This window comes from Nocardia sp. bgisy134 (genome assembly GCF_057708325.1).
On the sequence record NZ_JBYIRW010000005.1, the window covers coordinates 57,672 to 114,769 of the forward strand.

Genomic DNA, 57,098 nt, shown 5'->3' on the forward strand with positions numbered 1-57,098 from the left:
TGTTCGCTGGAGAGCCCGCCGCGCCCGTCGGAGCCGACGAGCAGCCAGTTGGTGCCCGGCGTGTTGCCGACCCGGTCGGCGTATCCGGCCAGGGCGTCGATGCGGGACAGCTTGCCGTCGAGGTTGATCACCGCGGCGACCGAGGCGACGACGAGAACCAGCAGGAACACCAGGAACCACCGGAACGGATGCCGTTTGCGTCGCGGGCGCGGGGCACGGTCGGCGCGCGGCGGCGCGGCAGGCGGTGGTGGCGGTGGTGTGCCGCGGCGTCCGCGCGGGCTCGGGGCGTGGGTGCGCGGGACGGGCTCGTGGAACGGCTCCGGCTGCTGCGTCGGCGCGTACTCCGGTTCCGCTTTGTGGAGCCGCGGCGGCGCCTCCTGCGGGACCTTCGAATACGCGAGCGGCTGTGCGTGCGGATCGGCGCCGTCGCGGCGCAGCACTTTGGTCCGTTCGACAGGCGGCGGGTGGCCTTCGCGGCCCTGTCGTGCCGGCGGGGCGGCCGCACCGTGTGGCGGCACGGCGGTACGACCCTGCGCGGGAGGAGGGGGCGCGGCGCCGTGCCCCTGCGGCGGCGGGCCCGGGCGGCGCGACCTCGGATCGGCGCCCTGCGGTGCGTGCGGCGGGGGGACTCGTCCAGGTCCGCCGCCCTGTCGTGGCGGCGGGGCCGCGTGACGCTGCGGAGGCAGCGGCTCACGACCCTGTCCGGGCGGTGGGGTGGCACGGCGCTGCGACGGGGGGACCGCGCCGCCCGACGGGATGCCGGGTGACGAAGGCGGAACGGCTGCGCCACCGGGCGGCGGGGGTGGTTGCGGCACGCCGGGGCGGCCCTGCGGCGGCGGCACCCGGCGCGTCCGCGCGTTGCGGGGGTCGTCGCCGTTCATCACACTGACTTTACTTATCGGGGCGGCAGGGGGTTTCTCCGATAATCACCCGGCGGCCTGTTTCCGTTACGGCAGCCAGGAAACGTGTCCGCGCAGTGCCGTGTAGCCGATGTAGGCGACCGCATCGATGGTGGCGTGCGCCAGTATCAGCGGCCACAGCCGGTTGGTGCGCTGCCAGTAGCGGCCGAAGATCAAGCCCATCACCAGGTTTCCCAGACCGCCGCCGAGGCCCTGGTAGAGGTGGTAGCTGCCGCGCAGCAGCGCCGAGGCGAGCAGCGACGAATTCTCCGTCCAGCCCAGTTGACGCAGCCGCGTGATGAGGTACGCCACAACGAGGATTTCCTCGGCGAACGAGTTCGCGCAGGCGGACAGGATGAGGACGGGCAGCCGCCACCAGTGCTCCTCCAGCGAACTCGGCACGATCGTCACGCTGAAGCCCATGGCGTGCGCGATCAGATACAACCCGAGCCCCGGCAGGCCGATGATCGCCGCCAGCGCCAGTCCCGGCACCCCATCCGCGCGCGACCGGAACCGTCCGAGCCCGATCAGGCGCGGCCCGATGCCGCTGCGCCACAACAGGTACAGGCCCAGCGCCGCCCATCCGGCCAGCCGCAACACCCCGAGCAACTGGAACAGCAGGTCGATCAGCGACTGCTCGGAGCGCGAGGCGTTCAGCGCGATCGTGCGCCCGCCGATCCCGCCCGGCCCCAGCGCGCTGTCCAGCAGTGACAGCGCGGCGCTGATCCCGCTCAGCCCGAACGTGACGGTCAACACGACCGCGATCTCGATCCGGATCGCCAGCCGCTCCCGCTCCGTCAGCTCGGATTCGCCGGGGGCATCCGACTCAGCACGCATGCCGTCGAATCTAGCCAGCTGCGCAGGTTCGGGCTGGGTGCGGTCACATCCGGCGCAGGCCGTTGAGGAAGGGGCAGCCCGCCAGGGTGCGCACGGCGCGGCTGAGGGATTCGACGTCGTCGACCGGAGCGCCGAAGGGAAGGCGGAAGTCGTGGTCGCCGTCGTGGCCTTCGATCCGCAAGGTGACGCCGTACCGGTCGATGGCGAGCGGGTGCACGGTGCCGGTCTGCAGGCGCGGCGGCAGATGGCGCGCGAGCTGGGCGATGACGTCGGCGTGATCGGCGTCCATGTGCTGCAACCAGGCCGATTCCAGCGCGCAGAACGGGTCCGGCTCGGCCAGTCGCAGCTCCTCGACGCAGACCGATTCGGCGCCGGTCGAATCCGCCATCACGGCGCTGTTGATCACCAGGCGCAGCAGGGTCGAGCTGTATCCGACGTCCAACAGCGCGGGATCCGGGTTGTCCTTGGCGACCTCGCCCGCGAGTACGCGCTGCGCCTGGGCGGGCACGGCGCGCACGGTGCCGCGCAACCAGACGAGGGCGCGGACCGGCTCGCGCAGCGGCAGCGGCGCGTGATCGGTGAGTTCGAGCACCGCCGCCGCTCCGCCCGGGCCGGAGTTGCCGGTCAGCACCGCCGCCATCGAGCCGGTCGGCACTGCGATCACCACGTCGCCGCACTGCCGCACGTGATGCACCGAGGTCGGCGTCGGGTCGATCCCCGGCAGGGCGAGGACCGCCTGCTCCGCGTGAGCGCACGCGCTGCGTACCCGCTCGGCGGTGGTGGGCGCGACGGTCGGATTCGGCATGCGGACCTCCGTGGTGATGGCGGCGGCGATAATTAGGTAAACCTAAGCTAAGTGAGCCGCCCTCGATCTGCAAGCGTTACCTTCCGGCTGATTCCAGAATCAGGGCCCGCTACGGTGATCCTCGTGGGAGAAGCGACACCGACGGCAGGTCACGGCGCGAGCGAACCGGTACTGGTCTCGTTGTCCGCCCCCGCCCGCCGCAGCCTGGTCGACGGCTTGATCGGCCCGCCCGGCTCGGTCCCCAACGCCCCCATCCTCGCCGCCGACGCGTCCGACGCCGAGATCGCCGACTTCCTCGCCGGTGTCGTCCATGCCGACACCGGGTTCGTTGCGCGCACGGACGACGGTGAGCGCGCACTCGCTGTCGTCGCGGCGACCGCTGCCGCTTTGTGCGGCGAGGACATTCGCGGCGCGCTCGTCCAGCCGGATGTCGAATTTCTAGTCGGTCTGAAACCGCCTGCGGTGGAGGCGGTTCGCGGTGTTCTGCTCGCGGTGGAGACGGTCGCGCCGGATCGTGTCGGTGAGGTTCTCGCGGTGCTCCGCCGTTGAGGCGCGAGGTCTCGTCGGGTGATCGTGCGCGCCGAGGTCGGTCGACCTTGTGGCGGGGTGCGCGGATCTTGCGCAGGGTTCGGCCCGGTCCCCACCATGCCGAAGGGTTGCACACCCCACCCGATCCGGGCCCCACGTCGGCCCCCGCCGAGGCCCAGCAGCCGAACCCGAAGGACGCGCGTCGCACGAAGCGGTTTGCTGGCATCCCGGCGCTTGTAATGTCGTAGGGGTGCCGCGTATCGCGTATTTCGGACCGTCCGGAACCTTCACCGAGATGGCCCTCGCCAAGCTCGAGTCCTCGGCCGTCTTCGACGGACCCGTCGAGCGGGTCGCCGCGCCCAGTCAGGGGGCGGCGCTGGATCTGGTTCGGTCCGGTGACGTGGATGGCGCTGTCGTGCCGATCGAGAGTTCCGTGGAGGGTTCGATCTCGGCCACGCTGGATTCGCTGGCCATCGGGCCGCGATTGCAGATCGTCGCGGAGACCGAGTTGGAGGTCAGCTTCACCATCCTGGCGCGGGCGGGCACCGAGCTGGCCGACGTGCGCACGCTGGCCGCGTACCCGGTGGCCGCCGCGCAGGTGCGGATGTGGGTCGCGCGCCGGATGGCCGAGGCCGAGATCTACACGTCGGCCTCGAACGCCGCCGCCGCCGAGGATGTCGCGGCCGGTCGCGCCGATGCCGCCGTCTCGACCGCGCTGGCGGGGGAGCGGCTCGGGCTGATCGCCCTGGCCACCGGAGTGGCTGATCACGAGCAGGCGATCACCCGTTTCGTGCTGGTCACCCGGCCCCGCGTGGCGCCGTCGCCGACCGGCGCGGACCGCACCTCGATCGTGTTGGAACTGGCGAACGAGCCCGGCTCGCTGATGCGCGCGTTCGCCGAGTTCGCGACGCGCGGCATCGACCTGACCAGGATCGAATCCCGGCCCACCCGAACGGGTATGGGCACTTACCGGTTCTATCTGGACTGCGTCGGGCATATCGATGACACCGCGGTCGCCGAGGCGCTCAAGGCGCTGCACCGCACGGCCAGGATCCGCTTCCTCGGTTCCTGGCCCGCGACGTCGGCGACGGGTACGCCGCCGCCGTCCGACGAGGCGGCCGCGGAATGGCTGACTCAGTTACGAAAGGGGGTGGCGGACACATGAACGAGATCGCGGGCAAGCTGATCCTGGTCCGGCACGGGGAGACCGAAGGCAACGTCGCCAAGATTCTCGACACCAAGGTTCCCGGGCTGCCGCTGACCGAACGCGGTGCGGCCCAAGCGAAGACGTTCGGATCGAACCTGCTCGTGCCGCCGCGCGCGCTGCTCTCCTCGGCAGCACTGCGGGCCAGACAGACGGCGGGATACATCGAGGCGGCGACGGGCGTCACCGCCGACGTCCTCGATGACGTGCACGAGGTCCAGGTCGGTGAACTGGAAGGACTGAACGACCCCGAATCGCACCGGTTCTTCCAGCGCATCTACCGCGCGTGGCACGAGGGCGATCTGTCCCCGCGGGTGCCGGGCGGCGAATCCGGCGAGGACGTCCTCGCCCGATTCCTGCCGGTCATCGAGAAGCTGCGCACGTCCTTCCTGCTGCCCGAGGCGGGCGGCGGCGATGTGCTGCTGGTGAACCACGGCGCCGCGATGCGACTCGTAGCGCGCACGCTGAGCGGGGTGACACCGCCCTTCACCACGAACAACCACCTCGACAACACCGAAACCATCGAGCTGGTCCCCCGCCCCGACGGCGGCTGGGACTGCATCCGGTGGGGCCGCTTCGTCCCACCCTTCGGCTACGAGGTCTCACCCACCGCCGACGATCCGATGGGTTAGGCGGCGCAGACCGTTTCACCGCCTCGTAGAGGTCAGAGCCTGTGCGAGGCGTGTGAGCGTGCTGCGAGCCTCAGGAATGCTTGGCCGCGGACCGGGGGAAGTCCTGCCGTTCCGGCAGCGAATTGATCAGGTCCAGCAGCGCGGTGCGCAGTCGCGCCGTGGTGCCGGAGCTGATCGACGACCACTTGGTGTCGTCGTCGGCGACGCTGGCGGTGATCAGGAACCGGCCGCCGCGAGTGTTGAAGATCGCGATGTGGTTGTCCGAGACGTCCCGGGTGCCGTCGCCGTACACCACACCGGAAATCTGCGCGTGCGAATGGATTTCGACCAGTGCGGAGGCCAGCACCTGCACGTCGCGGTTCGGGTTGCACACCTTCGCCAGCCGGTTGGCCGTCGCCGCGGCGTCGCCGGTTTCGCCGAAGATCGGGGCGAGCAACTCGGTCTGGGCGTTCATGCTCTCCAGCTCGAGCGGCTCGGCCGGGCCGAGCGCCGCGACGATCGGCCCGGGAAGATCCTCTTCGACCTCGTCGATGACGTAGGACTCCGGCCCGCGGAGGGCGACGACCACCATGTCGTCACCCTTCGCGAGACACATCCGGCTGATCTGTCCCTCGACGACCCACCGCAGGGCGAGCACCCAGTGCGGCCGGTACAGCGTCCGCAGCCGATCCTCGAGCTCCCCGTGGACGATGCCGTCGATCAGGAAGTCCCGATCGGCGAGCGTCTGGGCGGCCACGTCCATCGCGGCGTCGTGGTCGGCCTGGTTGTCGTAGCGTCCCATCGCTTGCAGCACGACGGGAAGCTCGTCGATCTCCAGTCTCTCCAGGAGAAACTGCATCTCGTCGAGCGACAACACGACGCCCTCGAGCATCGACGGGCCGCGGCCCGCTCCCAGAATCGTCACTTAGCCGTCCCGGCGGGGTCGGCGCCGATGACGCCGTCGGCGGAGAAACGGCCGTCGGTGAAGTGATCGCCACGCAGGTAGTCCGTGCCCTTGTGCACCGACTCGTCGTCCTCGGCGCCGCGGGTGTTCCCGAGCAGCGGGCTTCCGGACGGGTTGCCGGTGGCCGGACGGACCGGCGCGGCATCGACCCGGGCGACGACCTCGGCCACCGGAGCCGCGGCGGGCGCGTTGTTCGGCAGACCCGAACCCCAGCCTTCCGGCAGCTTCAGCGAGCCGTTGTTCAGGTTGACGGCGGCGCCGGACCCGAAGGTCGCCGATCGGGTGGCCGCGGTGGTCGCCCCGACGCCGGCCATGCCGCCCGCCATCATCGTCACCGGAGCCGCGGGCGCGACGCTCGGCGCGCCCACGCTGGTGACCGCCGCGATCGCGTTGGCGCCGATGTTGCCGACAGTGCTGACACCGCCGGTGGCGACGGTGCCCGCCACGTTGGCGGCCTGGGTCGCGGCGCTGACCACGGCCGGGTTGTTCACCACCGAGACGGCGGTCGCGATGGCCGACTGCACCGGATCACCCTGGAACGACGACTCGGCGGCGCCCGGGTCGGCACTGCCCGCGCCGTTGGCGATCGGCGGCGGGTTGTAGAACTCGCCGGGGGTGGACACGGTCACCGAGGTCGCGGCCTCGTAGGTCTCCATGACCAGCGCGGCGCGAATGTCCATCGCGTGCTTGGCGACCTCGGCCGCTTCCAGCGCGCCGGACACCGCGCCGGGCGGGTTCGCCGAGGCGACGACGGCGCCGACGGTGGCGACGATCTCGGGCGGGCTCGGCATCGTGAGCGCGGCGACGGTGTAGGCGGTGGCGTTCGCCGCGGCCTTCGATCCCATGGCGGCGGCCATCACGCCCTGCTGCTCGGCCCAGCCGGTGAATCCGACCAGCCGCGACAGGGCCGCGATGCCGTTCACGCCCTGCATGCCGACGCCGAGCTCGGCCATCACCCGGGTGACGGTCGCGGTCGCGTCGACCCACGCCGCGGTGAGCCCGCCCCACGCGGTCGCGGCGGCCGAGATCGGGATGGCGTGCGCGCCCGAGTGGAGCAGCGCGGAATTCGTTTCGGCCATGCGGGGCAGCCAGAACACCCCGGTGATTCCTGCGGTCATGCTTGTTTCTCCCCTTGTGTCTCGATGTCCGCGATCAGGCGCCGATGGTGCCCGCGACGCCCTGCATCACTCCTGCCTTCACCACGTCCTCGGCGACGTGGGTGGCGAGCTGCATGCGCAGAACGGCTGCGGCATGGTGCAGTTCGAGAATGCCCTGGGCGACGGAGCCGTCGTGCGTCGCGGCGGCCTTGTTGAAGTGATGGGCGGCGAGCAGCGACACCTCGTCCGCGCCGGACGGAAGGACGTGCGTACCCGGGCCGGTGACCGCCGCGGCGGCGGCCAATCGTTCGGCCAGCAAGTCCAGTTCGGCAGCGGCGGCAAGGATGATCTCGGGCGAGATCGAAACGTGGCCAACCATTACTCGACTCCTTCTAGTGGCGGCTATGGGGCGGAACCACGAGAATTCCCCCTACGAGTGATAGGACGCGACAGCCACGCGATCGGTTCCATCGAATCCCCTACTTCTTTTGCGATCTTGCCAGCCGCCTGCGCTCCCCTGCGTACCGTGTCCTTCTGGATGACGCGGCTCGCACCGACGACTTGGTCAAGACTAGCCCCATCCCAGCTGATGCAACCGGTCTTCGTCAATGCCGAAATAGTGTGCGATCTCGTGGATCACGGTGATCGCGACCTCTTCGACCACCTCTTCCTCGTCGGCGCAGATCTCCAGAATCGCATCGCGATAGATGGTCACCGTGTCGGGCAGCGCGCCGCCGTATTGACTGTCGCGCTCGGTCAACGCGATTCCGTGATAGAGCCCGAGCAAATGCGGGTCTTCCATATTGCGTGCTTCGATCAGCACGACCACATTATCGATGGCGCGCGCGAGCTCGGCAGGAATCAGATCGAGCGCGTCGGAGACCAGTTCCTCGAACCGGTCCTCGGACATGGAGACCGTCATGGGCGAGCGCGACCTACCTGGGCCGCGGCTGGGGCTGCGGCGGCAGCGGAGCAGCGCCGGGCAGCGGTGTGGGCGTGGAGCGACCCGAATTCGGCGGCGGCACAGGGGCTTGGCCGTTGATCAAGATCTCGCCCCTGGCCGTACCGGTGATGGGCGCGAAACCCTCACGGTCGGTGCCCTTCCCGATCATGCAGTCCAGTTTGCGGCTGCCCGCCAGCCAGCTGCGGGCGTCGACGTAGTCGAAGAACAGCGTGAGCGTCTTGTCGCGGATCGCCTCGGGGGAGCCGAGATAGTCGGTGGCCGCCCTGGCGCACTCCTCCTCGACGTACTTGTCCTGCTCGTCCTTGCCGGGCGGGACGCCGTTGAAATGGGCGCCGAGATCGACGGTCGCGATGATCTCCACCGCGTGCGCCTGCGCGCAGTCCACCGGATCGGTCGGCAGGTTCTGGTTGATGCCGAGGCAGGTGCCCGCCTGGAAAACCCTGGACTGGTCGTGTTCCGCCGCGCTGCCCTGCGAAGGCAGCGGCGTTCCGGTGCTGCCCGAGAACTGGAGGCCGCAGCGCAGGGTGCGGTCGCCGTTCTTCCAGCCCTCCGGGCTCGGGTACATCAGGCCGACGACGTAGCGCCCGCGCGGATCGAACTTCCCGTTCATGTACTGCTGCACCGAGGGCACGCAGTGCTCTTCCTTGAGCTCGGTGAGCCGCAGCGAATCAGGGAAGCGCGAGCCTGGTCCGAATTCCACGCCGGGGTATCTGCTCATGTCGATGTCGGCGGCGACCTCGAACATGTGCCGGTTACCGCAGGACACCTTCACCAGGTCGCTGCGGTCGGGCTTGGTCCAGCTCAGGCAGTCGCCCTCGGCCGCGGTGCCGAACTCCTTGTCCAGCACCGTTTGCGCGGGCGCGCCGGGGTTGTGCGCCTCGAGGCCCGCCTCGTTGTCGAAGCCGGTCACGAACAAGGTGACCAGGGCCGCGACGACGGCGCCCGCGGCGACGGCGAGCAGACCCCAGCGCAGCGTCGGCGCCGACAGGTGCAGCCCGCCGCCCTCGGCGAGCGCGCCGCGCGCGGACGTGAGGGATCGAGGGAACGAACCCGAGCGCGCCGATGCACCCGTCGGCGACTGCTCGGAGTGCGGAGTCTGAGACACATCATCGGAGGACATCGCGATCCATCATGGCAGCTGTCCGCCCTCCGGTGCCACGACCTGCCCGAATCCGCGCGTTCACCCGCGGAACGCGGACAGGAACAGGCCGGGCAGCCGTGCCGGATTGCGATCGGCGTAGAACTCGGTGAGCTTGCGGCCCGTCACGGCGGCGGTGTCGTTGCCGACGAACCACGGCGGCTTGGGGGAGAGGGCGAGCTCGCCGCCGAGCAGCGAACGCGGCGCGGGACGGAACGGCCCGCGCACCACCGTGCGCTCCACCTCGTCGAGCAGGAAGGCGTTGTGCACCACGCCGATTCCGCTCTGCACGTCGTCGAGGGTGTGGCCGGGGAACGCGCCCCATGTCGCGCGCGGCGACAGGAAGGCCAGGCCGGTCCACGTGTTCACGGCGACGGTGCCGTAGCGCAGGCGCTCCACCGCGCGTTCGAAGGAGATACCGAGCCTGCCGATGGTCGTGGGATCGGCGAGCACGTTCGCGCCGAGCGTTCCGGTCAGTTCGGCGTTGGCGAAATCCACCGCGCGCTGGAGGAATTCGCCGCCGCGCCCGGGCAGCTCGACCACGCCGAGCACCGGAGAGAAGTACTCGGTGCGCAACAGCGGCGTTTCGGCGGACGGCAGACCGTCGATCAGCACCCGGCCCTGGCCGAGCCGCTCCGCCTCCGGGTACGAGGCGAGCGCGTCGGCGACGCGGGCGTCGCTGCCCGGGTAGTAGGCCGCGCGCTGCGGCGCCAGCTCGAGCGCGGTGCGCAGCTCGTCGAGGAAGCGGTCCTTCTGCGGCCAGTCCGCGCCGAGCACCACGGCCTGCGCGGCCACGCAGTTGTAGCCGCCGTTGTGCAGCCGCTGGGTCGCGAGGTGCTCGGCCTGGAAGCTCAGGTCCGCGTCGGACCAGTTGCCGGGGACCACGATGGTGGGGGAGACGCCGCCGAGCTCGCTGGTGATCGGCTTGTCCAGCAGCGGCGTGCCCGCGCGCCGGTTCGCCGTGCCCTCGGCGCCCCGCCCCCAGACGATCGCGTCGTGGGTGTTGGCGCTGCCGGTCATGTGCACGTGCGCGACGTCGGGATGGCGTACCAGGTAGCCGCCCGCCTCCGCGCCGCCGAGCAGGATCCGCAGCACGCCGAGCTCGATGAACGGCGCGAAGACCATCTCGAACACCGTGAACAGCGGATCGGTGATCGGGTTGAGCTTGAGCGCGACGACGCGGTTGTGCGCGTACAGCTCGTAGAGCGCGTCCAGCGGCGGGATCGAGGTGATGTTGCCCGCGCCGAGCACCACGCCGATGCCGCCGGTCGCGGCGGGGTCCAGCTGGCCCAGTCCGGCGCGGCGGCGGGCGGTGTCGGCGTCGACTCCGGGCCGCAGCCAGACCTCGCCGCGGAAACCGCTCAGCAGCAGCCGGTCGTAGGCGTCCGAAGGCAGGATCGGCACAGTGACCCGGTCGCCGAGCGCGGTGCCCAGCCGGACGCCGTCCAGCGGGCTGCGCCCAGCCTCCAGCTTCGCCAGGGTGGCCGAGAGGGCGGCGGTGGCCTGCAGGAGCGCCATCGGGCCCGACATCCACTCCTCGCCGACCAGCGGGGAGTCCGCGTCGAGGTCCTTGACGGTGCGCGCGGCCCGCACCCAGTCACCGGCGAAGCGGCCGGTGCGTTTGTGGATCTCGTCGAGCAGTTCCCTGCGCTTGCGCAGCGGAGTCGCGGCCCAGGTCTTCTCGCCCGCGGACAGGTCGGCAAGGGCGTTGTCGATGGTCGTCTCGTCGAAAGTCGTGCCCACAAGCCAACTATGCGCGCACCATGCCCCGCGCGGCCAGGAACTGGACAGATCGGCGCAAACGGGTCAGCAGGGGCGGGCACGCGCGCCCGATCCGGCCGCCGGGACCGGCAGACCGATATCGGGGTGAAACGCCGACGGCCCGCCGACTAGGCTGATAGCCCATGATCGACCTCCGACTCCTGCGGGAAGACCCCGACGCGGTACGCGCCTCGCAGCGCGCCCGCGGCGAAGACCCCGCCCTCGTCGACGCCCTCTTGGAGGCGGACGCCGCGCGCCGCGCCGCGGTCGCCACCGCCGACAACCTGCGCGCCGAGCACAAGGCGATGGGCAAGCTGGTCGGCAAGGCGTCCAGGGAGGAGCGCCCGACGCTGCTCGCGCAGGCGCAGGAGATGTCGGTGAAGGTCAAGGAGGCCGAGGCGGCCCAGCACGCCGCCGACGCCGATCTGGACGCCGCGCACCGCGCGATCTCGAACGTCGTGCAGGACGGCGCGCCCGCGGGCGGCGAGGACGATTACGTCGTCCTCGAAACGGTCGGAACGCCACCCGAATTCGACTTCGAGCCGAAGGACCACCTGGAGCTCGGCGAGGCGCTCGGCGTGATCGACATGGAGCGCGGCGCCAAGGTGTCGGGCGCGCGGTTCTACTTCCTCACCGGCTACGGAGCGCTGTTGCAGCTCGGCCTGCTCCAGCTGGCCGCGCAGAAGGCCGTCGCCAACGGCTTCACCATGATGATTCCGCCGGTGCTGGTGCGCCCGGAGATCATGGCGGGCACCGGCTTCCTCGGCCAGCACTCGGCGGAGGTCTACCACCTGGCCGACGACGACCTGTACCTGGTCGGCACCTCGGAGGTGCCGCTGGCCGGCTACCACTCAGGGGAGATCCTCGATCTCGGTGACGGCGCCAAGCGGTATGTGGGCTGGTCGTCGTGCTTCCGTCGCGAGGCGGGCAGCTACGGCAAGGACACCCGCGGCATCATCCGGGTGCACCAGTTCGACAAGGTCGAGATGTTCGTCTACACCACGCCGCAGGAGGCCGACGCCGAGCACCGGCGCCTGCTCGCCTGGGAGCGGGAGATGCTCGCGGCCATCGAGGTGCCCTACCGCATCATCGATGTCGCGGCGGGTGATCTGGGCAGCTCGGCGGCGCGCAAGTTCGACTGCGAGGGCTGGGTGCCGAGCCAGCGGACCTACCGTGAACTCACCTCGACCTCCAACTGCACCACTTTCCAGGCCCGCCGTCTCGCCGTGCGCTACCGCGACGAGAACGGAAAACCGCAGATCGCAGCCACTCTGAACGGCACACTCGCGACCACCAGGTGGATCGTCGCGCTGCTGGAGAACCACCAGCAGGCCGACGGTTCGGTGCGGGTGCCCGAGGCGCTCGTCCCGTTCGTCGGTACCGAGGTACTGCGACCCGCGCGCTGACCAGGGCGATAGCCACTGGTTCGCCATGCCCGGATTCCGGGGATGTGGCAACCAGTGAGATGCGTTGTGTCTAGGCTGTTCCCCGTGCGAGGAATCGGGGCGCGCGGCGATACCCGAACCCGGGTGCGGGCGGCATCGGCGCTGGCGACGGCAATGGTCATGGCTCGGACCACCGGGGCGTTCTACGTCATGGGTGGTGTGCTTGGTCTGGTGATCACGGCCATCGCACCGGGTGACGAGGGTAATCGACCACTGGTCGGCACAGCGGCGGCGATCGCGCTGGCGCTGGGTCTGACGCTGCTCGCGTGGGGTCCGCGACTGCCGCATTCCATCCACCACGGCTACGTCGCGATCGCGACCGTGCTGGTGACGATCGCGGTGCACTCGTTCCCGAACACCGTCGGCGGCATCAGCCTGGCCTCGTTCTATGTCTTCATCGCCTGCGATGCGGCCCTGTTCTTCCGCTGGCCGCAAGCGATGGCACACATCGCCTTCGCCATGGCGCTGTGTCTGTGGGCGCTGCCCGCGCGCGACCTGCCCTGGTGGTCGGGTCTGATCCCGGCGGGCGTGACGTTCGGCGTCGGCGTCGTCGTCGGCATCCTGACCAGGATGGCCTCGGAAGCCGATATCGACGTGCTCACCGGCTTGTTGAACCGCCGCGGTTTCGACCGCGCGCTGAACACCGCGATCGAGCAGGCCACCCGCGCCGGGCAGGGTCTGTCGCTGGTGCTTGTCGATCTCGACCGCTTCCAGAAGATCAACGATCACCTCGGCCACCGTGCGGGCGACGCGGTCCTGCAGCGGGTGGCCGACACCTGGTCCAAGCTGCTCGCCCCCGAGCAGCGGCTGGCCCGCTACGGCGGCGACGCCTTCGCCCTGCTGCTGCCGAACACCACCGAACAGGCCGCGATCCTGCTCACCGAGCAGCTGCGGGCGGCCGTCACCACCGGTTGTTCGGCGGGCGTCACCTCATGGCAGCCGGGCGAGTCCGGTTCGCTGCTGGTGAGCCGCGCCGACGTCGGTCTGTACCGCGCGAAGCAGGCCGGTCGCAACCGGACGGTGCTCGAGTCCTCCCGGCAGCTGCCGCTGGCCGTCGAACTGCGCGAGGCCATCGATCGCGGCGCGCTGGACGTGCACTACCAGCCGATCGTCAGCCTGAGCGAGGGCGGCGGCAAGGCGGTCGGCGTAGAAGCGCTGCTGCGCTGGTCGTCGAGCGCGCAGCCGGACGTCACCACCGAGGGGCTCATCCGGGTCGCGGAGGAATACGACCTCATCTCCGATCTGGACGAACTGGTGCTGCGCCGCGCCTGCGCCGACGCGGCCCGGTTGCAGGAGACCTTCGCGCAGCTGGACCTGACGCTCAACGTCAATGTCAGCGGGCTGGAACTGGCCGAGTCCGGTTACGCCGATCGGGTGTCCGACATTCTGGCGAGCACCGGGTGGCCCGCCGACCAGCTGGTCCTCGAGGTCACCGAGAGCGAGCTGGCCGCCGAATCGCAGACCGCGATCGCGAATCTGCACACGCTGCGCGACCGGGGCGTGCGCATCGCCATCGACGACTTCGGCACCGGCTACTCCTCACTCAGCCGCTTGGCCACCCTGCCGAGCGACATCCTGAAGGTCGACCAGTCCTTCGTGGCCGCCATCCGCTCGGATTCGCCCGCGCCGCCGCTACTCGGCGTGATCGCCGCCCTCAGCAGCGCGCTCGACCTGCAGGTCATCGCCGAGGGCGTGGAGACCGAGTACCAGGCGGCGGTGCTGACCGAACTCGGTTTCGCGCTCGCCCAGGGCTACCACTACAGCGATTCGCATCCGGTATCGGATCTGATCAACGACCTGAACGACGGGCAGGGCCGTATCGGAGCCGGGCTGTCCGACCGGGAGATCGGCGACGACTCCATGCCCGCGGCCAACGGTTGGCTGCCGCTCGGCTGACTCGCCCGCGGGCGCGGAAAATCGCTTGACGAGGCCGCGCCCGTGCGTCGAAGCTGAAGGGCATGCGCTTGATCATCAATGGCTATTGAGCTTCCCGCGCACCCTCCACGCGACGGGGTCGTGATCACGGCGTCCGTGGTCTCACCGTACGTGCGGTGCTGTTCAGGGGCTCGCGCGATCTCATCCCGCTCTACGCGCTGTACGCGCTGCTGTTCGCCGAACACGGCCTGAACACCGCGCAGATCTCCTCGCTGCTCGCCCTGTGGTCGGTGACCGCGTTCGTGCTCGAGGTGCCGTCGGGCGCCTGGGCCGACACGGTGTCCCGGCGCAACCTGCTCATCGTCAGCGGTGCGCTGGTGCTCGCGGCCTTCACGTGGTGGACCGTCGCGCCGTCCTATCTCGGATTCGCGATCGGCTTCGTGCTGTGGGGCGTGTCGAGCGCCCTGGAGTCGGGCACCTTCGAGGCGCTGATCTATGACGACTTGGTCGCCAAGGGTGAACCCGTCGCCTATCCGCGCATCATGGGCTACGCCCGCGCGGCCGCGGAGGGCGCCGTTGTCGTGGCGATCCTCGCCGCGACGCCGCTGTACGCCTGGGGTGGGTATGCCCTGGTCGGCTGGTCGAGCGTGGCGATCGCGGCGTTGCACGTGCTCGTCGCGGTGTCGCTGCCGAGCGCGCCGAAGGCGGCATCGGTCGACGACCTGACCGACGACGCGCCCGCCGCCGTCGCGGCGGTACCGGGTCACCCCGTCGTGCCCGGCGACGCACGGGCTCGGGCCGCGGCCGCCGATCGGTCCGGCGTGCTCACCCGATACGTGACGATGCTGCGCACCGGCGTCGGCGAGGCGATCCGGGTGCGCCGGGTGCGTAACGGTGTGCTGCTCGGCGCACTGCTGTTCGGTATCACGGCCTACGACGAGTACTTCGCGCTGCTCGCGCAATCGGCGGGCGCGCCGACCGTGGTGGTGCCGCTGCTCGTCGGTCTCACCGTCGTCGGCTCGCTCACCGGTTCGCTGCTCGCGGGCCGCACGGCGCGGTTGTCCGCACGCGTCATCGCGGCGGCCGTCGCCGTGGGCGGTGTGCTGTTCATCGGCGGCGCGTTGATCGCGGGTCTGGCCACCGATCGTCCGGACGCGGTGTATCTGCTGACCGGCGTCGGTTTCACGGCGATCGGCCTCGGCTACGGTGTCGTGCTCAATGCCGAGGTGGTCGCCGAATCCCGGTTGCAGGACGCCATCGAGGGCCCGGCCCGCGCGACGGTCACCTCGGTGTCCGGCCTGCTCTCGGAGGTGGTGTCGCTGGTGATCTTCGGATTCGTCGCGCTGGCGACGCTCTGGCTCTCGATGGCCGCGACCTTGGCGCTGCTCGGCCTGGTCATGCTCGCCATCGCCGCCCTGACCCCGGCCTGGTTGCCGCGGCACGTGGTGCGAGCCGAGGTCGCCGGACAGGCGTGAGCGGCGGCGCTGATCGCCCCGCGGGTACGGTGCGGAAATGACCGGGCGGGCGAGGGTGGGGTTGTTGTGCGGGTTCTGCATCGGCGCGGGTGTGGCGGTGCAGGCCCGGATCAACGGTGCGCTCGGTGTCCGGTTGCAGGATGGCATCGCCGCCGCCACCGTGAGTTTCGGGACCGGGCTGCTCCTGCTCGCGATCGCCTTTGCGCTCAGCGGGCGGCTGCGCGATGGACTCGGCGCGGTGCGCAGGGCGCTCGGTGAGCGGACGCTGCACCGGTGGCAGATGCTGGGCGGGTTGTTCGGCGCGTTCTTCGTCGCCTGCCAGGGTCTGACCGTCGCGGCGATCGGCGTCACCGCGTTCACCGTCGCCGTCGTCGCGGGGCAGCTGTCCAGCAGCCTGGTCGTCGACCGGCTCGGTCTGGCACCGAGCGGCTCGACCCCGATCACCGCGTTGCGGATGGGCGGCGCGGCGCTCGCCGTCGGCGCGGTCTTCCTCGCCGTCGCCGACCGCTCCGGCGCCGCACCGGGCGCGCTCGCGCTCCCCGAATCGCTGCGCTCGGTCCCGTCCGCGCTGCTCATCGCGCTGCCCGCGCTGGCGGGCATCGGCCTGGCCTGGCAGCAGGCCGTGAACGGACGTGTCGGTGCGGTCGGCGGATCGTTCTCGGCCGCCCTGGTGAACTTCGCCGTCGGGCTCGTCGCTTTGCTGCTGATCGAAGCCGCCCTGCTGACCGGCACGGGCGGACTCGGCGAATTCCCCGCCGAACCCTGGCTCTACCTGGGCGGCGCGATCGGCGTCGCGTTCATCGCCCTCGCCGCGCTCACCGTCCGCTGGATCGGAGTCCTGCTGCTCGGCCTCACCTCCGTCGCGGGCCAGCTCGCCACCGCCATCGCCCTCGACCTGCTCATCCCGACCGGCCCCGCCCTGTCACCGTGGTCCGTGCTGGGCTGCCTGCTGACCTTCGTCGCGGTCGGGCTGGCCGCCAAGCAGCGTCCCGGCATCGCATCCACGTCGGCCGATTCCCGGATTGGGGACCAATGACCCTCGGCTTCCCGCCGACGGTGCGCACGCCCACAGATCCGCCCGTTCGGGTAATGACCTCGTCGGGCTGCGCAGCCGCCGCGCAACGGGCTGTTCGTGCCCGGGCGTGAGCGTCGTCGTTCGCCCCGAACCGAACAGTTCTTCGCAACACCTCGAATACTCTTCCGGCGATTCCGATTTCGAATAACCGCAGATGTGGGAGGGTGCGGCCCATGCTGATCGAATACGGGGTGTGGGTGACGCGGCTGGCGCTCGCCGTGGTGTTCGGATTGTCGGCCTGGGGAAAGCTGGCCGATCGTGCGGGGACGCGGCAGGCGGTGGGGGATTTCGAGGTGCCGGTGCGGTGGGTGCCTGCCGTGGCGTGGGGGCTTCCGGTCGTCGAGGCGGTGCTCGCGGTGGGTGTGGTCCTGCCGTGGACGGTGGCGGCCGCGGCGATCGGCGTGCTGCTCCTGCTGACGGTCTTCACGGCGGTGATGGTCCGGTTGATGCGGCGCGGAAAGCATCCGGCGTGCTCGTGCTTCGGTGCGGCGAGCGCGACGCCGATCGGTGCGCGCAGCATCGCGCGCAACGGTGTGCTGATGCTGCTCGCGGCCCTGGTCCTGTGGGGCGCGTTCGCCCGTCCTTCGGTTCCCGCCGGATTGCCCGCCGACACCGCCACCGGACTCGCGCTCGTCGCGGTGCTGTGCGGGGTGCTGGCGTGGCTGATCGGCCAGGTCGGCGCGCTGCGTCGCAGGCTCGACGAGCAGGCGCTCTCGACGCTGGGCGCCGAGGGCTTGCCGGTGGGTTCGGTCGCGCCGGAGTTCGATCTGCTCGACGTCGCGAACACGCGCACCAGCCTGGCCGACCTGCTCGCGGCGGGCCGAGCCGTGCTGCTGGTGTTTGTGCATCCGGGTTGCGAGCTGTGTGCCGCGCTGGCGCGGGAGTTGCCGCGATGGCGGTCGCGCGTCGATCTGACCATGGTGGCCGTCGGGAACGGGGACGCCGCGGAGCAGGCCGCCTGGGGCGTCGAACAGGAGCTCGGCGACATCCCTTCGCTGGTTCAGCAGGGCAACGAGGCAGCGCTGCGCTACCGCGTCCGCGGTACACCGTCGGCCGTGCTGATCGACGCCGACGGACGGGTCGCCGCGCCCGTCGCGCGGGGCGCTATCGCGATCCGCGAGCTGATTCTCGCCAGAAAATCCGTCCGAACTCAGCTTTCCTCTCGAAGCAACGGTCATCAGGCTGCCATGCGCGGCCCGCGCTGACCGGTCGGCCTGGTTTCCTCGGGGAAAAACCAACCTGTGGTTCAAATCGATTGGCGCGCAGAGCATTTCGTGACATAGTTGCCTATTGGTAGCTAGGATCGTGAAGCATCGATGTAGCAACCGCGCGCGACCCATCCACTACTTTCAGCAGGGGAGATGTCATGGCGGACTTTGCATTCACCGATTACTCCGGCAAGGAATTCATCATCCGGCTGACCAACGAGCAGCGCATCGAAGAGGCGCGCCGGATCCTGTCCGGCGAGGAAAAGATGTCGGTCCACGTCATGGGCCGAATCAGGAAGCAGCCAGTCGACTACAACCCGGGCTGGAGCTTCCACCTCGATCCCGACACGATCACCTTCTTCACCATGGCGATCGAGGTCTGTGACTCGGCCATCTACTACGTCGAGGATCACCTCGACGAGGCGTGCGGCGCCTTCCTGCCCGGTTGTTTCTGGTGCCCGTGGTCGTCCAGGCTCACCAGGGAAATCCGCTGATCGACGGCACCACCGCGGCAGACCCCGGCCGTGCGCGCCGGCCGGGGTTCGTCGAACTCAGAGCTTGCGCGAGCGCAGCTCGTGCCCCTTCGAGGTCTTGCACCGGCCCGACTCCAGATCCCACTGCCAGCCGTGCAGGTTGCAGGTGAGGTTGTTGCCCTCCACCACGCCGAACTTGGACAGATCGGCCTTCAGGTGCGGGCACCTGCGCTGCACCTCCCAGCCCGCGATCTCGGTCGAGGCCGAATCGTCGTGCGCCTCGGAGAACCAGCCGTCGGCGTAGGCGATGCGCTCGTCGGTGAGGCACTTGAAGAACGTGTAGAGAAACTCGTTGTAGCCGCCGATCCGCCACGCCTGGAATCGGGTGGACAGGAAGATGGTGTTCACCCAGTCCGGCTCGTTGTCGCGCAGCACCGTCTGCACCAGCTCCGGCGCGACGCGGAACCCGTAGCGGTACTTGCCCTCGCCCTCGATGGGCGCGCGCACCGTCCGCTTCGGGAAGTCGAGCACCACGGTCTCCTCGCCGAGCACCAGGCCGACGGGGTAGCCGATGCCGTCGCAGATCAGATCGCTCTGCGCCATGATCGGCTCGAACAGCTTCCGCAGCGGCTCGAGCAGCGGGCCGTCGCCCTTCGCCCACGAGGCTTTCTCGGCCTCCAGCGCCGGGGCGAACCGCTCGGCCATCCGCTCGATGTACCCCGCCTTGTCGGCGTAGATCTCGGCCGGATCGAACGGGTGCGTCAGCGACAGTTCCTTGCCGCGCACGTCGGCGACCGAGCCGGGGATCATCAGGATCCCGCCCTCGTTGCCGTGGATCTCCATCTGCTCCAGGAACACCATCTGGTCCGGGAAGATGTTGCCCTCGTCGCCGCGGTCGTCGTTGAGGTAACGCAGCTCCGAGTCGAGGAACACCGGCGGACCCGCCGAGGGCACCACCCAGGTCGCGCCGACCTGCTCGATGTAGCTGCGCGCCCGGTCCATGCCGCGCTGACGCTTCTGCTTGCCGAAGTTGGACTTGGTGCGCGCCGGGATGTCGTAGACCATCGGGTACCAGATGGCGCCCGAGTACTGGAGCAGATGGATGTCGACGTGGCCGAACGCGTCGTGCAGCACGTCCATGTCCACCGGGCGGGCGTCGTTCATGTTGAAACAGACGGTCTCACCGTCGGAGACCACCAGACCCGAGTCGCCGATCGGCCCGTCGGCGGGCGCGCGCAGGGCGATGATCATGACGTCCAGCTCGCCGCCGGGACCGGTCACGGTGTGCTTGACCGAGTCCTCGGTCTCGACGAACTTGTGGAAGCCGAGCTTCTCCAGCTCGCGGCGCAGATCCGGCACCGGGTAGTCCGGCAGCAGCACGGTCGCGTCCTTGCTGACGTGCTTCGCCAGGTGCTCCGCGTCGAAGTGGTCGCGATGCAGGTGCGAGACGTAGAGGAAATCGCAGTTGCCCAGCTCGTCCCAGTCCAGCTGGGTGTTGTCGGGGAACGGGACCCACGAGGCGAAGTACGCGGGGTTGACCCAGGGATCGCAAAGGATCGTTCCGGCTGCGGTTCGAATGTGGAATCCGGCGTGTCCGACGCTGGTGATCTGCACGAGCTGTTCCTCCTACGCGTACCTCCGCCTGCGCTCCGGCGGTGCGCTGAGCGATGGACGGACTTCGTCCGGCGGCACCATCGGGCGTACCTCCGGCTGCGCTCCGACCGTGCGCCGCGCCAGATGGGCGTTATCAGGCAACCAGGTTAGTAGCTGCGTTCACATGACGATGCTCACGGTGCCCGCTACGGCGAGACATCGCCGATGCAGTACCCCTCGTCGCTCTCGGTCAGCGTGAACGTGCGAACCTGCGTGACGCCGGAGGAGTTGGTGACCGGCACCTCCACGGTGAGGTAGCCGTCGCCGATGCGGTCGGAGCTGATCTGCTGACCTGCGAAGTCGGTCGCGCCGGTCAGCTTGCCGGGGTTGTTCGCCAGCGGCGGCGGGGTCGGGCTTCCGGTGCCCTTCGGGTCCCACTCGGCCGGGCTGGCCTTGCAGATCAGTGGGTAGTCGCCTTCCTTGTCGGCCGGGTCGAGCGGTTCGCCGACGAAGCGGGCGAGGTAGCGGCGCACGGTGTGGCGGGCGTCGGCGTCGTTGTAGCCGATCTCCGTGCCCGCCGGGAAGACCCGCGGACAGGTGTAACCGGTCGCGATCGCGTCGCGCTCCACGGTGACGGTCGCGCTGCGGCTCTTCCAGGTGACGGTGCTCGCGGTCGCCGTGCCGGGCTGGGCGATGGTGGCGAGGATGGTCTGCTTGTCCTCGTACATCTCGGCGACGTTGCCGGGAGCCATGGCCCAGCACTTGTCCTGTAGTTCCGCGATGGTGTCCGACTTCAGGTCGGCGGCCCAGTGCCGCAGCGCTACCGCGGCCTCCGGCACGCCGGGCACCGCGCCGACCTCGGGCGCGTCGGCGGGCGGCGCCGCGAGCGTGCTGGTGGCCGCGGTAGCGGGCGGCGCCGAGGGAATCGCAGCGGGCGGCGTCGTCGCTGCCTTGGCGGGCGCGGGGTCGTCGCCCGGGATGCCCGAGACCGAGTCGCAACCGGTCAGCAGGAGTGCGCCGCCGAGCGCCATGCCGATCAGTGCCCCGCGATACCCGCGCCGGAGAGCCGGGCCAGGCGGCGCCGCGGAACTCTTGCTCGATGCGGTGGGGTCGCCTGCGTTCCTGATAGTCCGGTCGCTATACGCCAGCAGTCGGGCGCGTTCCACTTCGACGATCCTCTTTCTGAGCCGATCGGGGCGGATCCCGGATCCGGTGGGCGTTTCGCCACTGCCGGATGGGAAAGTCTGCGACTACGCTAGCGGAATTGTGGAACCCGTCTACCGGACGATCATCGGGCTGGCCCGAACCGTCTTCTTCGTGCAAGGTCTGAAGTTCACCGTCAAGGGCGATGAACACATCCCCGCGACCGGTGGCGCCGTCGTCGCGGTCAATCACACCGGCTACATGGACTTCACCTACGCCGGTCTGCCGGTGCGCACGCCCAAGCGCTACGTGCGGTTCATGGCGAAGAAGGAAGTCTTCGACAACAACATCTCCGGCCCGATCATGCGGTCGCTCAAGCACATTCCGGTGGACCGTGGGGCGGGCGCCGACTCCTACAAGGCCGCGGTGGACTACCTGCGGCGCGGCGAACTGGTCGGCGTGTACCCGGAGGCCACCATCAGCCGCAGCTTCGAGATCAAGGACTTCAAGTCCGGTGCCGCGCGGATGGCCATCGAGGCAGACGTGCCGATCATCCCGATCGTCATCTGGGGCGCGCAGCGAGTGTGGACCAAGGGCTTCCCGAAGCGGTTGGGTCGCACCAACACTCCGATCTCGATTCTGGTCGGCAAGCCCATCCAGCCGTACGAGCCCGCCGCCGACCTGACCGCCGAGCTACGCGCCACCATGCAGCGGATGCTGCTCGAGGTGCAGGACGGATACACGCACGAGCCAGGCGCCTACTGGGTGCCCGCCCGCCTCGGCGGCGGCGCCCCGACGCTCGAACAGGCCGACGCCATGGACGCCGCCGAAGCGGCCGAGAAGGCGGCCCGCCGGGCCAGTCGCGCCGACTGATCCTCAACAGGTCATTGGGGTCGCTGTGCCCGATGGCTTTTGCGTGCGGTCGTCAGGCCGTCACCTGGCACGGTGTGGCGGCCGGCAGGTGGCCGCGGAAGAACTTGCCCGGCGACACGCCCATCAGGGTGCGGAAATCGGCGGTCAGGTGGGACTGGTCGTAGTAACCGTTGTCGGCCGCGATCCGCGACCACGGGCTGATTCCCGCGTGGGCGAGGACCTGACGGACCCGGTCTATGCGGGCGAAATGCTTGGGCGACAACCCGATCCCGCTGCTGAACAGGTTGCGCAACTGGCGCTCGCTGACCGCGAGGTCGGCGGCCAGCGCCGGGATCGGTCGTCCGGCCGGTTCGGCGAGGGCGACGGCGGCCTTGGCCAGCAGGTCGCGGTGTGCGCGTTGCGTGGCGTCTTCGGAAAGGCGCTGCGGTAGTTCGTCTTCCAGGAAGGCGAGGATGTCGTCGTGGGGTAGGTCGGCGAGCGCGTCCGCGAGTTCGGCCGCGGGGCCAGGCAGGTCGGCGAGCCGCACGGCCCGGTCGGTGAGTTCGCTCGCGGCGACGCCGAGCATCGGGTGGGCCGCGCCGGGAGCCAGGCGCAGCCGGACACAGCTCGCGGGCGCTTTCGCGGCCGAATACGTTGCCCTGGTGCGCGGGCCGAGTACCAGCGCCTCGCGTCGTCCGGCTTGCTCGGTGCGCAGCACGATGGTGGTCGCGGTGTGCGGGATGTGTGCGAACGGTTCGGACAGGTCCCGCACCAAGGGAATCCGGCCCAGCTCGGTGAGCCACGGGCGCAGCGATTCCGGTGCGCGCTCGGTGGACTCGAGGCGCTCGGCGGTTCGGACGGGCGTGGTCTGCACCGCATCGACTCTAGGCACTTTCGCGCCCGGCGGTTGTGCCGAAACTTCCTATAAGCGACGGCCTGAGCACGGCACCGTCGTAGCCATGATTCTGATCACCGGTGCCACGGGCACCGTCGGCAGTGAGATCGTCCGACAACTGGCCGCGCGCGAGATACCGGTTCGCGCGGTGACGCGTGACCCGGCACGGGCGCAGGCGCCCGAGGGCGTCGAGGTGGTGCGCGGCGACTACGGCGACGCCGCGTCGATGGCGGCGGCGATGACGGGCGCCGAAGCGGTGTTCCTGGTCGGCGTACTCGGACCCGATGACGTCGAGACCGACCGCGCCCTCATCGCCACGGCCCGCGCGGCGGGCGTGCGGCGCATCGTGAAGCTCTCCGCCATCGGCACCGGGGAACCGGACCTCGGCCGCGTCGGCACCTGGCATCTGCCCGGCGAGCAGGCCGCCAGGGCGAGCGGACTCGAGTGGACCGTCCTGCGCCCAAGCAGCTTCGCCTCCAACACCCTCAGCTGGGCCGACCCCATCCGCGCCGGTCAGCCCGTGCCCAACCTCACCGGGGATGGCGCACAGGGCGTCATCGACCCGCGCGATGTCGCCGCCGTCGCGGTCGAAGCCCTGCTCTCCGCTGCCCACGCGGGCCGCACTTACACCCTCACAGGGTCCGAACTGCTCACCGCCGCCGACCAGGCAGGCGCACTCGCCGCGGTGCTCGGCCACCCGATCGAGGTCGCCGACATCCCCGAGGAACTGGCACGGCAGCACATGCTGGCGGCGGGTATGTCGGCCGAGTACATCGACGGCGCGCTCGCCAGTCAGGCTTACGTGCGCGCAGGCGGCAACGCCGTGCGTACCGATGACGTGCAAGGGGTCCTCGGCCGCACGCCCCGTACTTACGCGGACTGGGCCGCGACCAATGCGGATGCGTTCCGCGTGGTGCCGGAACCAGTGGCCCCCGGCCTCGCCCGCGTCGAAAAGCAGGCCTGATCAGTCGAACGTTCGCCGATAACTGACCGACTCGCGGACCTCGAACCCAGCGCGCCGGTACAGCCGGTTGGCCGCCGCACGCTCGGGCCGGGAGGTCAGGTCCACGGTGCGGGCGCCGGCTCGGCGGGCCAGCTCCACGGCGGCCTCGGTCAGCTCGAACGCCACGCCGCGACCCCGGGCCGCCTCGTCGACCACCACGTCCTCGATCCTGGCGCGTACCCCGGTCGGAATGGCATAGGTCACCAGCGTGAGCATGCCGACCGGTGCGCCGTCCAGGTAGGCGACCAACAATCGGGTGGCCTCCGACTCGACCAGCTCGGTCAGCTCGTCGACGCTCAGCACCCTCGGCCTGCTGGAGAGCTGCCGATTCAAGGCCGAAACCGCTTCCGCCAATTGCTCCGTCGCCTTCTCGGCGACCTCGATCACCACCTCACCCATGCCGCTCAACCTATGTGAGCAGCGGCCGATTTTGAATCACCCGCACCGGCCGACTAAAGTTGCCCATCGCACGGCAACGCGCCCCCGGGACGCCACGCGGTGCATGCGGATGTAGCGCAGCTGGTAGCGCATCACCTTGCCAAGGTGAGGGTCGCGGGTTCGAATCCCGTCATCCGCTCTTCGATTCCCTTCATGTCGCTCGTGCGCGACACCTTTCACCAATCCCTCACGCGACTCGTCGATCGGCCATGATCCGTGCCCCCGATCGGAAACGCCCACTGCCGCTCTCGGCCCAGCAAACGCCGCGCCAGGCACTACGCGAAGCCGCGGGCCTGGTGCAGGGTGAGCGGCGGGAGGTAGTCGTCGACGAGTTCGCGGCGCCAGCAGGTGCGGTCGCGGCGGAGTTCGTGCGGGGAGGTGTAGTGGTACTCGTAGAGGCGGGCGCGGATGTAGCGGGGCGGGGCGTCGGGGAACGGGCAGTGGCGCAGCAGGCGCAGGGTGGCGGGGTCGTTCTGGAGCAGCCGGACGACGAAGGGGAGCAGCCAGGACGCCGCGTAGCGGGGTGAGATGGCGGCGAACCACATCAACCAGTCCAGTCGCAGGTGGTAGGGCGCGAACTGGCGCGGCCAGCGGTGCGGGTCACCCGGTTTGCCCTTGAATTCGTATTCCCGCCACACGGTTTCGTCGGAGATCCGGGCGTCGGCGGTGCCTTCGATGACCACCTCGTTGCGCACCCGGTCGATGCTTCCGAAGGCGCCGTAGGTGTTGACGAGGTGGTACGGGTTGAACGAGGTGTTCATTCGCTGGTTTCTGGAGCACATGTTGCGCACCGGCCAATAACTGAGGCCGACGGTGGCCACGGTCAGGATGAGCACCGCGCCGGCGAACCACAGGGGCGGCTCGGGCAGCGTCCCCGCCTCGGGGATGGGCAGCGGGCCGAAGACCCAAGCCTCCAGCGCGGTGAACGCGAGCAGGATCGTCAGCCAGTTCAGCCAGGCGAAGTTGCCGGAGAGCACCAGCCACAGCTGGGTGACGATGATCAGAATCGCGGCGATGCTCGCCACCGGTTGCGGCGCGAACAACCCGAACGGCACCACGAGCTGGGCGACATGATTGGCCGCAACCTCCATCCGGTGCAGCGGCCGAGGCAGATGGTGGAAGAACCAGCTGAGCGGGCCCGGCATCGGCTGGGTCTCGTGGTGGTAGTACAGGCAGGTCAGATCGCGCCAGCACGGGTCGCCGCGCATCTTGATCAGCCCGGCGCCGAACTCCACCCGGAACACCAGCCACCGGGCGAGCAGCAGCACGAGCAGCGGCGGCGCCACGGTGTCGTTGCCGAGGAAGATCGCGAGAAAACCGGTCTCCAGCAGCAGCGATTCCCAGCCGAACGAGTACCACACCTGGCCGATGTTGACGATCGAGAGGTACAGCCCCCACAGCACCGCCCACAGCGCCATGGCCGCCCACAGCGGCACCAGATCCCCGATTCCCGCGACCAGCGCCGCCGCCAGCGCCACCCCCGCCCACGCGACGCCCGCGAAGAACCGGTCCGAATAGTGCAGGTGGAACAAGCTAGGTGACCGCCGCGGCGAAACCCGCCGCAGGAACCGCGGCGCGGGCAGCATGCCGTGCTCACCGATCAGCGCGCGGAATTGCAGCGCCGCCCCGAGAAAGGCGAGCAGGTACACAACGGCCAGGCCACGCTGGAACACCAGCCTGGCCTGCCAGTATTCGGGCGCCGTGAACCACTCCATGCCCGCAGCTCCTCGGACCGTGGAAGCCCATGGTGCTTGCTGGTTACCCGACCGACCAGTGCGAAAACGCCCCGCAGCCCGCCGCCACTCCCTCCCGACCTCTACACCCTCCGCGACGCGTCACAAGGCAATGCGAACCCCGCCCCGATCTCACAGCCCGCGTGCACGCCTCACATGGGCACCGCCTGTGTGAGGCGACCACTTGCTGTGTGGCACCGGTCGGTCAGCCGGGTGCTCGCCGCTCGAGCACGCCCGCCGCACAGAGCGTGTATACGCCTCACACAACCGCCGACTGTGTGAGGCGTGCACGCGGTATGTGGGACCGTCCCGCCGAGGCGCGCGGTTGGGTCCCGTCTCGGTCGGGGGTGGGCGATCGAGACGGGACCGGTTTCAGGCGACGGTGAGGACCGTGCCCGCGCCTACCGTCCGCCCGCCTTCGCGGATGGCGAAGCCGAGGTTCGGCTCCAGCGGGACCGGGCGGCCCAGGTCGACGGTCAGCTCGACCGTCTCGCCGGGGAGGGCGAGCGCCGTGCCCGCGGGCAGGGTGACGTCGCCGACCACGTCGCCGGTGCGCACGTAGAACTGCGGCCGGTAGCCGCTGGTGATCGGGGTGCGCCTGCCGCCCTCGGCGGCCCCCAGCAGGTACACGCGGGCGGTGAAGCGGGTGCGCACCGCGATGCTGCCCGGCGCGGCGACCACTTGGCCGCGGCGAACCTGACCGCGCTGCACGCCGCGCAGCAGCAGCGCGACATTGTCGCCCGCCTCGGCGAATTCCATGGTCTTGCCGAAGGTTTCGACGCCGGTGACCACGGTCGTGAGTTCGTCCGCGCCGAGACCGAGCAACTCGACCCGGTCGCCGAGCCGGACCCGGCCGCGTTCGATCGCCCCGGTGACGACCGTTCCGCGCCCGGTGATGGTGAGGACGTTCTCCACCGGAAGCAGGAACGGCGCATCGGTGTAGCGCACCGGTATCGGCACGTGCACGTCCACCGCGTCGAGCAGTTCGAGCAGCGCCGCCGTCCAGCGCTCGTCGCCCGCCAGCGCGCGCAGCCCGGAGACCCGCACGATCGGCGTGGTGTCGCCCGAATAGCCCTGGGCGGTGAGCAGTTCGCGGATCTCCAGTTCGATCAGTTCGAGCAGCTCCGGGTCGCCCGCGTCGGCCTTGTTGAGCGCCACCACGATGTGCTCGACGCCGACCTGCCTGGCGAGCAGCACGTGCTCGGCCGTCTGCGGCATCACGCCGTCCTGCGCGGAGACCACCAGGATCGCGCCGTCCAGCTGGGACGCGCCGGTGATCATGTTCTTCACGAAGTCGGCGTGGCCCGGCATGTCGACGTGCGCGTAATGCCGTGTGGCCGTCTCGTATTCGACGTGCGCGATGTTGATCGTGATGCCGCGCATGGCCTCTTCGGGAGCGCGGTCGATCCGGTCGAACGGCACGAACGCGCCGCCGCCCCGCTCGGCGAGCACCTTGGTGATCGCGGCGGTCAGCGTGGTCTTGCCGTGGTCGACGTGCCCCATCGTGCCGATGTTCAGGTGCGGCTTGGTGCGGGCGTAGGTGTGCTTCGACATGTGTGTTCCTCGGTTACCGGGCGAGCGCCCGAATGTCATGGGGGACCTCTCCGACGGGGGCACCTTCCCCGTCGGAGGTCCCGGGACATCCCGGGGAAGGTCAGCGTCGGGCGCCGTCGAGCAGCGCGGCCACTGCCGCCGCTGCCAGGGCAGCCGCCATCGCGCCCGCGACAGCGGACTCCAGGGCGATGGCGAGCCGGAACATGAGAAGCACGGTACGGCCGCGACGGGTGATACCGCGAGCGATTTTCGCGGCGATGAGTTTCCCGAGCCTGTCCCGTCTGCATGTGTGAGATGCTCCGGAAGCTCCGGGCACACCCACACAAGCGAGGTCACAATGGGCAAGGTCGTCGTCTCCGAATTCGTTTCCGCCGACGGGATCATCGAGAATCCCTCCTGGACGTTCCCGTTCTGGAACGACAGCATCGCGAACTTCAAGAGCCGCGAGGTGTTCGACGCCGACGCGCTGCTGCTCGGCCGCACGACCTACGAGGGCTTCGCCGCGTCCTGGCCCGAGCACCCGGAGGAGGGCGACTACAAGGTCCGGATGAACAGCATGCCCAAGCACGTCGCCACCACCTCGCTCACCGAGCTGGAATGGAATGCCGACCGCATCGAGGGCGATGTCGCCGAGGGCGTGGCCAAGCTGCGCGCCGAGCAGAATCTGCTGGTCTTCGGCAGCGGCAGCCTGATCAACACGCTGCGTGCCAACCAGCTCGTCGACGAATACCGGCTGGTGATCTACCCGGTGCTGCTCGGCAAGGGCCAGCGGCTGTTCGACGCCGTCGACGCCGAGGACACCATGGAGCTGGCCGCCTCGGAAGTCCTGGACAACGGCGTGATCCTGGCGACCTACAAGGTCACCGCCCACAGCGTGGTTCGCCCTTCCTTCGACTGATCCGGCACACACGAAATGGGCGGGACGGCCGTGTGGGGTGCCGTCCCGCCCGATCGATTTCGCCTGGCTGCCGTTCGGGTTTCGCGCAACCGCCGATCGAGTTTTCGCGCTACCGTGCGGTGGAGCGGAAGCCGCGCAGTCGCAGGCTGTTGCTGACGACGAACACCGAGGAGAACGCCATCGCCGCACCGGCGAGCATCGGGTTCAGCAGGCCCGCCATGGCCAGCGGGATCGCGGCCACGTTGTAGGCGAAGGCCCAGAACAGATTGCCCTTGATGGTGCCGAGTGTCTTGCGGGACAACCGGATCGCGTCCGCGGCGGCGCGCAGGTCGCCGCGCACCAGGGTCAGATCGCTGGCCTCGATGGCGACGTCGGTGCCGGTGCCCATGGCCAGACCGAGATCGGCCTTGGCCAGCGCCGCGGCGTCGTTGACGCCGTCGCCGACCATCGCGACCACCTTGCCCTCGGCCTGCAACCGCTCGACGGTCGCGACCTTGTCCTGCGGCAGCACCTCGGCGATCACCTCGTCGATGCCGACCTGATCGGCGATGGCCCTGGCCGCCGCCTTGTTGTCGCCGGTCAGCATGATCGGGGTCATGCCGAGCGCCTTCAGCTGCGAGATCGCCTCGGCCGAGGTCGATTTCACCGCGTCGGCCACCACCAGCACGCCGCGCGCCTTGCCGTCCCAGCCGACCGCGACCGCGGTCTTGCCCTCGGACTCGGCCGCGTGCATGGCCCGCTCCAGCTCGGCGTCCAGGCGCTGCGACCAGTCGGCCAGCAGCCGGGCCCGGCCGACGATCACCGCGTGCCCGTCGACCACACCCTGCACACCGAGGCCCTCGATATTGGCGAACTCCTCGACCGGCGCGAGCTCGCCGACCTTCTCGCGGGCGCCCTTGGCGATCGCCTGCGCGATCGGGTGCTCCGACGAATCCTCCAGCGCCCCGGCCAGAGCCAGGACCTCGCCCACGTCCTCGCCGTCGGCGGCGATCACGTCGAGCAGGGTCATCTTGCCGGTGGTGACGGTGCCGGTCTTGTCCAGCACCACGGTGTCCACCCGGCGGGTCGACTCCAGCACTTCGGGGCCCTTGATCAGGATGCCGAGCTGCGCGCCGCGTCCGGTGCCGACCATCAGCGCGGTCGGGGTGGCCAGGCCGAGGGCGCACGGGCAGGCGATGATCAGCACCGCGACCGCCGCGGTGAACGCCGCCGCCACGGAACCGCCGGTACCGAGCCAGAATCCGAGCGTCGCGACCGCGAGCGCGATCACCACCGGCACGAAGATCCCGGAGATCTTGTCGGCCAGCCGCTGCGCCTGCGCCTTGCCGGTCTGCGCGTCCTCGACGAGAGCGGCCATCTGCGCGAGCTGCGTATCGGCCCCGATCCTGGTGGCGCGCACCACGAGCCGGCCGCCGACGTTGACCGTCGCGCCGACCACGGCGTCGTCCTTGCCCACCTCGACCGGCACCGATTCGCCGGTCAGCATCGAGGCGTCGACCGCGGAGGAACCTTCCGCGATCACGCCGTCGGTAGCGATCTTCTCGCCGGGACGGACCACGAATTCGTCTCCGACACCGAGCTGTTCGATCGGAATCCGCTGCTCGACACCGTCACGAAGTACCGATACTTCCTTCGCGCCGAGCTCCAGTAGGGCGCGCAGCGCCGCACCCGCCCGCCGCTTGGACCTGGCCTCGAAGAAGCGCCCGGCCAGGATGAACGTGGTGACGCCCGCCGCGGCCTCCAGGTAGATGTTGCCGGTGCCGTCCATTCGGGAAATCGTGAACTCGAACGGGTGGGTCATGCCCGGCGTGCCCGCGGTGCCCCAGAACAGCGCGTACAGCGACCAGCCGAGCGCGGCGAGGGTGCCCATCGACACCAGGGTGTCCATGGTGGCGGTGCCGTGCCGCAGGTTGGTCCACGCCGCGCGGTGGAACGGCAGCGCGCCCCAGACCACGACCGGGGCGGCCAGCGTCAGCGAGAGCCACTGCCAGTTGGTGAACTGCAAGGCGGGGATCATCGCCATGGCGATCACCGGAACGGTCAGCACCAGCGAGACGAGCAGCCGGGTCCGCAGGGCCGCGGTCGGATCCGCCTCGGCGGCAGCGTCTTCGGTGGTGTCCGCGGCCGGAGTCTGCGGCGCGGGCAGCGCGGCGGTGTAGCCGGCCTGCTCGACGGTGGCGATCAGATCCTCCGGGGAGACGTCACCGGTGAAGTCCACTCGCGCCTTTTCGGTCGCGTAGTTGACGGTGGCGATGACGCCGTCCAGCTTGTTGAGCTTCTTCTCGATGCGGTTGGCGCACGACGCGCAGGTCATGCCGCCGATCACCAATTCGACCTGGCCGGTGGCCGGTGATTGTGTCGCGGTCGTCATCGGAATTCCTTTCTCTGCGGCACGGGGGTGATCAGTGGCCGTGGCCCGGCTCGGTGTTTCCGCCGTGCCCGGTCGGCTCGGCGGGCCGCGCGTTGCCCGACGGTACCGAGACCGTGAACTCGGCGGTGCGCACCACCCCTTCGTGCTGGAAATCGAGGAACAGGCGGTAGTCGCCCGCGCTCGGAGCAGTCACGGAGAAGGTGATGCCGGGACCCGCGGGCGTGATGCCGTCACCGGGGTGGCCCTCCGGGTGAACGTGCAGGTAGGCGAGGTCGGCGGCGCGCAGCGCGACCAGGTGGCCGTAGGCGCCGAGGTAGGGCTGGAGATTTGTGACGGGCTTGCCGTCTTTGCTCACCGACAGCGTCACCTGCGAGGACCGGCCCTGCGTGATCGCGCCGTCCAGGGTGACGGTGTAGCCGTTCACCGCGGCGGTGCTCGCGGCGACCGGCAGCGGCCGCGGGTCGTAGGCGCCCGCGACGCGCAGGTCGGCGCCGAGCGTCAGGTTCTCGCCGCCGTCGGGGGTGAAGTCGGCGAACACGCGGTAGTCGCCCGCGCGGGTGAGGTCGAGCGGGACGCTCCAGGTTCCGTTGCCGTCCAGCACCGGGTGTACGTGCTGGAAGGCGGTCATGTCACGGCGCACCACGATCAGATGCAGGTCCTTGTCGTGGCTGCGGACGTAGCGGGTGACCGGTGCGCCTTGCCGATCCAGGATGCGGAACCGCAGCGGTGTGTTGGGGGCCGCGGTGGTCTGCGGGGTGTCCAGGCTCAGGGTGTAGCCGCCGGAGGTGACCAGCAGTCCGCCGGGCAGTTCCGCCGCGCCGGACCCGCCGTCGGTGGCGGGCCCGGTCGCGTGGGTGTCGTGCGCGGGGGTGTCGGTGGGCTCCGGGCCGAGTGCCGCTCCGGTCGCGAGCGCGATCCCGAAGACCGCCGCGAGTCCGAGGGCGAAGCCGGCGAACTTGGTTGTCGCGTTCATCGTGGCTCCGTTTCCGGGTTGTCGTTGTGCTCGGGCTTTACCATACCCCCCTAGGGTATTTTGTCAAACCCGTTCCGGTACGGATTCCGTCGCCTGCGCCCGCATGGTCACCGCGGCGATGCCCGCTCCGGCGAGCGCGATCACCGCCGCGCCCAGGAAGGCCGCCGAGAAACCACTGGTCAGCTCAGGGATATCGGTGACCTGGTCGGCGCCGAACGCCGCGGCGACGGCCGTCATCGCGGCCAGGCCGACGGCCGAGCCGACCTGGTAGCTGACGTTGACGATGCCCGAGGCGAGGCCGCCCTCCTCCGGGCGAGCCGCCGCGATGGCAGTACCCAACGAGGGTATGAAGGCCAGCGACATGCCGCCCGCGGCCACCAGCGAGGCGGGCAGCACGTCGACCCAGAAATTCCCGGTGGGCCGCACCAGCGACATGATGGCCAAGCCGAGCGCGAGCACGAGCAGGCCGGTGACGATCATCGGCTTGGCGCCGAAGCGCTGCATGGCGCGCGGAGCGAGCGCGATCATGCCGAGCATGATCAGCGTGGTCATCGGGAGCAGCGCCGCGCCGGACGGGAACGCGCTGTAGCCGAGCACCTGCTGTAGGTACAGGTTCAAGAAGAACCACATAGGCACCCACGCCGCGCCGAGCAGCAGCTGAGCGATATTGGCGGCGGCCAGATTCGGCGCGCGGAAGATGGCGAGACGCATCAGCGGCTCGCGGCGACGGGACTGGATGACGACGAAACCGGCGAGGAGTACGGCCGCGATCGCGAGCACGCCCCAGGTCTCGCCGGACGCCCATCCCGCGTCGGGCGCCCGGACGATGCCGTAGACGGCGGCGGCGAGACCGGCGGTCACCGTGGCGGCGCCGAGCAGATCGACCGAACCCGACCGGGCTGGGGCGCTCGGCATCAGCGCGGGCACGGCGACGAGCGCGAGCAGCGCGATCGGGATGTTGATGTAGAAAACCCAAGGCCAGCTGACATATTCGGTGATGACGCCGCCGAGGAAGACGCCCGCCGTGCCGCCCGCGGGCGCCGCGGCGCCGTAGACGGCCAGCGCCTTGGTCAGCTCCTGCGGCGAGGAACCGAAGAGCATCATCAGCAGCGTCAGCGCCGAGGGGGCGATGAGGGCTGCGCCGCCGCCCTGGATGGCCCGCCCGATCAGCTCGGTGGCGGCATTGCCCGCCGCGCCGGCGATCACCGAGCCGACGAGCAGCGTCAGCCAGCCCGCCGCGAACACCCGGCGCGCGCCGAGCAGATCCGACAGCCGCCCGCCGAGCAGCAGCAGGCCGCCGAACGCGACCACGTACGCGTTGAACACCCAGGTCAGATTCTCTTGGGAGAAACCGAGTTCGGCCTGCATCTTCGGCAGCGCGATGCCGATGATAGAGGTGTCCATGATGACCATGAATTGCGCGGCGGCGATCACCGCCAGCGCCCACCACCTGCGGGTGGTGGGCGCGGTCTGGGTAGTCATGGCATTTCCATCCTTTCCGGAGCGAGACTGTCGCTGCGGCGGTACCATACCCCCCTAAGGTATGAAGTGTCGAGACGGAAGTGTCGCGAAATCCCGGATGGCGGAGGAGGTCCAGCGGCGGGATCGGTTCAGGATTCGAGGCGGTAGGCGACCCGGGCCACGGCCGGGGCGGACACCACCTGGATCTCGGCGTCGGGTGACGTGCGAATGTGCAGGAAGCCGCCCTCGATGCGGATCTGCACGTCCTCGATCTGCCGCACCGGTTGGCCGGTTCGGTCCAGAAGTGCGTAGCCCTCGACGAGTTCGACGCTGGTCGCGGTGCGCCAAGTGGTGGTCATGGTGGTTCCTTCCGGTGCGGTGGGGGTGGCGGCGGGGAAGTCCAGCTCCGGCTTCGCCACGTGGTTGAAGTAGTTGGACAGCACATTCAGCGCGATGTGGCCGACGGCCTCGGCCAGCTCGGCGTCGGTCACGCCGTGCGTGCGGACCTCGGCGAGCAGTGCGTCGTCGACACGTCCGCGCGAACGCAGCACGGCGCGCGCGAAACGCAGCACCGCGTCGGCGTGCGGGTCGGTCGCCGTTGCCGCGCGGGTTGCCTCGATCTCGTTCTCGCTGAAGCCCATTCGCCCGGCCCGCATGGTGTGCGCGGCGACGCAGTAGTCGCAGCCGTTCTCGGCCGCGATCAGCAGCGCCAGCTGTTCGCGGGTGCGGGCGTCCAGCTTGCCGCCGGTCAGCGCGTCGCGCAGGGACAGGTAGCCGCGCAGCGTAGCGGGGCTGTTTGCCAGGGCGGCATAGAGATTCGGCACCCGGCCGAGCTGGCGTCGCACCTCGCCGAGCAGTTCGGCCTGCTCGGCATCCGCGCTGTCGGGGGTGAGGGTCGGGAGTCGGGACATCGGATCTCCAGTGCTCGAACCGTAACGGAACCAATCGGTACTGAATGCTGACGGTACTGACTGGTTCCGTTTTCGTCAAGTAGATCGGTACCGATCAGTTCCGTTCTGCTACGGTGGACGTATGGCAACCCAGGCCAGGCAGCGTCTGCTCACCACCGCCGAAGAACTCTTCTATGCCGAGGGCGTCCGCGCCGTCGGCGTCGACCGCCTGCTCCAGGAATCCGGCGTCGGCCGTGCCTCCTTCTACCGCCACTTCGCGAGCAAGGACGACCTGGTCGTCGCCGTGCTCGAAGACCGCGACCGCCGCTGGCTGGACTGGCTGCGCGAGTCCGTCGAAGCACGCGCCGCCACGCCCGAAGACGCCCCACTCGCCGTCTTCGACGCCCTCGCGGAACGCTTCGCCCGCAAAGACTTCCGCGGCTGCGCGTTCATCAACACGATGATCGAGGTGGCCGACCGCGACTCCGCCGCGCACCGAGTGGCGGATCGGCACAAGCGCCGGGTCATCGAGTACCTCGGCGAATTGCTCACGGCGGCAGGGCGGGCCGATGCCGAGGAACTGGCCGGCGAGTTCGCGCTGCTGGTGGATGGTGCGATCGTCACCGCGGTCCGGGAGGGGACGTCGGATGCGGCTCGCCGTGCGGGGGTGATCGCGGGTCGGTTGTTGAACTGAGCTGTGGCCCTTTTCGCGAGGGCGCGCAACCAGTTCGGCACCGCAAACCAGTCGGCGCGGCTGCTGCCACATTTCGCCGGTGCCGCCGTCATCGAGGACGCGATACGGAAGGCGGGCGAGCGCGGGCACCTGCACCGCTACGCCTTCGGCGGCGCGATCTTCTACCGCGTCGGCGACGTCATCGACCGGCGCACTCAGACCCCGGGTACCTCCCGAACCGCAGAAGTGAAGGGTTGCACCGCGAGACCCCGATACGTGCGATTCTGCTGTCTCCCAGCACTTTTCAGCGACATATCCCACACCCCACGAAGCGCGCTCGTCGGACGAGGCGGCTATTGTCAACAACCGGTAATACAAAGGGGCACGAGGGGGGTGCGCACGTGGCGTGGCTACATCGGCGCGGACGGGCAACTGGTAAGCAACCGATCCGGCGGCGGACGATCGCCGCGGTCGCTGTCTTGCTCCTGGCGGGCGCGACCTGGATCACCGGCCCGGCTGCCGCGGTGCCTGCGCCGAGCGGGCCGCACCCGGTGGCCCGCACCGAAGCCGCCCTCACCGCGGGCGCGCGCACGATCCCGCTGTCGATCTGGTATCCGACCACCACCAAGCCCGGAGCCGCTCCCTACATCCCGGCGAGCTCCCTGGCCGCCGCCGCGCAGATGGCCTCCAAGGCGGCGCTGTGGCTGCACACACCCGCCGCCGCGCCCGCGATGTCCGCGACGGTCCTTCCGATCTCCGTCGACGCGCCGGTCGCCGAGGGCGGGCTGCTGCCGGTGGTGATCTGGTCGCCTGCCCTCGGCACGCCGCGCTGGATCGCCTCCGGCCTGTTGATGGAGCTGGCCTCGCGCGGGTATGTCGTGGTCGCGATCGACCACACCGGGGAGTCCCCGGCCGTGGAGGTCGGCGGACGCGTGCAGGTCGGAAACCCGCCGGACGCAGCCGATCACGCGTTCATGCAAGCCGCGCTCGACATGCGCATCCGCGACACCCGCCTCGTCCTCTCCCAGTTGCACACGCTGCCGGTCGTCGGCGCACGCGGCGACCTCGACCGGATGGCGATGGCGGGCCACAGCTACGGCGGACAGACCGCGATGGCGACCATGGCGGTCGAACCGCGGATCCGCACCAGCCTCGTCCTCGACGGCCCCGCTGTGTGGGATGGGGTCGAAGCAGCCCCGGACACCGACCGGCCGGTGCTGCTGCTGGCCATGGGCGCGATGGTCCACGCCTCATGGACGGCCACCGACGCGTCGATCGTCACCCTCGAAGGCGCCGGGCACTACACCGGCACCGACATGCCGACCTTCGGCTGCGCCACCGACCTCTGCGGCACCATCGACCCGAATCGCGGCGCGGCGATCACCAGCGCGGTCATGGCCGCCTGGCTCTCGGGGCACCTGCTCGGCGTCGACGCCGCGATGCCCGAGGACCCTGCCTTGCGGTGGCGCGCAGGCTAGCCCGGCCGTCCGCGCGTGAACGGCAGGTACACCCAAGTGCCGACGTCCGCAACGCCCCTCACCGCACATGCCCGACCGAAAGGAATCCGGGGCAAGCCGACCACGGCCGCCCCGGAGACCCGGTCACCCCACCTGCGCCCCATGCAAATTCCGCGCCGTAGGCGAAGTAGCCACCTCAGCCGGGTCCGGATACGTACCGAAGATCCGGTCCGCGGTCCCCGAACTGGTCACGGTGAACCAGAAATGCTCGTTCTTGTAATGGTGATGCCGGTGATTGCGCCAAACCGCCTTGTACAACGCCCTTTTCGGCTTGTAGTCGGTATGGATCAGGTAGTGCGTCCACTCGTAGCCCAGCCCCAGCACCGTGATGGTGAGCAGGAACGTCAGCCCCAGGCCGAGGCGCGGGAAAGCCAGGGCGGTGATCGCGAGCAGGGCGACGATGACCACCACCAGCGAACGGGTCGGAATGAAGATCAGCGGGATGTTGCGCGGATCCACGTGGTGCTGGCGGTGTTTGCGGGCCAGCTCGCTGTCCAGGGAGATCGGGCCCACGCGCTTCGGCCGCCAGTGCAGCACCATGACGTGCACGACCCACTCGAACGCGGGGAACACCGCGAGCATCGCCAGCGGCAGCACCGCGTCGCTGATCTGCCAGTCGCCCACCAGGATTCGCGCGATCAGGGCCAGCGCCAGTGCCGTGCCGATCATCCACGGCGAGGGGTGGCGAACGAATTCGCGGAAGGCATCGCCGAGCGTCAGGCCGCGGCGCAGTTGGGTTTTGGACATCGTTGTCACCTCGGGTGTTGCGTGATCAATGCCCGCCGAGGGCCTCGATCAGGGCGGTGGTCGCCGGTTCGAGCAGGGCCCGAGCCTTGTCGGCGGCCTTCTTCGGCCGACCCGCCACGATGGCGGCGGCCAGTTCGCGGTAGCCATCGGCATTGCCCACCTCGGCGGACATGACGGGGGCCAGCGCCGCGAGCGCGGGTTCGTAGGCGGCACGCAGCATGTTGAACATCAGGCGGAACACGATCGAGTCGGCCGCGTCGACCACGTGATCCCAGAACTCCAGCGCGTGCCGTTGCAGCGCGATCGGATCGGTTTCGGCGGTCAGCGCCGTCACGCTGCGCTCGAGATGGGCGCGCACCAGGTCCCGATCGGCGGCGCCGTCCGCCGCTGCCTTCGGTGCGCCTGTCGCGGCCATCCGCGCGGCCGCTAGCTCGGCCACCTTCGGCCCGTTGTGCATGCGGACTTCGAGGATGCTGCGCGCGACGGCGGGTTCGAGCATGCCCTCCCGCACCAGCAGCCGGGGCAGCACCTCCAGACCGGCGCCGCGCCGATAGTCGAGCACTGTGGTGGCGTCGCCCTGGCGCACCGCCACGAGTCCCGCCGCCGCCAGGCGTTGCAGCGCCTCGCGCACCGCGGGCCGCGAGACCCCGAGCGCTTCGGCCAGCTGACGTTCGCTCGGCAGCGTCGAGCCGGGCGCGAGTTCACCGCTGAGCACGTCCGCGGCGATCTGTTCGAACACCTCCGCCGACACCGACCTTTTGACAACAGGTTGCAACGCCATGCGTCTACTCTGCGCCCTGATGGTCAGCTGGTCAAGTGGTCAGACCAATTCGTGCCAAACCGATGCCGACGGCGACCGATCGCCGAGCGCACCGACGCACCCTTCGACGAACCCGTGGCAGACTGGAACCCGGGAGGGAGAAAGCATGGCAGAACAGCGAAGGCGGGCTTACGCACTACTGATCCGGGCGGGCAGAGTGCTACTGCTGCACCGAGTTTCGAACACCGCCGAGCCCGACATCTGGGAAATCCCCGGCGGCGCCGTCGCCCCGGACGAGACCTGGGCGCAGACCGTCCGCCGCGAGGTCTCCGCGGAAACCGGTCTCGACGTCCTCGTCGCCGACGAGCTGACGCGCTTCGTCGACGACGACGTCCACACCATCACGTTCGGCTGCTTCGAGAACGAGATCCGCCCGGAACTCGAACTCCGAGCGCACGACGATTTCGAATGGATGACCTACGCCGAAGCCACCCGCGTCCCACTACCCTGGCACGTCCGCGAGACCCTCGCGCACGCCGACGCCCTCGGCCTGCTCACCTGAGCTCGCCACACATCCACCACACGCGGCACACAGGCGGTGACGCTGTGCGGCGTCCACACCGTGTGTGGGAGCGGAGCTGACTAGCTCGGGTCGGAGCCGCGGATGGCGGCGAGCCAGGTGGTGGTGGCGGCGGCGACGCAGAGCGCGCCGGTGAAGGTGAGGAGGGCGCCGCCGTCGATGTAGATCCAGAGCAGAGCGGCGAAGGGGGCCGCGATGGCGGATTGGGCGTCGAACAACAGGCGGCGGGTCAGGCGGGTGGCGGTCGCGGCGAGCAGGGGTGCGTCGGGGTCGGGTCGGGTCGGGTTGTCGACGAGGCGGCCGGGCGGCTCGGTGTCGCGCGCCCGGCCCGACGGGTAGAGGCGCAGGTCCGCGGTGCGGATGATGCGTCCGCCCCGCGCCTCGGTCTCCGTCATGGTCAGCAGCGCCGGATCGAAGTACACCGGCAGCCAGCGGCGCGAACCACCCGAGTCGGTGACCTCCAACCAGGACCTGCTCACCAACCGGTGCTGCTGCCGAATCCGAGCGACCCGAAAGGCTCCCGAATCCGGCAGTCCACAAGGCAGCATGCCGAAGGCCATCGAAAGCCGAATCCCGGTGTAGCCCAGGATCGCCAGTGCCACCGTCGTCAGCGCCGCCAACTGGTCCACGGTGGCGAACGGCGCCCACGCGGCACAGACCGCGAGGGCGCCGAGCGTCACGCCGATCGGATAGGCCACCGGATGGCCTCCGAAACTCACTTCAGGAAGCCGACTTTGGTGTAGTCCGGCGTGGCGAGGCCGAACGCGCCGTAGTTGGCGAGGTTGTCGCGCACCGCGTAGGTGCCCGAAGCCTGGTTCAGCGGAATCGAATAGCCCTCGACGAAGATCATCTGATCGCTCTGGTTGGCTAGCTCGATCGCCTTGTCGGGGTCCAGCTCCGCGATGGTCTTGTCGATCAGGGCGTTGAGCTCCGGCGACCCGATGCGGGCCTTGTTGCCCATCAGGTTGTTCGGGTCGTAGTAGTAGATCTGCTGCAGCGCACCGAGCGGCAGCGCGCTGCCTTGCCAGCTGAACTGGGCGATGTCGAAGTTGCCCGGATCGATGACGTCCTTGAACAGGCCGGTGCCCGGCACGGTCTGGATGGTCAGCTTCACGCCGACGGCGGCCAGGTTCTGCTGCACGATCTGCGCGGTCTGCACCCAGGCGTCCTGCTGGTACATCACGTCGCGGATCTCCAGCCTCCGGCCGTCCTTCTCGCGCACGTCGCCGTTGAGCTTCCAGCCGAGCTGATCCAGCATCCGCGCCGCCTCGGCGGGGTCGTAGGAGATCGGCGCGGCGTTGTCCTGGTAGCCCTTCTGGCCGGCCATGAAAATGTGGTTGTTCAGCGGCTTCGGGTTGTCCACCACGCCGTTCTGCGACGCGGTGACGATGCCCTGCCGGTCGATGGCCTTGGAAATGGCGATCCGCAGCTGCGGGTCCTCCAGCAGCGAGCCGGGCGCGCCGTTGAAGGTCAGGTGCGACCAGGCCGGTTCCGGCGCGCGCCGGATGACGACGTTCGCCGCGTTGCGCGCCGCCGTCACGTTCTCGATGCCCGACATGTAGGCGATGTCGAGCTCGTTGTTCTGGATCGCGGGCAGCCATGCGCTGTGGTCGAGCACGCTGAAAGTGATGGTGTCCAGCTTGGGGGTGTCGCCCCACCACTTCGGATTGCGGCTCAGGGTGATGCGCTGCTGCGCACGGTCGATGTTCGTGATCACGAACGGGCCCGCGCTCAGCGTCAGACCGTCCCGGTTCGCGGTGTTGAACGCTTCGGGAGACCCGGTGACCGACTTCGGGTAGAGCGGGCTGAACTGGCCGCGCCATTCGCCGTAGGGCTGGTCGAACGTGACGATCGCCTGCCGGTCGTCCGCGCCGCGCTCGACCTTCGCCACCCGGTCGAAGCCGCTGAGCCCCGCGATCAGGTACGCGTTGTCCTTACCGCTGAGCGCGTTGGCCTGGGAGCGCAGGTCCTCCCAGGTGATGGGGCTGCCGTCGGACCACACGGCTTTCGGGTTGATGGTGTAGGTGACCTGCTGCGGGCTGGTGTTGGTGAGCTGCACATCGGTGAAGAAGTTGTGGTCCACCGAGAGCTCGCCCGCCGCGTTGCTGACGAACGGCGCGGGCATGGTCGGGCCCGCCACCAGCCCGCCGCTCTCGGTATTGCCGTCCACCTGGAGCACGTTGAAGTTCTCCGGGAACGAACTCAGCACCAGGCGTAGATTCCCGCCTTCGCGCAACTGGCTCGGGTCCACCGGATTGATGTCGTTGGTGCTGCCGATCGTGCTGGTGCCGGGCGTGATGCTCCCGCTGTCCGAACAACCGGTCAGGATCAGGCCGAGCGCGGCGAGTGGCGCCGCCAATCGGGTGGTCAAGGAGCGTGTCCGCATAGAGCTGGTCCTTCCACATCTGTCGACGCCTGATCGGTGTCGCCGCGTCATGTCGCCGCGGCATCACATCACTTCACGAAGCCGACTTTAGTTGCGTCGAAGGAGGCCAGCCCGAACGCGCCGTAATTGGCCAGGTTCTCGCGCACCGCGACGGTGCCCGCCGACTGCACGATCGGCACCGAGTGGCCGATGTCGAAGATCATCTTGTCGGCGCGGTTGGCCAGCTCGATGGCCTTGTTCGGGTCGAGCTCGGAGATCGTCTCCTCGATCAGCGCGTTCAGTTCGGGGCTGCCGATGCGACCCTTGTTGCTCAGCCGGTTGTTCGGGTCGTAGGCGTAGATCTGCGGCAGCGCGCCGAGCGGGAGGATGCCGCCGGACCAGGTGAACTGGCAGATCTCGAAGTTGCCCGGATCGATCACGTCGGTGAAAAGGCCGTTGCCCGGGTAGGTTTGGATGATCATCTTCACGCCCACCTTGGCCAGGTTCTGCTGGGCGATCTGCGCCATCTGAATCCACGTGTCCTGCTGGTACATCACATTGCGCAGTTCCAGCTTGCGGCCGTTCTTCTCGCGGACGTCGCCGTTGAGCTTCCAGCCCAGTTCGTCGAGCATCCGCGCGGCGCCCTCGGGGTCGTAGGCGACGGCGGCGGCGTTGTCCTGGTAGCCCTTCTGGCCGTTGAGGTAGACGTGGTTGTTCAGCGGCTTCGGGTCGTCGACGATGCCGTTCTGCGTCGCGGTGGCGATGCCCTGCCGGTCGATGGCCTTGGAGATGGCGATCCGCAGCTGCGGGTCCTCCAGCAGCGAGCCCGGCGCACCGTTGAAGGTGAAGTGCGAGAACCGCGGCGCGGCGGCGCGACGCACCTTGATGCCCGGCGAGTTGGTCGCGGTCTTCACCTCGTCGATGCCGGATACGGAGGCGTAGTCGAGCTCGTTGTTCTGCAGCGCGGAGATGCGCGCGGAGTAGTCGAGCACGCTGAAGGTGATGGTGTCGAGCTTCGGGGTGTCACCCCACCACTTCGGGTTGCGCTTCAGCACGATGCGCTGCTGAGCGCGGTCGATCGAGTCGATCAGGAACGGACCGGACGAGATCGGCAGGCTGTTGCGCGCCCAGTTCTCGAACGACTCCGGCGATCCGGTCGACACCGTCGGGTACAGCGGGTTGAACAGGCCCTGCCATTCGGCGTAGTGCTGCCCGAAGGTGACGATCGCCTGCCGGTCGTCGACGCCACGCTCGACCTTGTCGACCCGGCTGTAGCCCTGGGTCGCGCGCACCTGGTACGCCGTGTTCCGCCCGCTCAGCGCGTTCGCCTGGGAGCGCAGGTCCTCCCAGGTGATCGGGCTGCCGTCGGACCAGACGGCTTTGGGGTTGATGGTGTAGGTGATCTGCTGCGGATTGGTGTTGGTGAGCTCGATGCGGGTGAAGTAGTTGGCATCGGTCGTGAGCTCACCCGCCGCGTCGGAACTCACCGTGCCGGGCAGCGTCCACTCGACGACGTCCCCGACGTCGCCCGAGGCGTCCACGTGCGAGGAGTTGAAGGTCTCCGGGAAGCTGGTCAGCGCCAGGCGCAGATTGCCGCCGTCGCGCAACTCGCCGGGATCGCGGGGATTGATGTCGTTGCTGGTGCCGATCGAGCTCGAGCCGGACTGCACGGAGGCGTCCGCGCCACAGCCCGCCAGCAGCAGCGCGACGGCCAGCGCGGGCGCGGCGACCCCGAGGCCGAGCCGACGACGAGAAGAGAGGGCTGCGGTCATTTCACGAATCCGATCTTGGTGTAGTCGTAGGACGCCAGGCCGGGAGAGCCGAAGTTGGCCACTTCGGCGCGTACGCCCCAGCTGCCGTCCGACTGGGTGAGCGGCAGCGAGTGCCCCTCTTCGAACACTTTGCGGTCCACCTCGTTGGCCAGCTCGAAGGCCTTCGCGGGATCCAGCTCGCGCAGGGTGCGCTCGATGAGCGCGTTCAGTTCCGGCGAGCCGATGCGGCCGAAGTTGCCCTGCAAGTCGTTGGGGTCGTAGTAGTAGATCTGCCGAATGCTGCTGAGCGGGAAGGCGTCGCCCTGGAACACGAACTGGGCGGCGTCGAAATCACCCGGCTGGATGACGTCGGTGAAGTAGCCCGCGCCCGGTTTGGTGTCGATGACGAGCCCGACGCCGATCTGCGCCAGATTCTGCTGGATGATCTGCGCGATCTGCACCCACAGCGCGTCGTTGTACATCACATCGCGGATGATCAGCTTGCGGCCGTCCTTCTCGCGGACGTCGCCGTTGAGCTTCCAGCCGAGCGCGTCGAGTTCGCGCGCCGCCGCGGCGGGATCGAACGGCAGGCTGTTGTCCTGATAGCCACGCTGTCCTTGCAGGTAGACGTGGTTGTTGAGCGGCTTCGGGTTCTCCACCAGGCCGTTCTGGATGGCAGTGGCGATGCCCTGGCGATCGATCGCCTTCGAAATGGCTACGCGCACCGCGGGATCGGCGAGGATCGAGCCGGGCGCGCCGTTGAAGGTGATGTGCCGCCAGCGGTTGCCCGGCGCCCTGCGGACCTCGAGGCCGCCGGTGCCCCGCACGTTCTTCACGTCGTCGATGGAATTGAGCACCACCGCGTCGATCTCGTTGTTCTGCAGCGCGGCGACCCAGGCGCTGCGATCGAGCACCGAGTAGGTGATGGTGTCCAGCTTGGGACGCTCGCCCCACCAGTTGGGGTTGCGGCCCAAGATGATCCGGCCCTGCCCACGGTCGGTGGACTGCACCTGGAAGGGCCCCGCCGACGGTCCCATCGCATCGGCCAGGCTGTGGTTGAACGCATCGGGATCCTGCGTCACCGATTTCGGGAACAGCGCGGCGTTGCCCGCGAACTGGCCGCGCCATTCGGCGTAGGGGTGGTTGAACGTGAGGACGGCCTGGCGGTCGTCGACGCCGCGCTCGACCTTCTCCACGAACTCGAAACCGTTGGTGATGGCGATCAGGAACCGCTTGTCCTTGCCGCTCAGCGCGTTCGCCTGGAAACGGATGTCCTCCCAGGTGATCGGGGCGCCGTCGGACCAGACGGCCTTCGGGTTGATGGTGTAGGTGACCTGTTGCGGATCGGTGCCGGTCAGCGCGACGTCGGTGAAATAGTCGTGGTTGATCGACAGTTCGCCCGCGGCATCGGTGTCGAACGCGCGCGGCATCATCGGGCGCTCGATATCGGCGATGTCGGCCTCGTTCCCGTCGTTGGACAGGGTGTTCCAGTTCGCCGGATACGCGGTGGTCGCCAGCCGGAGGTTGCCTCCCTCGCGGACCTCCTCGCGGGGTGTGGGATTGATGTCGCTGGTGGTGCCCAGCGCGTCGGACAGGCCTGCGGCCGAGTCGTCGTCGCCCGCGCCGCACCCGGCGGCGATCAGCCCGACCGCCACCGCGCCCGCGACCCAGCGCATTCCCCTCGAACGGATCCGCATGCTGCCCTCCTGACTATCCGCCGACCACCGGCATGGGTACCGCGTCGATCAGCCTGCGGGTGTACTCGTGCGAAGGGCTGGCGAAAATCTGCTCGGCCGGGCCGGATTCGACGATCTTGCCTCGGTACATCACCGCGATGTGATGGGCCAGGTTGCGCACCACCGACAGATCGTGCGAGACGAACAGATACGACAGCCCGCGCTCGGTCTGTAGATCGCGCAGCAGGTTCAGCACACCGGCCTGGATGGAGACGTCCAGCGAGGACACCGGCTCGTCGAGCACGAGCAGTTCGGGGTCCAGTGCGAGGGCGCGCGCGATGCTGATGCGCTGCTTCTGGCCGCCCGAGAAATCCGCCGGGTAGCGGTCGGCGTGTTCGGGACGCAGGCCGACCTGCTCGAGCAGTTCCGGCACGCGGCGGGCGATCTCGGCGCGCGAGCGGCCGTCGATGCGCAGCGGTTGGGCCAGCGCGTCGAAGATCGGCAGGCGCGGGTCCAGCGATGCGGTCGGATCCTGGAAGACGATCTGCATCGTGCGCCGGATCTCGCGCCGCTCGGCCTTGGTCAGGGTGGACACGTCGCGGCCCATGATCTCGATGGTGCCCGACTGCGGCTGCACCAGGTCGAGAATCTGGGTGAGCGTGGTGGATTTTCCGGAACCCGACTCGCCGACCAGCGCCAGCGTTCGTCCGGCGAGCACCTCGAAGCTGATGCCGTCGACCGCGCGCACCTCGCCCTTGCGGCGCTGGAACACCACGCCCGAGGTGATCGGGAAGGTCTTGACCAGGTCGGTGACCCGAAGCACCACGCCCTTGCCGGTCTCGGACTCGGCCTTCGGCTCCTCGATCTCGGAACGGTAGGCCTCGAACAGCCCGTCCGTGCCGACCTCTCCGGTACGGATGCAGGCGGCGGCGTGGCCGGGTTCGGTCCTCTCCAGCGGCGGCTCGGCGGCGCGGCACTGCTCGATCGAGATCGGGCAGCGCGGCGCGAACGAGCAGCCCGGCGGCAGCGCGTGCATGGCGGGCGGCGCGCCGACGATCGGGATGAGCGGCCTGCGCGCGGGACCGTCCATGCGCGGGATCGAGCCGAGCAGCCCGACCGTATACGGCATCCGCGGCGCGTTGAACAGTTCGCTCGCCGTCGCGGTTTCGACGATGCGACCCGCGTACATCACCGCGACCCGGTCGGCCAGCGTCGCGGCGATACCCATGTCGTGGGTGATCATGATGACGCCCGCGCCGGTGATGTCGCGCGCCTTGCGCAGCAGATTCAGGATCTGCTTCTGCACGGTGACGTCCAGCGCGGTGGTCGGCTCGTCGCAGATGATCAGCGCCGGATCGTTGGCGATGGCCATCGCGATCACCACGCGCTGGCGCATACCGCCGGAGAACTCGTGCGGGAAAGCCTTGGCGCGCGTCTTCGCGTCATCGATGCCGACCAGTTCCAGCAGCTCGACCGCCTTCTCGGCGGCTTCCTTCCTGCTATGCGCGCCGTGCGCGAGCAGCGCCTCGGCGATCTGATCGCCTACCCGGTACACCGGGGTCAGCGCGGAGAGCGGGTCCTGGAACACCATGCTGATCGAGCTGCCGCGCAATCGCGACATCTCCCGATCGCCCAAGCCGAGCAGCTCCCGCCCGCGCAGCCGGATGGACCCGTTGACCCGGGCCTGCTCGGGCAGCAAACCCATCACCGCCAGCGACGACACCGACTTGCCCGAACCCGATTCGCCGACGATGGCGAGCACCTCGCCGTCGGCGACGCTGTAGGTCACCCCGCGCACGGCGTCGATGCGGCCCTCCTCGCTGGGGAAGGAGACCCGCAGATCGGCGACTTCCAAGAGGGGCGCGGTGGAATTGGCGGTCATGCGTCAGCCTTCTTTGCCTTCTTGCGCGCCCGAGCCCGCTTGGCGCTCGGGTCGAACGCGTCGCGCAAGCCGTCACCGACCAGGTTCGCGCACAGCACGGTGGTGATCAGCAGGCCGCCGGAGAACAGGAACAGCCACGGGTAGGTCAGCGCGGACTTGGTGCCCGCCGCGATCAGCGAGCCGAGCGAGACATCGGGCGGCTGCACGCCGAAACCGAGGAAGCTCAGGCCGGTCTCGGCCATGATCGCCGCGCCGACGGTGAGCGTGGTGTCGATGATCAGGATCGACGCGATGTTGGGCACGATGTGGCTGACGATGACGGTCCGCGTCGGCGCGCCCATATACCGTGCGGCCTTGACGAATTCGCGATCACGCAGGCTCAGCGTCAGACCGCGCACGATGCGCGCGCTGATCATCCAGCCGAACACCGCGAGCAGCACGATCAGCAGCGCGATCGAACCGCTGCCCTTCGTGCGCGGTGCGAACAGCGCGATGATGATGAAGCTGGGCACCACGAGCAGCAGGTCGACGAACCACATGATGGCCCGGTCGGTCCAGCCGCCGAGCAGCCCGGCGAGCGCGCCCGTGGTCGCCGCGATGGTGGTCGAGATGAGCGCCACGCACAGGCCGATGATCAGCGATTTCTGCAAGCCACGCAGGGTCTGCGCGAGCACGTCCTGGCCGATCTGGGTGGTGCCGAAGGGATGGTCGGCGCTGGGCGGTTTCAGCAGCGCGGTGTAGTCCATCTGCTGGTAGTCGTACGGCAGGAAGGGCGGCAGCGCGAAACTCGCGACGAACAGCAGCACCAGCACCACGGCCCCGGCGATCGCGGGCTTGTTGCGCAGGAAACGCCGCAGCACCAGCTTGCGCCGCCCAGCCGCGGCGACTTCGGGCGCGCCTTGGACGATGATCTCGGCTTCGGTCATGCTGCTGCCCCCCTGACGGGATTCGCGGGGCCGATTCGATCAGTGGTCATCCCACACGCACCCTGGGGTCGAGAATCGCGTAGACGATGTCGGAGAGCAGGCCCGACACCAGCACGACGAGACCGGCGAACGCGGTCACCGTCACCACCACGTAGAGGTCTTGGGCGTTGATCGAATCGACCAGCCACTCGCCGACGCCATGCCAGCCGAAGATCTTCTCGGTGAACGTCGCGCCGGTGATCAGGCCGCCGAGGCTGTAGGCGAACAGCGTGGCCATCGGGATGAGCGCGGTGCGCAGTCCGTGCTTGTAGAGCGCCTTGTTCCTGGTCAGGCCCTTGGCGCGGGCGGTGCGGATGAAATCGCTCTGCAGCACGTCGAGCATCGCGTTGCGCTGGTAGCGGCTGTAGCCCGCCATGCCGCCGAGCGCGAGCGCCGCGGTCGGCAGCACCAGGTGCTGGAGCCGGTCGACCAGCTGCGGCCAGAACCCCTCGATGGCGCTGGCCGACGTCTCGCCGGTGTAGAGGAATATCTGCGAGCCGGTCGCCGAATTGATCTCCAGCGCCCCGTATTTCAGCAGCGTGGCCAGCAGGAATATCGGGGTACTGAGAATCAACAGCGAGACGACGGTCGTGAAGTAATCGCTGAATTTGTATTGCCTAATCGCGCCTGCCGCGCCGATCAGCACACCGAGCACCGTGCCGACGATCGAACCGACGATCAACAGCCGCAGGCTCACCGCGACCCGGCGCGGCAATTCCTCGCTCACCGGCTGGCCCGCAAGGGTGGTGCCGAAATCGCCGCTGGGGATGCCCTTCAGCCAGGTGATATAGCGCTCCGGAATCGGATCGTCGAGGTGCAATTCCTCGGCCTTGGCATCGATCACCGCCTGCGGCGGGCGGGGGTTGCGCTGTTCGAGACTGTCCAGCGGCCGAAATGTCAGCGACGCGAGGCTGAACGTCAGGAACGAAGCCAGCAGCAACAGCACGACATAATTGAGCGCGCGTCGTAGCAGGAAGCCGGTCATCAGTCCTCTGGTTCTCCGGCCGGCCGGGCCGGTGTTCGAGTGTTAGCCCCTGATCATAAGGACGACGCCGCGAACGCGCGTGCCACACATCTGCCCGGGCATGTCCAGCGGACCCGTACCGCTCGCGACCGCCCCGCGACGGTTTTCCGGCAGGATGGAAGAGGTGACGCGCCTGCACCTGCCCAAACCGAAGATGGTGGCCACCGATGTGGACGGCACCCTGATCGATCACGACGAACGAGTGACCGGCCGCACCAAGGCCGCGGTCGCCGCCCTGATCGCCGACGGGGTGCCGTTCGTGCTGGCCACGGGCAGGCCGCCGCGCTGGATCGAACCTGTGGTCGACGGCCTCGGCTTCGCGCCGCTGTGCGTCTGCGGCAACGGGGCGGTGATCTACGACAGCGCCGCGGACAAGGTGCTCGCGAGCCGGACGGTGGACGTCGAGACGCTGAGCTGGATCGCCGACCTGGCCGAGCGCGCGCTACCCGGCTGCGGTCTGGCCGCCGAACGCGTCGGCGCCAGCGCGCACGACGCCGCGACGCCGCAGTTCGTCAGCTCGCCCGAGTACGAGCACGCCTGGCTGAACCCCGACGACACGGCGGTCGCCCGGCACGAGGTGATCGATGCGCCCGCGATCAAGATGCTCATTCGGTTGCGCGGTGCGCTCAGCGGCGACATGCGTGCGGTGCTCGCACCGCTCATCGGCGATCGCGCCGACATCACCTACTCCACCGACCACGGTTTGATCGAGCTGTCCGCGCCCGGCGTCACCAAGGCGTCCGGGCTGGCCACCGTCGCGCAGCGGCTCGGGGTGCAGCACTCGGCGATCATCGCCTTCGGCGACATGCCCAACGACGTTCCGATGCTGGAAATGGCCGGGCACGGCGTCGCCATGGCCAACGCGCACCCGGAGGCGTTGGCCGCGGCCGACGAGGTGACCGCGACCAACGCCGACGACGGTGTCGCACAGGTGCTCGAACGCTGGTGGGTCTGAACGACTTTCAGCCGACCGGCGCTGGATCCGGAGCGACGTCGTCCGCCTGCGTCTCCTCCGAAGTCACCGGCTCGGTGGGAACGGCAGGCGCTGCGGCCGGTACGGGAGCCGGTCCGGGCGGAACCGGCGCGGCGACCGCGTCGCCCTGGTTACGGCGCGACTCCTGCTGGTAGATCTGGTTGTAGGTCCGCCAGACCGTCGTGACGATCCCCGTGATCTTGTTGAGGATCAGCGAGCCGTACTGGAAGTCCGACCTGAGGCCGTCCGGCACCAGGTAGGCGTCGGCGAGCGGCAGACCGAGCATGCCCAAGTCGGCGCCGAGCTGAAGGAAGCGCTCCAGGATCACGCCCGTCACCTCGATGACGCGGTTGTCGGGCGTCGTGTAGACGTAGCCGTTGGCGAACTTGGCGTACTGCTGGCCCTGCGCGGCGGGCATCGGCTCGGACATCGCCTGGCCCAGCGGACCGTCCGGACCGCCCTTGGCCGAGTAGTGCTTGGCGATGATGTTCTCGTCCACCAAGCTCAGCAGCCGTGCCGTCAGCGCGGCGAGCGTCGCCAGATCGGACTCGGTGCGCTCCGGCAGCTGCGGCAGCCGCGGATTCTGTTGCGGCGCGGGGCCGCCCGCCGCGCCCGCGGCGATATCGCGAATCCGGTCCATCAGGTCGTAGGCGGCGTCGCCGGGGCAGGTGGTGTTGCCGACGTCGCGGTGCGCGAACACGATCGGCAGGTCGACGGCCTCGCCTTGGGCGTACGGGGTGTATTCGGTGCCCTCGGAGTACATCGTGGTGTGGCCCTTGGGATCCAGGCCCGCGAGCCTGGTCCGCCAGCCGATGAACTTGCCGACGGCGGTCACCGCCTGGTCCGACGGCGACTCGGACTCGTGATTGCCCATCAAGGCCACGCCCGCGGTGTTCTCGTTGAACCCGCCCGCGTGTGCGCCCTGCACCGGGCGGTCCAGCCCGCCGTAGCGCCCCTCGAAGATCTGGCCGTACTTGTCGACGAGGGCGTTGTACCCGATGTCGCACCAGCCGAGGGTTTGGGCGTGATAGGTGTAGATCGCGCGGACGATGCCCGCCGATTCGGCCTTGCTGTAGTCGTTGCGGCCCGCCGTGTGGTGCACGGTGACGCCGCCGAGGCTGTCGTCGTAGGTGGGTTCGTCGCAGCGAATGGATTCGTCCGCGCCCCACTGCGATCGGGTGATCACGTGCGGTCCGCCGCCGGGCAGCGCGCCTGCGACGTCGGTGAGCGCGCCGTCGATCGCGCCGCGGCCGGGATCGATCAGGACCGCGGTGAGCGACGGCGGGGTGAACTGGGCCGGATCGCCGGTGTGCGGCGCGGCGGCGGGCACGGGTTGCAGCGGACCGGATGCCGGTGCGGTACTAGGAGTTTGCGGTTCCGTAGCAGTGGATTTGCGGGTGACCAGAATCTGGACCGCGTTGGTGTTCCCGACGTAGATCGGCTCGGTGCCTGCGGTGCCACCGGCCGGTGTGCGGTCGTCGCGCCGGGTGTCGATCGGTTCGGACTCGTACCAAGGGCCCCAGGTGCCGTCCGGTTGGCGGGCACGCACCATGGCGCGCGTGTCGGCGAGATCGCGCGCGGTGAGGGCGACGACGCTGAACGGCGTCTCCCGCGACAGCTCCTTGACCTGCGCGCCTACCTGGTCGAGGAGCTCGTGCGGGAGTGCGCCGGGGGCCAGTGCGGGCGTGTCGGGGGTGGTTCCCTCCGGCAGGGCCGCCGGGTCGGAGATGAAGCGAGCGGCTGGCTTGGGCACCGGGCTCGGCGTCGCGGGGGCGGGAATGGACTGGCCTGGGATGGGTTTGGGGACGGTTTGTACTGGCAGAGGATGCGCGGGGCCCGCGGCGGCGGGACCGGAGGCGGGTTGTCCGGGGATGGCCTGCATGGATTGGCCCGGTACCGCGGGGCTGGTGGTCGGCGCCGTGAAGCCGGGCGCGGCCTGGCCCGGGGCCAGCCGGGGGAGCGGGATCTCCTTCGGCAGCTGGACGCCCGGCGGCAGCGGCAGGCCATCCGGTATCGGGATGGAGCGCGGGATCGGCAGCGTCCGCAAGTCGGATAGTCGCAGGTCGGGGAGGTCGAGGCCGGTGAGTTCGCGCAGCGGGAGGGTGATCTCGGGAGTCTGCGCGAGCAGCACTTCGGCCAGACGCGCGGGCACCGCGGCCAGCTCGGTCTCGTTGGCCGAGCGGTAGTCGGTCGAATCGCCCTGCATGAGTGTCGCGAGCGGAGCCGCTACCGCAAGCGTGGTCACCATGGGGAGCACGTACGAACGTTTCGGTTTGCGGTACGGCACGAGCATCTCCAATCAGGTCGAACCGGTGATCAGGTGCGGAAATCAGGTTTGCTTCCTGATGCATCAACAATCACACTAGTTCACATCTGTCACATCTCTAAACCTTTTGTTGAGAGTTAGGATCACGTAATTGCTCGAATGTAGCTCTCGGAATGCGACCGGACGGAACGACATGCCGACAGGTATCCGACTGATCCGGTCCTGGAACCGTGGGAGATTCGAATGCGACGCAGCCAGCAGCACCGTCCGAGCGCGTGGGGGATCGAAAGAGCGCAGCACACCAGGCGCTTCAGAGTGCGGAACAGAATGCGGCCCGCCCCGATATCGGCGCGGCCCGTGCTTGTCACCGGATGCGCCGCCGTCCTGGCGGGCACTGCCGTCGCGCTCTGGGGCTGGCCGGGCGACACGCCCATCCGGCCGCTTGCCGGCCACGGCCGGGGCATGAGCCAGGTCGGCGCCTTCGACAGCGCCCAGCAGGGTTGGCTCGCCGAACGCATACTCGAGCACTACTACCCGGGCGCGACACTCGGGACCAGCCCGCCGACCAACCTGGCCGTGCGGCTCGTGGAACAGGACGGTTCCACCCTCGACGCCTACGCCGAAGCCGGATTCCGGGTGGCGGGCCGGGAAGTGGCGGCGGGCCAGGTCGCTCACCTCACTCCGCTGCCGGACGGCGGCGCGAACGTGGTCGTCACCGTCGGATGCGACGGCGAAGTCCTCTGGCAGACAGTCACTTCCGATCCGTGGATCTATCCCCTCGACCCCAAGCCGAACCGGCCCGCGTCCGAACATCTCACCTTGTGCGGCGGAACCGCCTACCGCGGCTCGCTCGGCCTCGCCACCGAGAACGGGGAGCCGCGCACGATCAACCGCGTCGACGTGGAGGACTACCTGCTCGGCGTCGTTCCGGCCGAAGTCCAGGCGAACTGGGTCGACAAGGGCGCGGGTGAGGCGCTGCGCGCGCAGGCCATCGCGGCCCGGTCGTATGTGCTCGCCGAGCGCAGGTATCCGTACGCGCAGACTTGCGACACCACCGACTGCCAGGTGTATCCCGGGACGGTGAAGGAAGATCCGCGCACCGCCGCGACCATCGCGTCCACCGCGGGCACCGTGCTGCTGCGCGACGGTCGCATCCTGCGTTCGGAGTATTCCTCCGCGCCGGACGGCGGCGAACCCGCCGACATCTACGCCTTCGACGTGGGCCCCACGCCCGCCGAACTCTCGGTGGGTCGTCCGCCGACGGACCCGCGGCCGGATCCGCGCACACGTGCCGCGACCACGCAGTCGCCGATCGACCTCGAATATCAGCGCCGCGGCGGCGAGGCGGGCTCGCTGGGCGCGCCGCTCGGGCCGGAGATGCTGCTGCCGCAGCGGGCGGGCACCTACCGGATGTTCACCAACGGCGTCATCATCGTCACGCCGACGCTCGGTGCGCAGGTGGTGGACTTCACGACGCTGTTGCAGCTCGTACCCGATCCGGGCGGCGTGGGGGCCGCGCCGACGGGTTCGCCGGAGCGGCCTGGTGGGACGCCGGGGTCGAACTCCGCGCCGGCTTCGGGGGCTGCGGTGCCCTCGGGTCGGGAGGTTCTGCCCGGCGGACACGCGCTGCCCGGTGTAGGGGCGTCTGTGGGTGGCGGTGTGCAGCCCGGTGAGCGGGTTGCGCCCGGTGCGGGTGCGTCTGTGGGTGGCGGTGTGCAGCCCGGTGGACAGGTTGCGCCCGGTGCGGCGGCGTCTGTGGGTGGCGGTGTGCAGCCCGGTGAGCGGGTTGCGCCCGGTGCGGGGGCGTCGGGCGGTGGCGGAGCGCTGCCCGGTGCCGCGGCGTCGGCGGGTACCGCGGCGGGAAGCGGCCCGGCGACCGGTGCGCCTGCGCCGTCGGGTGTGCCGCATGAGCAGGCGCCGAACCCGGGGTTCGCCATACCGTCGCTCGAGGAGGTGTTCGGGCGCCGCTGATCGGCGGAGCGCCGCAAGGGTTTCCGGCTCGTGTGCTGTCAGTCCAGTTTGGTGTCGCCCAACGATTCGGCCAGTCGGCGCAGCAGGGCGCTCAGTTCTTCGCGGTCCTCGGCGCCGAGGGCCTCGAGCAGGCGCTGTTCGTTGGCGACGTGCAGCGGCAGTAGCTCGTCGACGAGGTTCCTGCCCTCGGCGGTGAGGCGGACGCGGATGGAGCGTCGGTCCTCGGCGCTCGGCACCCTTTCGACCAGGCCTTTGGCCGCCAATCGGTCGATGCGGTTGGTGATGGCGCCGGAGGTGACCATCGCGGCCCGGTTCAGCGCGCCCGCGGTGAGCCCTTTCGCGCCGCCGGAGCGGCGCAGGGTCGCGAGCACGTCGAACTCCCAGAACTCCAGGCCGTGTCCGGCGAAGAAGCGCTTCAGGTCCTGCTCGAGCACCCGGGACAAGCGGGTGATCCGGCCGATGACGTGCATCGGCGAGACGTCCACGTCCGGACGCTCGCGGCGCCAGTGCTCCGTGATCAGGTCGACGGCGTCGCCCATCGCGGACTCCTCTCTGTTCTAAGAATCTCAACATTCATCTACTTGACGATGAGACACCGCTTGGAGTAGATATTTCAACGTTGAGATTATCAATGAGGAGCGACCGACATGTCCATCACCACCGCGGCACGGAACCCCTACGCGGGCACCCTCGCGCTCACCGCCCTCACGCCGATCGTGTGGGGGTCCACCTACGCCGTCACCACCGAGTTCCTGCCGCCGGACCGGCCGCTGTTCACCGCGCTGATGCGCGCGCTGCCCGCCGGGCTCGTGCTGCTCGCGCTCACTCGCACGTTGCCGAAAGGTCTGTGGATCGGCCGCGCCGCGGCGCTCGGTGTGCTCAATATCGGCGCGTTCTTCCCGCTGCTGTTCCTCGCCGCTTACCGGCTGCCCGGCGGCGTCGCGGGCGTCCTCGGCGCGGTCGCGCCGATGTTCGCGCTGCTCTTCGCCGCCGGAGTGCTGAACGAAAGGCCCACCGGCCGTAAGGTTCTCGCCGGAGTGATCGGCGTGTTCGGCGTCTCGCTCGTGGTGCTACGGGCCACCGCTCAGCTCGACACCGTCGGCGTGTTCGCCGGACTGGCGGGCGCGGGATCGATGGCGCTCGGCACGGTGCTGACGAAGAAGTGGGGGCGACCCGACGGCGTCGGCCCGCTGGCCATGACGGGCTGGCAGCTCACCGCGGGCGGCCTGTTCATCCTCCCGCTCGCCGCGCTGATCGAGGGCGCACCGCCCGCGCTGGATGCCCAAGCCGTCGGCGGCTACCTCTACCTGGGCGTGATCGGCACCGCGCTGGCCTACTGGTTGTGGTTCCGCGGTATCGCGAAGGTGCCCGCCACGTCGGTCGCGTTCCTCGGACTGCTCAGCCCGGTGTCGGCGGCGGTCATCGGCTGGGTCGCCTTGGGGCAGGCGCTGACTCCGTTGCAGGTGCTCGGCATGGTGATCGCGCTGGGCGGCACGTTGCTCGGGCAGACCACCGCGCGGCCGAAGGTCGGCGAAGTCGAGAAGGTCGATGAGGCCGAAGCGGTCGGCGGGGGCGCCGAGCTCGAAAATAGGGAGCGGCCCACGGATGCGGCGCGCATGCTGGTGGGGGCGGGGGCGAAGAACCAGCGCAAAAGCGGGTTGACCTTGACGTAGCGTCAACTTGCAGACTGGGTTCACCGACGAGAAAAGGAAGGAGCGCCCGGTCGTGACCGCGGGCACCCGGACCGGTGAATGGTCCATCCAGGATCTGGCGAAGGCGGCCGGTACCACCAGCCGCACGCTGCGCCACTACGGGCAGCTCGGGCTGTTGCCGCCCAGCCGGATCGGCGCCAACGGGTACCGCTACTACGACCAGGACTCCCTCGTGCGGCTGCAACGCATCCTGCTGCTGCGGGAACTCGGCCTCGGCCTCCCGGTCATCGCCGACGTACTCGCGGGCGAACAGGACACCGCCGCCGCACTGCGTACGCACCTGGACCTGCTTCGGCAGGAACAGGATCGGATCCGACGCCAGATCGACTCGGTGCACACCACGCTGCAAAAGACGGAAAGAGGTGAAAAACTCATGGCAGCAGAGGTTTTCGACGGGTTCGACCACACGCAATACAAGGACGAGGTCATCGAACGCTGGGGCAAGGAAGCCTACGACAGCAGTGACCGCTGGTGGCGTTCGCTCAGCGATCAGCAGAAGCAGGACTTCCAGCAGACCCAGCTGGACATCGCCGCCGACTTCGGTCGCGCGCACGCCGCCGGGCTTCCGGTGGACAGCGACGAGGTCCAAGCCATCACCGCCCGGCACCGCGCCTGGATCGGCGACGGCTGGGGTGGCAAGCCGGTGACGGCCGACGCCTTCATCGGAATCGGCCAGTTGTACGTCGACGACCCGCGATTCGCAGTCAACTACGACGTGCACGCCGCGGGCACCGCCGCGTTCGTGCGCGACGCGATGAAGGTCTACGCGGAGGCCAACCTGCGGTAGGCGTACCTTCGCCTCCGCTCCCGCCGGGCACGAGCTCGCCGACGAACTCTGCCCGGCGGCGTGCACCGACCAGGTGTAAAGCCAGCGCCCGCACGCGGATTCGCGTGCGGGCGCTTTCGCGTGCATGATCATGGGTTCGCTCGAAGCGGGAGGAATGGCGCGTGCACGAGCAGGAAGCCGGTCGGAAGAGTCGACGGCCGGGCGGATCATCATGATCGGGGTGGCTGCGCTGCTCGCGCTGGCCGGTTTCGTGGCCGCGGGTTTCGGTCCGGGGAGCGGTCAACGGGACGCGCTGATTCGCGGGTTCTTCCAGGTCGCGATCCTGACTCTGGCTTCTCTCGACGCGACACGGGAGTGGATCGCGGCGGGCGGGGCGCCGCGCTGACCGATCGGCGCGCGCGGGGCAATCCGTGCGCATAATTTATGGGTTCGACCGATCGACTCGGAGGGACGTACACGCATGCTCTACAGCCAGGAGAGTTCGGGCACTCGGCAGGCTGAGCCCGGGACGCTCGCGACCGCGGTCGCGCTGTTCGCCGCGATCGGCGCGGCGGCGAACCTGGTCGGGCTGCTCGTACTCGCCTTCGGCTTCTTCGGCGACCCGGGGCACTACGACAACTCGCTCGCGGTCTCGACCGCACTCGGCGCGCTGCTGCTGGCCTTCGCGCTCGGCTACGGCGCGGTTCTGATCATCCGCGGCGACGAGGACGGGCGCTTCACGGTGCTCGTCGCCGCGGGCGTGTGGACGGTCGTCGGCATCGCGGGACTGATCGCCGCGCTGTTCGGCTACGAATCCGAGTACGGCATCCACTGGGCCGAGCAAGGCGGTGTCGCGGTGGACATCGCCACGTCGACCGCGGGCCTGGTCGGCACCGTGACGGCGATGGTGCACGGCGAGTGGCTGGCGAATCTCACGGGTCTCGCGCTGCCAGTGACCATTTCGGTCCTCGCCGCGCTGTCGGCGCGTCGCTCTGATTGAGCTTGCCCCACGGTCTTTCTGCGGCAGTGGATATACCACCCGCAGCGTCGATTTCGGTGATCGTGACTGCGGGGTCGCGGCGCGTGGTCGTGACGTGAGGCGACAACCGCCCAACGTCGCGGCGGTGTTCGGTGGGCTGAATTGCGGTCGAGCATCCCAGCGTTGGAGCGGTAGAGTTCACGGCTGAGAGGGCGTCGCAAGCCTTCGGGGAGGGGAAGCCCAATGAACTATCCGTACGGCCCACCGGGGTACGGCTTTCCGCCGCCCGCGCCCAGCGGCGGCACCGCGATCACGGCCGGGGTGCTGT

52 protein-coding genes and 1 tRNA gene (2 of these 53 cut by a window edge) are annotated in these 57,098 nt (G+C 69.4%); 23 read left to right on the plus strand and 30 right to left on the minus strand.

What is annotated here, in order from left to right; translation table 11 throughout:
* From AC3ERS_RS11145 to AC3ERS_RS11155, 3 genes are all read right to left on the minus strand, one after another.
* Positions 1-440: the beginning of an LCP family protein gene (locus AC3ERS_RS11145; RefSeq protein ID WP_431966286.1), read on the minus strand. The gene continues 745 nt to the left of window position 1, outside the view; 440 of the gene's 1,185 nt are visible here — the first part of the coding sequence; the start codon lies at positions 438-440; its stop codon lies beyond the left edge, outside the window.
* Positions 441-947: 507 nt separating this feature from the next.
* Positions 948-1,736, minus strand: a complete 789-nt coding sequence (locus AC3ERS_RS11150) for a CPBP family intramembrane glutamic endopeptidase (RefSeq protein WP_431966288.1) — start codon at positions 1,734-1,736, stop codon at positions 948-950.
* Positions 1,737-1,779: 43 nt separating this feature from the next.
* A complete protein-coding gene (locus tag AC3ERS_RS11155; protein WP_431966290.1) occupies positions 1,780-2,541 on the minus strand; it encodes a DUF2470 domain-containing protein in 762 nt (253 codons plus the stop codon).
* A 123-nt stretch (positions 2,542-2,664) separates the two neighbouring features.
* Between AC3ERS_RS11155 and AC3ERS_RS11160 the strand changes: the two genes are divergently transcribed.
* The 3 genes from AC3ERS_RS11160 (at position 2,665) to AC3ERS_RS11170 (ending at position 4,905) form a co-directional block, all read left to right on the plus strand.
* A complete protein-coding gene (locus AC3ERS_RS11160; protein ID WP_431966292.1) occupies positions 2,665-3,090 on the plus strand; it encodes a hypothetical protein in 426 nt (141 codons plus the stop codon).
* A 229-nt stretch (positions 3,091-3,319) separates the two neighbouring features.
* On the plus strand, positions 3,320-4,234 hold the full coding sequence (gene pheA / locus AC3ERS_RS11165) for a prephenate dehydratase (RefSeq protein WP_431966294.1): 915 nt from the start codon (positions 3,320-3,322) through the stop codon (positions 4,232-4,234).
* A gap of 5 nt (positions 4,235-4,239) precedes the next feature.
* On the plus strand, positions 4,240-4,905 hold the full coding sequence (locus AC3ERS_RS11170) for a histidine phosphatase family protein (protein ID WP_431966773.1): 666 nt from the start codon (positions 4,240-4,242) through the stop codon (positions 4,903-4,905).
* Positions 4,906-4,975: 70 nt separating this feature from the next.
* On the opposite strand, the gene AC3ERS_RS11175 is transcribed toward AC3ERS_RS11170, so the two are convergent.
* From AC3ERS_RS11175 to AC3ERS_RS11200, 6 genes are all read right to left on the minus strand, one after another.
* Entirely contained in the window at positions 4,976-5,809 is an 834-nt protein-coding gene (locus tag AC3ERS_RS11175; RefSeq protein ID WP_431966296.1) for an ESX secretion-associated protein EspG, read from the minus strand.
* Positions 5,806-6,966 carry a PPE domain-containing protein gene (locus tag AC3ERS_RS11180; RefSeq protein ID WP_431966298.1) on the minus strand — a complete coding sequence of 387 codons (1,161 nt, stop codon included), beginning with the start codon at positions 6,964-6,966 and terminating at the stop codon, positions 5,806-5,808. Before AC3ERS_RS11180 ends, AC3ERS_RS11175 begins: the two co-directional genes overlap by 4 nt.
* Positions 6,967-7,000: 34 nt before the next feature.
* Positions 7,001-7,324, minus strand: coding sequence for a PE family protein (locus AC3ERS_RS11185; RefSeq protein ID WP_431966300.1), 324 nt, complete (start codon positions 7,322-7,324; stop codon positions 7,001-7,003).
* 192 nt (positions 7,325-7,516) lie between these two features.
* Positions 7,517-7,867 (minus strand): metallopeptidase family protein, encoded by a 351-nt coding sequence (locus AC3ERS_RS11190; RefSeq protein WP_431966302.1) that lies wholly within the window; start codon positions 7,865-7,867, stop codon positions 7,517-7,519.
* A 13-nt stretch (positions 7,868-7,880) separates the two neighbouring features.
* A complete protein-coding gene (locus tag AC3ERS_RS11195) occupies positions 7,881-9,029 on the minus strand; it encodes a septum formation family protein (protein WP_431966304.1) in 1,149 nt (382 codons plus the stop codon).
* Between the two features lie 60 nt (positions 9,030-9,089).
* Positions 9,090-10,790, minus strand: coding sequence for an aldehyde dehydrogenase family protein (locus AC3ERS_RS11200; RefSeq protein WP_431966306.1), 1,701 nt, complete (start codon positions 10,788-10,790; stop codon positions 9,090-9,092).
* Between the two features lie 161 nt (positions 10,791-10,951).
* Between AC3ERS_RS11200 and serS the strand changes: the two genes are divergently transcribed.
* From serS to AC3ERS_RS11230, 6 genes are all read left to right on the plus strand, one after another.
* Positions 10,952-12,214 (plus strand): serine--tRNA ligase, encoded by a 1,263-nt coding sequence (gene serS, locus AC3ERS_RS11205; RefSeq protein WP_431966308.1) that lies wholly within the window; start codon positions 10,952-10,954, stop codon positions 12,212-12,214.
* Positions 12,215-12,298: 84 nt separating this feature from the next.
* Complete coding sequence (locus tag AC3ERS_RS11210) at positions 12,299-14,149, plus strand: putative bifunctional diguanylate cyclase/phosphodiesterase (RefSeq protein ID WP_431966310.1); 1,851 nt, start codon at positions 12,299-12,301, stop codon at positions 14,147-14,149.
* A 155-nt stretch (positions 14,150-14,304) separates the two neighbouring features.
* Entirely contained in the window at positions 14,305-15,603 is a 1,299-nt protein-coding gene (locus AC3ERS_RS11215; protein ID WP_431966312.1) for an MFS transporter, read from the plus strand.
* 37 nt (positions 15,604-15,640) lie between these two features.
* Entirely contained in the window at positions 15,641-16,639 is a 999-nt protein-coding gene (locus AC3ERS_RS11220) for a DMT family transporter (RefSeq protein ID WP_431966317.1), read from the plus strand.
* 212 nt (positions 16,640-16,851) lie between these two features.
* Positions 16,852-17,883 carry a MauE/DoxX family redox-associated membrane protein gene (locus tag AC3ERS_RS11225; RefSeq protein WP_431966319.1) on the plus strand — a complete coding sequence of 344 codons (1,032 nt, stop codon included), beginning with the start codon at positions 16,852-16,854 and terminating at the stop codon, positions 17,881-17,883.
* Positions 17,884-18,044: 161 nt separating this feature from the next.
* Positions 18,045-18,380: a BP74-related protein gene (locus AC3ERS_RS11230; protein WP_431966321.1), complete on the plus strand. Its 336-nt coding sequence runs from the start codon at positions 18,045-18,047 to the stop codon at positions 18,378-18,380.
* A gap of 57 nt (positions 18,381-18,437) precedes the next feature.
* On the opposite strand, the gene AC3ERS_RS11235 is transcribed toward AC3ERS_RS11230, so the two are convergent.
* Both AC3ERS_RS11235 and AC3ERS_RS11240 read right to left on the minus strand, forming a co-directional pair.
* Positions 18,438-19,973, minus strand: coding sequence for a Rieske 2Fe-2S domain-containing protein (locus AC3ERS_RS11235; protein WP_431966323.1), 1,536 nt, complete (start codon positions 19,971-19,973; stop codon positions 18,438-18,440).
* Between the two features lie 185 nt (positions 19,974-20,158).
* Complete coding sequence (locus tag AC3ERS_RS11240) at positions 20,159-21,118, minus strand: hypothetical protein (RefSeq protein WP_431966325.1); 960 nt, start codon at positions 21,116-21,118, stop codon at positions 20,159-20,161.
* A 100-nt stretch (positions 21,119-21,218) separates the two neighbouring features.
* Here AC3ERS_RS11240 and AC3ERS_RS11245 point away from each other — a divergent pair, with 100 nt between their 5' ends.
* Positions 21,219-21,968 (plus strand): lysophospholipid acyltransferase family protein, encoded by a 750-nt coding sequence (locus AC3ERS_RS11245; RefSeq protein ID WP_431966327.1) that lies wholly within the window; start codon positions 21,219-21,221, stop codon positions 21,966-21,968.
* Between the two features lie 52 nt (positions 21,969-22,020).
* Here AC3ERS_RS11245 and AC3ERS_RS11250 read toward each other — a convergent pair whose 3' ends face one another.
* Positions 22,021-22,821 carry an AraC family transcriptional regulator gene (locus AC3ERS_RS11250; RefSeq protein WP_431966329.1) on the minus strand — a complete coding sequence of 267 codons (801 nt, stop codon included), beginning with the start codon at positions 22,819-22,821 and terminating at the stop codon, positions 22,021-22,023.
* Between the two features lie 85 nt (positions 22,822-22,906).
* Here AC3ERS_RS11250 and AC3ERS_RS11255 point away from each other — a divergent pair, with 85 nt between their 5' ends.
* Positions 22,907-23,806, plus strand: coding sequence for an NAD(P)H-binding protein (locus AC3ERS_RS11255; protein WP_431966331.1), 900 nt, complete (start codon positions 22,907-22,909; stop codon positions 23,804-23,806).
* Here the strand turns inward: AC3ERS_RS11255 and AC3ERS_RS11260 are convergent, their stop codons facing one another.
* On the minus strand, positions 23,807-24,274 hold the full coding sequence (locus tag AC3ERS_RS11260; RefSeq protein ID WP_431966775.1) for a GNAT family N-acetyltransferase: 468 nt from the start codon (positions 24,272-24,274) through the stop codon (positions 23,807-23,809). It abuts the gene before it with no gap.
* A 75-nt stretch (positions 24,275-24,349) separates the two neighbouring features.
* Between AC3ERS_RS11260 and AC3ERS_RS11265 the strand changes: the two genes are divergently transcribed.
* Positions 24,350-24,422: transfer RNA gene (locus AC3ERS_RS11265), tRNA-Gly, on the plus strand.
* 136 nt (positions 24,423-24,558) lie between these two features.
* Here AC3ERS_RS11265 and AC3ERS_RS11270 read toward each other — a convergent pair.
* Complete coding sequence (locus tag AC3ERS_RS11270; RefSeq protein WP_431966333.1) at positions 24,559-25,998, minus strand: lipase maturation factor family protein; 1,440 nt, start codon at positions 25,996-25,998, stop codon at positions 24,559-24,561.
* Between the two features lie 390 nt (positions 25,999-26,388).
* Positions 26,389-27,570 (minus strand): elongation factor Tu, encoded by a 1,182-nt coding sequence (gene tuf / locus AC3ERS_RS11275; RefSeq protein ID WP_431966335.1) that lies wholly within the window; start codon positions 27,568-27,570, stop codon positions 26,389-26,391.
* A gap of 337 nt (positions 27,571-27,907) precedes the next feature.
* Between tuf and AC3ERS_RS11280 the strand changes: the two genes are divergently transcribed.
* Positions 27,908-28,468: a dihydrofolate reductase family protein gene (locus AC3ERS_RS11280; RefSeq protein ID WP_431966337.1), complete on the plus strand. Its 561-nt coding sequence runs from the start codon at positions 27,908-27,910 to the stop codon at positions 28,466-28,468.
* Positions 28,469-28,577: 109 nt separating this feature from the next.
* On the opposite strand, the gene AC3ERS_RS11285 is transcribed toward AC3ERS_RS11280, so the two are convergent.
* The 4 genes from AC3ERS_RS11285 to AC3ERS_RS11300 form a co-directional block, all read right to left on the minus strand.
* On the minus strand, positions 28,578-30,839 hold the full coding sequence (locus tag AC3ERS_RS11285) for a heavy metal translocating P-type ATPase (protein ID WP_431966339.1): 2,262 nt from the start codon (positions 30,837-30,839) through the stop codon (positions 28,578-28,580).
* 31 nt (positions 30,840-30,870) lie between these two features.
* Positions 30,871-31,812 (minus strand): hypothetical protein, encoded by a 942-nt coding sequence (locus tag AC3ERS_RS11290; protein ID WP_431966341.1) that lies wholly within the window; start codon positions 31,810-31,812, stop codon positions 30,871-30,873.
* Between the two features lie 63 nt (positions 31,813-31,875).
* Positions 31,876-33,294 (minus strand): MFS transporter, encoded by a 1,419-nt coding sequence (locus AC3ERS_RS11295; RefSeq protein ID WP_431966343.1) that lies wholly within the window; start codon positions 33,292-33,294, stop codon positions 31,876-31,878.
* A 128-nt stretch (positions 33,295-33,422) separates the two neighbouring features.
* Entirely contained in the window at positions 33,423-34,184 is a 762-nt protein-coding gene (locus tag AC3ERS_RS11300; RefSeq protein WP_431966345.1) for a carboxymuconolactone decarboxylase family protein, read from the minus strand.
* A gap of 121 nt (positions 34,185-34,305) precedes the next feature.
* Between AC3ERS_RS11300 and AC3ERS_RS11305 the strand changes: the two genes are divergently transcribed.
* Positions 34,306-34,857: a TetR/AcrR family transcriptional regulator gene (locus AC3ERS_RS11305; protein WP_431966347.1), complete on the plus strand. Its 552-nt coding sequence runs from the start codon at positions 34,306-34,308 to the stop codon at positions 34,855-34,857.
* Between the two features lie 380 nt (positions 34,858-35,237).
* Positions 35,238-36,314: an alpha/beta hydrolase family protein gene (locus AC3ERS_RS11310; RefSeq protein ID WP_431966349.1), complete on the plus strand. Its 1,077-nt coding sequence runs from the start codon at positions 35,238-35,240 to the stop codon at positions 36,312-36,314.
* A gap of 123 nt (positions 36,315-36,437) precedes the next feature.
* Here the strand turns inward: AC3ERS_RS11310 and AC3ERS_RS11315 are convergent, their stop codons facing one another.
* The gene (locus AC3ERS_RS11315; protein WP_431966351.1) at positions 36,438-37,100 is read right to left on the minus strand and encodes a sterol desaturase family protein; all 663 of its coding nucleotides are present in this window, start codon (positions 37,098-37,100) and stop codon (positions 36,438-36,440) included.
* Between the two features lie 25 nt (positions 37,101-37,125).
* Positions 37,126-37,881, minus strand: a complete 756-nt coding sequence (locus tag AC3ERS_RS11320) for a FadR/GntR family transcriptional regulator (RefSeq protein WP_431966353.1) — start codon at positions 37,879-37,881, stop codon at positions 37,126-37,128.
* Positions 37,882-38,026: 145 nt separating this feature from the next.
* Between AC3ERS_RS11320 and AC3ERS_RS11325 the strand changes: the two genes are divergently transcribed.
* Positions 38,027-38,422 (plus strand): NUDIX domain-containing protein, encoded by a 396-nt coding sequence (locus AC3ERS_RS11325; protein WP_431966355.1) that lies wholly within the window; start codon positions 38,027-38,029, stop codon positions 38,420-38,422.
* A gap of 80 nt (positions 38,423-38,502) precedes the next feature.
* On the opposite strand, the gene AC3ERS_RS11330 is transcribed toward AC3ERS_RS11325, so the two are convergent.
* The 7 genes from AC3ERS_RS11330 to AC3ERS_RS11360 form a co-directional block, all read right to left on the minus strand.
* A complete protein-coding gene (locus AC3ERS_RS11330; protein ID WP_431966357.1) occupies positions 38,503-39,159 on the minus strand; it encodes a hypothetical protein in 657 nt (218 codons plus the stop codon).
* On the minus strand, positions 39,156-40,826 hold the full coding sequence (locus tag AC3ERS_RS11335; RefSeq protein ID WP_431966359.1) for an ABC transporter family substrate-binding protein: 1,671 nt from the start codon (positions 40,824-40,826) through the stop codon (positions 39,156-39,158). The genes AC3ERS_RS11330 and AC3ERS_RS11335 overlap by 4 nt, the downstream gene beginning before the upstream one ends.
* A gap of 68 nt (positions 40,827-40,894) precedes the next feature.
* The gene (locus tag AC3ERS_RS11340; protein WP_431966361.1) at positions 40,895-42,577 is read right to left on the minus strand and encodes an ABC transporter family substrate-binding protein; all 1,683 of its coding nucleotides are present in this window, start codon (positions 42,575-42,577) and stop codon (positions 40,895-40,897) included.
* Complete coding sequence (locus tag AC3ERS_RS11345) at positions 42,574-44,253, minus strand: ABC transporter family substrate-binding protein (protein WP_431966363.1); 1,680 nt, start codon at positions 44,251-44,253, stop codon at positions 42,574-42,576. Before AC3ERS_RS11345 ends, AC3ERS_RS11340 begins: the two co-directional genes overlap by 4 nt.
* A 13-nt stretch (positions 44,254-44,266) precedes the next feature.
* The gene (locus AC3ERS_RS11350; RefSeq protein WP_431966365.1) at positions 44,267-46,114 is read right to left on the minus strand and encodes an ABC transporter ATP-binding protein; all 1,848 of its coding nucleotides are present in this window, start codon (positions 46,112-46,114) and stop codon (positions 44,267-44,269) included.
* The gene (locus AC3ERS_RS11355; RefSeq protein ID WP_431966367.1) at positions 46,111-47,040 is read right to left on the minus strand and encodes an ABC transporter permease; all 930 of its coding nucleotides are present in this window, start codon (positions 47,038-47,040) and stop codon (positions 46,111-46,113) included. The genes AC3ERS_RS11350 and AC3ERS_RS11355 overlap by 4 nt, the downstream gene beginning before the upstream one ends.
* 46 nt (positions 47,041-47,086) lie before the next feature.
* Positions 47,087-48,064 (minus strand): ABC transporter permease, encoded by a 978-nt coding sequence (locus AC3ERS_RS11360; protein WP_431966369.1) that lies wholly within the window; start codon positions 48,062-48,064, stop codon positions 47,087-47,089.
* Between the two features lie 154 nt (positions 48,065-48,218).
* On the opposite strand from AC3ERS_RS11360, the gene AC3ERS_RS11365 reads away from it, so the two are divergent.
* Entirely contained in the window at positions 48,219-49,058 is an 840-nt protein-coding gene (locus tag AC3ERS_RS11365) for an HAD family hydrolase (protein WP_431966371.1), read from the plus strand.
* Positions 49,059-49,065: 7 nt separating this feature from the next.
* Here the strand turns inward: AC3ERS_RS11365 and AC3ERS_RS11370 are convergent, their stop codons facing one another.
* The gene (locus tag AC3ERS_RS11370) at positions 49,066-51,324 is read right to left on the minus strand and encodes an N-acetylmuramoyl-L-alanine amidase (protein WP_431966373.1); all 2,259 of its coding nucleotides are present in this window, start codon (positions 51,322-51,324) and stop codon (positions 49,066-49,068) included.
* Between the two features lie 375 nt (positions 51,325-51,699).
* Here AC3ERS_RS11370 and AC3ERS_RS11375 point away from each other — a divergent pair, with 375 nt between their 5' ends.
* Positions 51,700-53,313: a SpoIID/LytB domain-containing protein gene (locus AC3ERS_RS11375; protein WP_431966375.1), complete on the plus strand. Its 1,614-nt coding sequence runs from the start codon at positions 51,700-51,702 to the stop codon at positions 53,311-53,313.
* A 38-nt stretch (positions 53,314-53,351) separates the two neighbouring features.
* Here AC3ERS_RS11375 and AC3ERS_RS11380 read toward each other — a convergent pair whose 3' ends face one another.
* Positions 53,352-53,852, minus strand: a complete 501-nt coding sequence (locus AC3ERS_RS11380; protein WP_431966377.1) for a MarR family winged helix-turn-helix transcriptional regulator — start codon at positions 53,850-53,852, stop codon at positions 53,352-53,354.
* 108 nt (positions 53,853-53,960) lie between these two features.
* On the opposite strand from AC3ERS_RS11380, the gene AC3ERS_RS11385 reads away from it, so the two are divergent.
* From AC3ERS_RS11385 to AC3ERS_RS11405, 5 genes are all read left to right on the plus strand, one after another.
* A complete protein-coding gene (locus AC3ERS_RS11385) occupies positions 53,961-54,986 on the plus strand; it encodes an EamA family transporter (RefSeq protein ID WP_431966379.1) in 1,026 nt (341 codons plus the stop codon).
* 52 nt (positions 54,987-55,038) lie between these two features.
* Positions 55,039-55,812, plus strand: a complete 774-nt coding sequence (locus AC3ERS_RS11390; RefSeq protein WP_431966381.1) for a MerR family transcriptional regulator — start codon at positions 55,039-55,041, stop codon at positions 55,810-55,812.
* Between the two features lie 211 nt (positions 55,813-56,023).
* On the plus strand, positions 56,024-56,197 hold the full coding sequence (locus AC3ERS_RS11395) for a hypothetical protein (RefSeq protein WP_431966383.1): 174 nt from the start codon (positions 56,024-56,026) through the stop codon (positions 56,195-56,197).
* 75 nt (positions 56,198-56,272) lie between these two features.
* Positions 56,273-56,791 (plus strand): hypothetical protein, encoded by a 519-nt coding sequence (locus AC3ERS_RS11400; protein ID WP_431966385.1) that lies wholly within the window; start codon positions 56,273-56,275, stop codon positions 56,789-56,791.
* Between the two features lie 222 nt (positions 56,792-57,013).
* A protein-coding gene (locus tag AC3ERS_RS11405) for a hypothetical protein (RefSeq protein WP_431966387.1) crosses the window boundary here: on the plus strand, positions 57,014-57,098 show its beginning. 392 nt of this gene lie beyond the right edge of the window; only the first 85 of its 477 coding nucleotides appear in the window; the start codon lies at positions 57,014-57,016; its stop codon lies off the right edge, out of view.

Coding starts and splice junctions, on each gene's coding strand:
- AC3ERS_RS11295 (WP_431966343.1), bottom strand. CDS start 33,294: ATGACTACCCAGACCGCGCCCACCACCCGCAGGTGGTGGGCGCTGGCG.
- AC3ERS_RS11280 (WP_431966337.1), top strand. CDS start 27,908: ATGGGCAAGGTCGTCGTCTCCGAATTCGTTTCCGCCGACGGGATCATC.
- AC3ERS_RS11155 (WP_431966290.1), bottom strand. CDS start 2,541: ATGCCGAATCCGACCGTCGCGCCCACCACCGCCGAGCGGGTACGCAGC.
- AC3ERS_RS11290 (WP_431966341.1), bottom strand. CDS start 31,812: ATGAACGCGACAACCAAGTTCGCCGGCTTCGCCCTCGGACTCGCGGCG.
- AC3ERS_RS11385 (WP_431966379.1), top strand. CDS start 53,961: ATGTCCATCACCACCGCGGCACGGAACCCCTACGCGGGCACCCTCGCG.
- AC3ERS_RS11180 (WP_431966298.1), bottom strand. CDS start 6,966: ATGACCGCAGGAATCACCGGGGTGTTCTGGCTGCCCCGCATGGCCGAA.
- serS (WP_431966308.1), top strand. CDS start 10,952: ATGATCGACCTCCGACTCCTGCGGGAAGACCCCGACGCGGTACGCGCC.
- AC3ERS_RS11305 (WP_431966347.1), top strand. CDS start 34,306: ATGGCAACCCAGGCCAGGCAGCGTCTGCTCACCACCGCCGAAGAACTC.
- AC3ERS_RS11395 (WP_431966383.1), top strand. CDS start 56,024: ATGATCGGGGTGGCTGCGCTGCTCGCGCTGGCCGGTTTCGTGGCCGCG.
- AC3ERS_RS11195 (WP_431966304.1), bottom strand. CDS start 9,029: ATGTCCTCCGATGATGTGTCTCAGACTCCGCACTCCGAGCAGTCGCCG.
- AC3ERS_RS11255 (WP_431966331.1), top strand. CDS start 22,907: ATGATTCTGATCACCGGTGCCACGGGCACCGTCGGCAGTGAGATCGTC.
- AC3ERS_RS11315 (WP_431966351.1), bottom strand. CDS start 37,100: ATGTCCAAAACCCAACTGCGCCGCGGCCTGACGCTCGGCGATGCCTTC.
- AC3ERS_RS11225 (WP_431966319.1), top strand. CDS start 16,852: ATGCTGATCGAATACGGGGTGTGGGTGACGCGGCTGGCGCTCGCCGTG.
- AC3ERS_RS11340 (WP_431966361.1), bottom strand. CDS start 42,577: ATGACCGCAGCCCTCTCTTCTCGTCGTCGGCTCGGCCTCGGGGTCGCC.
- AC3ERS_RS11220 (WP_431966317.1), top strand. CDS start 15,641: ATGACCGGGCGGGCGAGGGTGGGGTTGTTGTGCGGGTTCTGCATCGGC.
- AC3ERS_RS11190 (WP_431966302.1), bottom strand. CDS start 7,867: ATGACGGTCTCCATGTCCGAGGACCGGTTCGAGGAACTGGTCTCCGAC.
- AC3ERS_RS11150 (WP_431966288.1), bottom strand. CDS start 1,736: ATGCGTGCTGAGTCGGATGCCCCCGGCGAATCCGAGCTGACGGAGCGG.
- tuf (WP_431966335.1), bottom strand. CDS start 27,570: ATGTCGAAGCACACCTACGCCCGCACCAAGCCGCACCTGAACATCGGC.
- AC3ERS_RS11300 (WP_431966345.1), bottom strand. CDS start 34,184: ATGTCCCGACTCCCGACCCTCACCCCCGACAGCGCGGATGCCGAGCAG.
- AC3ERS_RS11230 (WP_431966321.1), top strand. CDS start 18,045: ATGGCGGACTTTGCATTCACCGATTACTCCGGCAAGGAATTCATCATC.
- AC3ERS_RS11345 (WP_431966363.1), bottom strand. CDS start 44,253: ATGCGGATCCGTTCGAGGGGAATGCGCTGGGTCGCGGGCGCGGTGGCG.
- AC3ERS_RS11350 (WP_431966365.1), bottom strand. CDS start 46,114: ATGACCGCCAATTCCACCGCGCCCCTCTTGGAAGTCGCCGATCTGCGG.
- AC3ERS_RS11365 (WP_431966371.1), top strand. CDS start 48,219: ATGGAAGAGGTGACGCGCCTGCACCTGCCCAAACCGAAGATGGTGGCC.
- AC3ERS_RS11380 (WP_431966377.1), bottom strand. CDS start 53,852: ATGGGCGACGCCGTCGACCTGATCACGGAGCACTGGCGCCGCGAGCGT.
- AC3ERS_RS11360 (WP_431966369.1), bottom strand. CDS start 48,064: ATGACCGGCTTCCTGCTACGACGCGCGCTCAATTATGTCGTGCTGTTG.
- AC3ERS_RS11270 (WP_431966333.1), bottom strand. CDS start 25,998: ATGGAGTGGTTCACGGCGCCCGAATACTGGCAGGCCAGGCTGGTGTTC.
- AC3ERS_RS11355 (WP_431966367.1), bottom strand. CDS start 47,040: ATGACCGAAGCCGAGATCATCGTCCAAGGCGCGCCCGAAGTCGCCGCG.
- AC3ERS_RS11285 (WP_431966339.1), bottom strand. CDS start 30,839: ATGACGACCGCGACACAATCACCGGCCACCGGCCAGGTCGAATTGGTG.
- AC3ERS_RS11325 (WP_431966355.1), top strand. CDS start 38,027: ATGGCAGAACAGCGAAGGCGGGCTTACGCACTACTGATCCGGGCGGGC.
- AC3ERS_RS11185 (WP_431966300.1), bottom strand. CDS start 7,324: ATGGTTGGCCACGTTTCGATCTCGCCCGAGATCATCCTTGCCGCCGCT.
- AC3ERS_RS11400 (WP_431966385.1), top strand. CDS start 56,273: ATGCTCTACAGCCAGGAGAGTTCGGGCACTCGGCAGGCTGAGCCCGGG.
- AC3ERS_RS11370 (WP_431966373.1), bottom strand. CDS start 51,324: ATGGTGACCACGCTTGCGGTAGCGGCTCCGCTCGCGACACTCATGCAG.
- AC3ERS_RS11335 (WP_431966359.1), bottom strand. CDS start 40,826: ATGCGGACACGCTCCTTGACCACCCGATTGGCGGCGCCACTCGCCGCG.
- AC3ERS_RS11320 (WP_431966353.1), bottom strand. CDS start 37,881: ATGGCGTTGCAACCTGTTGTCAAAAGGTCGGTGTCGGCGGAGGTGTTC.